Source organism: Dactylosporangium sp. NPDC050588, assembly GCF_040654975.1.
Taxonomy (GTDB): domain Bacteria; phylum Actinomycetota; class Actinomycetes; order Mycobacteriales; family Micromonosporaceae; genus Dactylosporangium; species Dactylosporangium maewongense.
The window spans coordinates 1-54,715 of record NZ_JBFAJA010000071.1 but is presented as its reverse complement, the minus strand read 5'-3'; the positions used below and the strand labels follow the sequence as shown (position 1 = coordinate 54,715).

The 54,715-nt window shown below is 73.0% G+C and carries 55 protein-coding genes, 1 pseudogene and 1 riboswitch; of the genes and pseudogenes, 23 read left to right on the top strand and 33 right to left on the bottom strand.

The features are described from left to right. The 5 genes from AB0I21_RS39865 to AB0I21_RS39845 form a co-directional block, all read right to left on the bottom strand. A partial coding sequence (locus tag AB0I21_RS39865; RefSeq protein ID WP_360568875.1) for a hypothetical protein occupies window positions 1–497 on the bottom strand: 497 nt, incomplete at its 3' end. A gap of 109 nt (window positions 498–606) precedes the next feature. Continuing rightward, on the bottom strand, window positions 607–792 hold the full coding sequence (locus tag AB0I21_RS39860; RefSeq protein ID WP_360568874.1) for a hypothetical protein: 186 nt from the start codon (window positions 790–792) through the stop codon (window positions 607–609). Between the two features lie 79 nt (window positions 793–871). Then, window positions 872–1,426 carry a DUF488 domain-containing protein gene (locus tag AB0I21_RS39855; RefSeq protein ID WP_360568873.1) on the bottom strand — a complete coding sequence of 185 codons (555 nt, stop codon included), beginning with the start codon at window positions 1,424–1,426 and terminating at the stop codon, window positions 872–874. Window positions 1,427–1,556: 130 nt separating this feature from the next. Next, window positions 1,557–2,087, bottom strand: a complete 531-nt coding sequence (locus AB0I21_RS39850; protein ID WP_360568872.1) for a nitroreductase family protein — start codon at window positions 2,085–2,087, stop codon at window positions 1,557–1,559. 2 nt (window positions 2,088–2,089) lie between these two features. Continuing rightward, window positions 2,090–2,302: a hypothetical protein gene (locus AB0I21_RS39845; RefSeq protein WP_360568871.1), complete on the bottom strand. Its 213-nt coding sequence runs from the start codon at window positions 2,300–2,302 to the stop codon at window positions 2,090–2,092. A 47-nt stretch (window positions 2,303–2,349) separates the two neighbouring features. On the opposite strand from AB0I21_RS39845, the gene AB0I21_RS39840 reads away from it, so the two are divergent. Beyond that, complete coding sequence (locus AB0I21_RS39840; protein WP_360568870.1) at window positions 2,350–2,877, top strand: FAD-dependent oxidoreductase; 528 nt, start codon at window positions 2,350–2,352, stop codon at window positions 2,875–2,877. An 18-nt stretch (window positions 2,878–2,895) separates the two neighbouring features. Beyond that, window positions 2,896–3,693 (top strand): methyltransferase domain-containing protein, encoded by a 798-nt coding sequence (locus AB0I21_RS39835; RefSeq protein WP_360568869.1) that lies wholly within the window; start codon window positions 2,896–2,898, stop codon window positions 3,691–3,693. Between the two features lie 90 nt (window positions 3,694–3,783). On the opposite strand, the gene AB0I21_RS39830 is transcribed toward AB0I21_RS39835, so the two are convergent. Together AB0I21_RS39830 and AB0I21_RS39825 are read right to left on the bottom strand one after the other, a co-directional pair. Further along, window positions 3,784–4,527 (bottom strand): arylmalonate decarboxylase, encoded by a 744-nt coding sequence (locus AB0I21_RS39830; protein WP_360568868.1) that lies wholly within the window; start codon window positions 4,525–4,527, stop codon window positions 3,784–3,786. Beyond that, the gene (locus AB0I21_RS39825) at window positions 4,524–5,081 is read right to left on the bottom strand and encodes a TetR/AcrR family transcriptional regulator C-terminal ligand-binding domain-containing protein (protein WP_360568867.1); all 558 of its coding nucleotides are present in this window, start codon (window positions 5,079–5,081) and stop codon (window positions 4,524–4,526) included. Before AB0I21_RS39825 ends, AB0I21_RS39830 begins: the two co-directional genes overlap by 4 nt. A gap of 84 nt (window positions 5,082–5,165) precedes the next feature. On the opposite strand from AB0I21_RS39825, the gene AB0I21_RS39820 reads away from it, so the two are divergent. The 4 genes from AB0I21_RS39820 (at window position 5,166) to AB0I21_RS39805 (ending at window position 9,891) form a co-directional block, all read left to right on the top strand. Continuing rightward, window positions 5,166–6,059 (top strand): DUF4437 domain-containing protein, encoded by an 894-nt coding sequence (locus tag AB0I21_RS39820; protein WP_360568866.1) that lies wholly within the window; start codon window positions 5,166–5,168, stop codon window positions 6,057–6,059. 36 nt (window positions 6,060–6,095) lie between these two features. After that, window positions 6,096–6,318: riboswitch (cobalamin riboswitch) on the top strand. 130 nt (window positions 6,319–6,448) lie between these two features. Further along, on the top strand, window positions 6,449–8,686 hold the full coding sequence (gene metE / locus AB0I21_RS39815) for a 5-methyltetrahydropteroyltriglutamate--homocysteine S-methyltransferase (RefSeq protein WP_360568865.1): 2,238 nt from the start codon (window positions 6,449–6,451) through the stop codon (window positions 8,684–8,686). A 162-nt stretch (window positions 8,687–8,848) separates the two neighbouring features. Continuing rightward, window positions 8,849–9,067 (top strand): helix-turn-helix domain-containing protein, encoded by a 219-nt coding sequence (locus AB0I21_RS39810; RefSeq protein WP_360568864.1) that lies wholly within the window; start codon window positions 8,849–8,851, stop codon window positions 9,065–9,067. A gap of 107 nt (window positions 9,068–9,174) precedes the next feature. Further along, window positions 9,175–9,891, top strand: coding sequence for a Clp protease N-terminal domain-containing protein (locus AB0I21_RS39805; protein ID WP_360568863.1), 717 nt, complete (start codon window positions 9,175–9,177; stop codon window positions 9,889–9,891). Between the two features lie 56 nt (window positions 9,892–9,947). Here AB0I21_RS39805 and AB0I21_RS39800 read toward each other — a convergent pair whose 3' ends face one another. The 3 genes and pseudogenes from AB0I21_RS39800 to AB0I21_RS39790 all read right to left on the bottom strand — a co-directional run bounded on the left by AB0I21_RS39800 (window position 9,948) and on the right by AB0I21_RS39790 (window position 15,516). After that, complete coding sequence (locus AB0I21_RS39800; RefSeq protein ID WP_360568897.1) at window positions 9,948–10,655, bottom strand: caspase family protein; 708 nt, start codon at window positions 10,653–10,655, stop codon at window positions 9,948–9,950. A 180-nt stretch (window positions 10,656–10,835) separates the two neighbouring features. Beyond that, window positions 10,836–11,861 (bottom strand): annotated as a pseudogene (locus AB0I21_RS39795) (serine/threonine-protein kinase); the annotation flags it as partial. Window positions 11,862–12,792: 931 nt separating this feature from the next. Then, window positions 12,793–15,516: a LuxR C-terminal-related transcriptional regulator gene (locus AB0I21_RS39790; RefSeq protein WP_360568862.1), complete on the bottom strand. Its 2,724-nt coding sequence runs from the start codon at window positions 15,514–15,516 to the stop codon at window positions 12,793–12,795. 123 nt (window positions 15,517–15,639) lie between these two features. Here AB0I21_RS39790 and AB0I21_RS39785 point away from each other — a divergent pair, with 123 nt between their 5' ends. The 3 genes from AB0I21_RS39785 (at window position 15,640) to AB0I21_RS39775 (ending at window position 17,634) form a co-directional block, all read left to right on the top strand. Next, window positions 15,640–16,242, top strand: coding sequence for a hypothetical protein (locus AB0I21_RS39785; protein WP_360568861.1), 603 nt, complete (start codon window positions 15,640–15,642; stop codon window positions 16,240–16,242). Between the two features lie 11 nt (window positions 16,243–16,253). Further along, entirely contained in the window at window positions 16,254–16,823 is a 570-nt protein-coding gene (locus AB0I21_RS39780) for an OsmC family protein (protein WP_360568860.1), read from the top strand. Between the two features lie 130 nt (window positions 16,824–16,953). Then, a complete protein-coding gene (locus AB0I21_RS39775) occupies window positions 16,954–17,634 on the top strand; it encodes a hypothetical protein (protein ID WP_360568859.1) in 681 nt (226 codons plus the stop codon). A 46-nt stretch (window positions 17,635–17,680) separates the two neighbouring features. On the opposite strand, the gene AB0I21_RS39770 is transcribed toward AB0I21_RS39775, so the two are convergent. Beyond that, window positions 17,681–18,502: a sigma-70 family RNA polymerase sigma factor gene (locus AB0I21_RS39770; protein ID WP_360568858.1), complete on the bottom strand. Its 822-nt coding sequence runs from the start codon at window positions 18,500–18,502 to the stop codon at window positions 17,681–17,683. A gap of 93 nt (window positions 18,503–18,595) precedes the next feature. Here AB0I21_RS39770 and AB0I21_RS39765 point away from each other — a divergent pair, with 93 nt between their 5' ends. Then, complete coding sequence (locus tag AB0I21_RS39765; protein WP_360568857.1) at window positions 18,596–19,054, top strand: carboxymuconolactone decarboxylase family protein; 459 nt, start codon at window positions 18,596–18,598, stop codon at window positions 19,052–19,054. A gap of 7 nt (window positions 19,055–19,061) precedes the next feature. Here the strand turns inward: AB0I21_RS39765 and AB0I21_RS39760 are convergent, their stop codons facing one another. Then, window positions 19,062–19,760 carry a hypothetical protein gene (locus AB0I21_RS39760; protein WP_360568856.1) on the bottom strand — a complete coding sequence of 233 codons (699 nt, stop codon included), beginning with the start codon at window positions 19,758–19,760 and terminating at the stop codon, window positions 19,062–19,064. A gap of 424 nt (window positions 19,761–20,184) precedes the next feature. Here AB0I21_RS39760 and AB0I21_RS39755 point away from each other — a divergent pair, with 424 nt between their 5' ends. Together AB0I21_RS39755 and AB0I21_RS39750 are read left to right on the top strand one after the other, a co-directional pair. Beyond that, a complete protein-coding gene (locus tag AB0I21_RS39755; RefSeq protein ID WP_360568855.1) occupies window positions 20,185–20,703 on the top strand; it encodes an ATP-binding cassette domain-containing protein in 519 nt (172 codons plus the stop codon). Between the two features lie 9 nt (window positions 20,704–20,712). Beyond that, window positions 20,713–21,426 (top strand): ABC transporter permease, encoded by a 714-nt coding sequence (locus tag AB0I21_RS39750; RefSeq protein WP_360568854.1) that lies wholly within the window; start codon window positions 20,713–20,715, stop codon window positions 21,424–21,426. A 57-nt stretch (window positions 21,427–21,483) separates the two neighbouring features. Here AB0I21_RS39750 and AB0I21_RS39745 read toward each other — a convergent pair whose 3' ends face one another. After that, window positions 21,484–22,794, bottom strand: a complete 1,311-nt coding sequence (locus AB0I21_RS39745; protein WP_360568853.1) for a hypothetical protein — start codon at window positions 22,792–22,794, stop codon at window positions 21,484–21,486. A 103-nt stretch (window positions 22,795–22,897) separates the two neighbouring features. Here AB0I21_RS39745 and AB0I21_RS39740 point away from each other — a divergent pair, with 103 nt between their 5' ends. Then, complete coding sequence (locus tag AB0I21_RS39740) at window positions 22,898–23,404, top strand: N-acetyltransferase (protein WP_360568852.1); 507 nt, start codon at window positions 22,898–22,900, stop codon at window positions 23,402–23,404. A 73-nt stretch (window positions 23,405–23,477) separates the two neighbouring features. Further along, complete coding sequence (locus AB0I21_RS39735; protein WP_360568851.1) at window positions 23,478–24,929, top strand: peptide MFS transporter; 1,452 nt, start codon at window positions 23,478–23,480, stop codon at window positions 24,927–24,929. A gap of 103 nt (window positions 24,930–25,032) precedes the next feature. Here the strand turns inward: AB0I21_RS39735 and AB0I21_RS39730 are convergent, their stop codons facing one another. Continuing rightward, window positions 25,033–25,770, bottom strand: a complete 738-nt coding sequence (locus tag AB0I21_RS39730; RefSeq protein ID WP_360568850.1) for a hypothetical protein — start codon at window positions 25,768–25,770, stop codon at window positions 25,033–25,035. A gap of 147 nt (window positions 25,771–25,917) precedes the next feature. Between AB0I21_RS39730 and AB0I21_RS39725 the strand changes: the two genes are divergently transcribed. Both AB0I21_RS39725 and AB0I21_RS39720 read left to right on the top strand, forming a co-directional pair. After that, window positions 25,918–27,102 (top strand): PQQ-binding-like beta-propeller repeat protein, encoded by a 1,185-nt coding sequence (locus tag AB0I21_RS39725; RefSeq protein WP_360568849.1) that lies wholly within the window; start codon window positions 25,918–25,920, stop codon window positions 27,100–27,102. Between the two features lie 99 nt (window positions 27,103–27,201). Further along, complete coding sequence (locus AB0I21_RS39720; protein WP_360568848.1) at window positions 27,202–27,696, top strand: hypothetical protein; 495 nt, start codon at window positions 27,202–27,204, stop codon at window positions 27,694–27,696. 2 nt (window positions 27,697–27,698) lie between these two features. Here the strand turns inward: AB0I21_RS39720 and AB0I21_RS39715 are convergent, their stop codons facing one another. Next, entirely contained in the window at window positions 27,699–28,145 is a 447-nt protein-coding gene (locus tag AB0I21_RS39715) for a hypothetical protein (protein ID WP_360568847.1), read from the bottom strand. A gap of 104 nt (window positions 28,146–28,249) precedes the next feature. Between AB0I21_RS39715 and AB0I21_RS39710 the strand changes: the two genes are divergently transcribed. Next, window positions 28,250–29,920 carry a protein kinase gene (locus tag AB0I21_RS39710; RefSeq protein WP_360568896.1) on the top strand — a complete coding sequence of 557 codons (1,671 nt, stop codon included), beginning with the start codon at window positions 28,250–28,252 and terminating at the stop codon, window positions 29,918–29,920. Between the two features lie 635 nt (window positions 29,921–30,555). Here AB0I21_RS39710 and AB0I21_RS39705 read toward each other — a convergent pair. From AB0I21_RS39705 to AB0I21_RS39695, 3 genes are all read right to left on the bottom strand, one after another. Further along, window positions 30,556–30,951, bottom strand: a complete 396-nt coding sequence (locus AB0I21_RS39705) for a hypothetical protein (RefSeq protein WP_360568846.1) — start codon at window positions 30,949–30,951, stop codon at window positions 30,556–30,558. Between the two features lie 480 nt (window positions 30,952–31,431). Further along, the gene (locus AB0I21_RS39700) at window positions 31,432–31,692 is read right to left on the bottom strand and encodes a hypothetical protein (RefSeq protein WP_360568845.1); all 261 of its coding nucleotides are present in this window, start codon (window positions 31,690–31,692) and stop codon (window positions 31,432–31,434) included. Between the two features lie 78 nt (window positions 31,693–31,770). Then, on the bottom strand, window positions 31,771–32,139 hold the full coding sequence (locus AB0I21_RS39695; RefSeq protein ID WP_360568844.1) for a hypothetical protein: 369 nt from the start codon (window positions 32,137–32,139) through the stop codon (window positions 31,771–31,773). Between the two features lie 52 nt (window positions 32,140–32,191). Here AB0I21_RS39695 and AB0I21_RS39690 point away from each other — a divergent pair, with 52 nt between their 5' ends. Further along, window positions 32,192–32,632: a TIGR03618 family F420-dependent PPOX class oxidoreductase gene (locus tag AB0I21_RS39690; RefSeq protein WP_354895974.1), complete on the top strand. Its 441-nt coding sequence runs from the start codon at window positions 32,192–32,194 to the stop codon at window positions 32,630–32,632. A gap of 45 nt (window positions 32,633–32,677) precedes the next feature. Here the strand turns inward: AB0I21_RS39690 and AB0I21_RS39685 are convergent, their stop codons facing one another. The 3 genes from AB0I21_RS39685 to AB0I21_RS39675 form a co-directional block, all read right to left on the bottom strand. Continuing rightward, window positions 32,678–33,433: a GNAT family N-acetyltransferase gene (locus tag AB0I21_RS39685; RefSeq protein ID WP_360568843.1), complete on the bottom strand. Its 756-nt coding sequence runs from the start codon at window positions 33,431–33,433 to the stop codon at window positions 32,678–32,680. A 193-nt stretch (window positions 33,434–33,626) separates the two neighbouring features. Continuing rightward, window positions 33,627–34,229 carry a dihydrofolate reductase gene (locus AB0I21_RS39680; RefSeq protein ID WP_360568842.1) on the bottom strand — a complete coding sequence of 201 codons (603 nt, stop codon included), beginning with the start codon at window positions 34,227–34,229 and terminating at the stop codon, window positions 33,627–33,629. Beyond that, on the bottom strand, window positions 34,217–35,029 hold the full coding sequence (locus AB0I21_RS39675) for a phosphotransferase (RefSeq protein ID WP_360568841.1): 813 nt from the start codon (window positions 35,027–35,029) through the stop codon (window positions 34,217–34,219). Before AB0I21_RS39675 ends, AB0I21_RS39680 begins: the two co-directional genes overlap by 13 nt. A 43-nt stretch (window positions 35,030–35,072) precedes the next feature. Here AB0I21_RS39675 and AB0I21_RS39670 point away from each other — a divergent pair, with 43 nt between their 5' ends. The 3 genes from AB0I21_RS39670 to AB0I21_RS39660 all read left to right on the top strand — a co-directional run bounded on the left by AB0I21_RS39670 (window position 35,073) and on the right by AB0I21_RS39660 (window position 37,583). Beyond that, window positions 35,073–35,966: a hypothetical protein gene (locus tag AB0I21_RS39670; protein WP_360568840.1), complete on the top strand. Its 894-nt coding sequence runs from the start codon at window positions 35,073–35,075 to the stop codon at window positions 35,964–35,966. 298 nt (window positions 35,967–36,264) lie between these two features. Beyond that, window positions 36,265–37,080, top strand: coding sequence for a hypothetical protein (locus AB0I21_RS39665; RefSeq protein WP_360568839.1), 816 nt, complete (start codon window positions 36,265–36,267; stop codon window positions 37,078–37,080). Window positions 37,081–37,112: 32 nt separating this feature from the next. Next, window positions 37,113–37,583, top strand: a complete 471-nt coding sequence (locus AB0I21_RS39660) for an NUDIX domain-containing protein (protein WP_360568838.1) — start codon at window positions 37,113–37,115, stop codon at window positions 37,581–37,583. A 205-nt stretch (window positions 37,584–37,788) separates the two neighbouring features. Here the strand turns inward: AB0I21_RS39660 and AB0I21_RS39655 are convergent, their stop codons facing one another. The 9 genes from AB0I21_RS39655 to AB0I21_RS39615 form a co-directional block, all read right to left on the bottom strand. Beyond that, window positions 37,789–38,853: an NlpC/P60 family protein gene (locus tag AB0I21_RS39655; RefSeq protein ID WP_360568837.1), complete on the bottom strand. Its 1,065-nt coding sequence runs from the start codon at window positions 38,851–38,853 to the stop codon at window positions 37,789–37,791. A 117-nt stretch (window positions 38,854–38,970) separates the two neighbouring features. Continuing rightward, a complete protein-coding gene (locus AB0I21_RS39650) occupies window positions 38,971–39,456 on the bottom strand; it encodes a poly-gamma-glutamate biosynthesis protein PgsC/CapC (RefSeq protein WP_360110676.1) in 486 nt (161 codons plus the stop codon). Next, entirely contained in the window at window positions 39,453–40,721 is a 1,269-nt protein-coding gene (gene pgsB, locus AB0I21_RS39645; RefSeq protein ID WP_360568836.1) for a poly-gamma-glutamate synthase PgsB, read from the bottom strand. The genes AB0I21_RS39650 and pgsB overlap by 4 nt, the downstream gene beginning before the upstream one ends. A 2-nt stretch (window positions 40,722–40,723) precedes the next feature. Beyond that, window positions 40,724–42,910, bottom strand: a complete 2,187-nt coding sequence (locus tag AB0I21_RS39640) for a HAMP domain-containing protein (protein WP_360568835.1) — start codon at window positions 42,908–42,910, stop codon at window positions 40,724–40,726. Window positions 42,911–43,000: 90 nt separating this feature from the next. Next, window positions 43,001–44,209 (bottom strand): CapA family protein, encoded by a 1,209-nt coding sequence (locus tag AB0I21_RS39635; protein WP_360568834.1) that lies wholly within the window; start codon window positions 44,207–44,209, stop codon window positions 43,001–43,003. 61 nt (window positions 44,210–44,270) lie between these two features. Beyond that, complete coding sequence (locus AB0I21_RS39630) at window positions 44,271–45,818, bottom strand: polysaccharide deacetylase family protein (protein ID WP_360568833.1); 1,548 nt, start codon at window positions 45,816–45,818, stop codon at window positions 44,271–44,273. Between the two features lie 69 nt (window positions 45,819–45,887). After that, window positions 45,888–47,501 (bottom strand): sigma-70 family RNA polymerase sigma factor, encoded by a 1,614-nt coding sequence (locus tag AB0I21_RS39625; protein WP_360568832.1) that lies wholly within the window; start codon window positions 47,499–47,501, stop codon window positions 45,888–45,890. A gap of 233 nt (window positions 47,502–47,734) precedes the next feature. Continuing rightward, entirely contained in the window at window positions 47,735–48,337 is a 603-nt protein-coding gene (locus AB0I21_RS39620) for an MBL fold metallo-hydrolase (RefSeq protein ID WP_360568831.1), read from the bottom strand. A gap of 41 nt (window positions 48,338–48,378) precedes the next feature. Beyond that, window positions 48,379–49,086 (bottom strand): NAD(P)H-binding protein, encoded by a 708-nt coding sequence (locus AB0I21_RS39615; protein WP_360568830.1) that lies wholly within the window; start codon window positions 49,084–49,086, stop codon window positions 48,379–48,381. Window positions 49,087–49,726: 640 nt separating this feature from the next. On the opposite strand from AB0I21_RS39615, the gene AB0I21_RS39610 reads away from it, so the two are divergent. Together AB0I21_RS39610 and AB0I21_RS39605 are read left to right on the top strand one after the other, a co-directional pair. Next, window positions 49,727–50,701, top strand: a complete 975-nt coding sequence (locus AB0I21_RS39610) for an aminoglycoside phosphotransferase (RefSeq protein ID WP_360568829.1) — start codon at window positions 49,727–49,729, stop codon at window positions 50,699–50,701. 10 nt (window positions 50,702–50,711) lie between these two features. Further along, window positions 50,712–51,569 (top strand): hypothetical protein, encoded by an 858-nt coding sequence (locus tag AB0I21_RS39605; RefSeq protein ID WP_360568828.1) that lies wholly within the window; start codon window positions 50,712–50,714, stop codon window positions 51,567–51,569. On the opposite strand, the gene AB0I21_RS39600 is transcribed toward AB0I21_RS39605, so the two are convergent. The 3 genes from AB0I21_RS39600 to AB0I21_RS39590 form a co-directional block, all read right to left on the bottom strand. After that, window positions 51,544–52,173: an HAD family phosphatase gene (locus AB0I21_RS39600; protein WP_360568827.1), complete on the bottom strand. Its 630-nt coding sequence runs from the start codon at window positions 52,171–52,173 to the stop codon at window positions 51,544–51,546. The two genes, AB0I21_RS39605 and AB0I21_RS39600, sit on opposite strands and share 26 nt — an antisense overlap. Before the next feature lie 133 nt (window positions 52,174–52,306). Beyond that, the gene (locus AB0I21_RS39595) at window positions 52,307–53,368 is read right to left on the bottom strand and encodes a pyridoxal-dependent decarboxylase (RefSeq protein WP_360568826.1); all 1,062 of its coding nucleotides are present in this window, start codon (window positions 53,366–53,368) and stop codon (window positions 52,307–52,309) included. Then, complete coding sequence (locus tag AB0I21_RS39590; protein WP_360568825.1) at window positions 53,365–54,609, bottom strand: RNA-guided endonuclease TnpB family protein; 1,245 nt, start codon at window positions 54,607–54,609, stop codon at window positions 53,365–53,367. The genes AB0I21_RS39595 and AB0I21_RS39590 overlap by 4 nt, the downstream gene beginning before the upstream one ends. Window positions 54,610–54,715: the final 106 nt, after the last annotated feature.

The following is a 54,715-nucleotide window of genomic DNA, read 5'->3' as shown; positions in this document are numbered from 1 at the left end:
CCGTCCGAATCCTTCCGAACGCCCTTCACCGTCACCGACGCGTCCTTCTCCTTCATCGCCGCCGTCACCTTCGCCAGCTCGTCACCGGTCACGGCCGTGCCGGCGCCGTCGTGGCTCTTGCCCTCGTGGCCCTTGCCGTCGTGGTCGCCCTTGCCGGTCCTGGCGGTGAAGGTCTTGAGGTCGGCGCTCACCTCGTACATCACCTTCGCGCCGTCCTTCGTGCCGAACACGTCATACGAGCCGTCCGAATCCTTCCGAACGCCCTTCACCGTCACCGACGCGTCCTTCTCCTTCATCGCCGCCGTCACCTTCGCCAGCTCGTCACCGGTCACGGCGGTGTGGGAACCGCCGCCGTCGCGGTGGTGGCCGGGGGCGGTGGAGCTGCTGGCCGACGGGGACGGCGCCGTAGTGGCGGCGACCGCGGGGATGCCGACAAGGAGCGCGCCCGCCGCGGCGGTGCCGGCGGCGGCGAGGCTGATCTTCACAATGCGACGCACGGTAAGTGTCCTTCCATTTCGATCATGGTGCTCGACTGGACCTCAGAGTGCCCCGGCTTCCTGTGTACAGCCTGCCAACGGCCTGGTATTTCGCCCCGGATCGGGGCGTTCAGCAGCCACGCCACACGGCCAGTTGCGCGCCGAGGTCGTCGTGACGCACGGTGCCGATCATCGTGCGGCCGTCCGGGCCGACCCAGTCGATCACGCTCGGCGCTGGGTCCGGCATCGGCATCGGCAGCACGAGCAACTGCGCCCGTACGTACTCGACGTACTCGTGCTCCTCGTCGACCCGCACCCGCGTCGTCCCCCTCCGGTGGCCGCTGTTCCACCCCGGTAGACGCAAGCGGGCACGGCTGGGGTTTAGACGGTGCGGATCATAGGCCGGGCAGCGTCTGCTGATCGTCGTAGACGGGCCAGCCGTCCGCGCCGCAGCGGACCCCTTCCGTCAGGCGGTGGGCCTGCCGGGTGCCGGTGTCGACGAGGTGCTCGACCGCCGCGCCCCGCATGACGAGCGCGTCCGCGACGAGCATGCGGTGGCAGTGCCACCACAGCGTCTCGGCGCACAGTACGGCCGGCAGCTCGGTCGCGGCACGGGCGACGAGATCGTCGACGGCGGTGCGGAACGCCGGCGTGTCCATGTGGTCGGCGTACGCGGCGAACGCGGCGTTGCGCAGGGCGGTGTGCCGGGAGTCCGGGGTGGAGCGCCGCCGCCCGCCGAGGGTCTCGCCCTGCCAGGTGTACCGCAGCCCGGCGCCGGTCACCGCCTCGGCGAGGGCCTCCCGCCCGTACTGCGGGTGCCGCCGGGACCCCGGGAACCTGCGCACGTCCACGAGCGTGCGCACCCCGGCGGCGACGAGGATGTCGAGCAGCGCCTCGACCGGCCGCGCGCCGTGCCCGACCGTCCAGACCCGCGCCGCCCCGCCGTCCACCGGAGCAACGCTACCCCGGCTCCGGACAGCGCAGCTTCCGGCAGGCACGGCGTCAGAACGGGCGTCCTCAGGTTGGGCGGCCTCAGGACGGGTGGGCTTCAGGACGGGTGGGCTTCAGGACGGGCGGGCTTCAGGAGGAGGCTGCGGCGAAGGTGCCGTAGTGGACGACCTCGTCGAACGGGCGGCGGGCGGGGTTGCGGATCAGCTGGAGCGGCCGGTCGGCCGGGTAGCCGACGCCGATCAGGTAGGCGACGGTGTGGGTGTCGGGCACGCCGAGGATCTCGCGGGCCTTCTCCTGGTCGCCGACCCCCGCGTGGCCGGTGCCGATGCCCAGGTCCGCGGCGGCGACGAGGATGGCGTAGGTCGCCTGGCCGAGGTCGTACCGGTCGGTGAGGCGGGTCCGCTCGTCCGGGGCCTCGGGCAGCACCAGGGCGATCGCGGCCGCCGCGCCGGCGACGTGCTGCGCGCCGGGCCAGACCGTCGCGAGCCTGGTCAGCTGCTCGCGGTCGGTGACGACGACGAAGTCCCAATGCTGCCGATTGGACGCGGACGGCGCCCGCCAGCCCGCCTCGACGATGCGCCGCAGATCTTCTGCCCGCACCGGGTCCGGCCTGTACTCGCGGACGTTGCGCCGCGACCGCACCGCATCCCACGTCTCCATCGTCACAACTCCGTGCTGGTCAGGGCGCGCAGCCGCAGCTCCGACGCCATCTCGGCCCACACCGCCGCGTCAGGCAGGGCGGGCGGGCAGGGCTCCGCCGGGAGACTTTCCGCTGAAGCCACGCCGAAACCGATCAGGCGGTGGCCGAGCCGGATCACCCGGTTCGCGAGGTGGGTGACTGCCGCGTGCCCCGTGGGCTGTCCTGCGAGCGCCATACGGGTCAGCGTAGCGAATTACCTACTCAAGCGATAGGATTACTTCCGTGGGTTTCCATGAGGTGGGGATCGTCGGTGCGGGGGTGCACGGCCTCAGCGCCGCGTATCACCTGGCCCGGCGGGGCGTGTCGACGGTCGTGTTCGAGCGCGGCACGCGGGCCGCTGGCCCGACCGGCCGGGCCAGCGGGGTGGTGCGGTCCTACTACACCAACCCGTTCCTGGCCGAGGTCGCCCGCGACAGCACGGCCGTGCTCGCCGACTTCGCCGACCAGGTCGGCGCCCGGCCACGCGGCGGCGGCCCGGGCGAGCGGCACGAACGCGGTCAGCGCGATCGGCTCGGTGCCGGTGACGCCGGCAGGTCGATGAGGACGGCGTCCGGCTCGGCGGCGAGCGTGCCCAGCACGCCGCGCCGTAGCTCCGGTGTGATGTGCGGGTCGATGCGGCCCTTCACCGTCACATGTGCCAGCGGTGGCGAGAGTTCGACCTGGCAGACGAGAGCGGCGGTCGGCACCGACCCACTCTACGACCGCACGGGCGGCTGCGGCGAAGGACGCGGCGCCATCACCATCGGCTGATGGTGCGATGATGCGGGCGTGACGGACGGCGGTGGGTACCTGCTCGACAACCAGCAGCCGGAGGCGGGCGCCCGCTTCACCGCCCTGGAGACGCTGTTCGACCCGTCCACGTTCCGCCACATCGACGCCCTGGGCATCCGGGCCGGCTGGCGGTGCTGGGAGGTCGGCGCCGGCGGCACGAGCGTGCCGGCCTGGCTCGCCTCGCGCGTGGGCCCGGCCGGGCACGTCCTCGCCACCGACATCGACACCTCCTGGACCGGGTCCGGCAGCGGCGCCGGCTACGAGGTCCGCCGCCACGACGTGGGTGTCGACCCGCCGCCGGACGACCGCTTCGACCTCGTGCACGCCCGCCTGGTCCTCGTCCACGTCCCGCAGCGCGCCCGCGCTCTCGCCGCGATGATGGCGTCGGTACGGCCCGGCGGCTGGCTCCTGCTCGAGGAGGCGGACCCGTCGTTGCAGCCCCTCGTCTGCCCCGACGAGCACGCCCCGCCCCAGCGCCTCGCGAACAAGCTCAAGCACGACTTCCGCACGCTCATGGCCGCCCGCGGCGTCGACCTCGCCTACGGGCGCACCCTGCCGCGCCTGCTGCGCGAGGCGGGCCTCGTCGACGTCGCCGCCGACGCGTACTTCCCCGTCACCGGGCCCGCCTGCGCCGCTCTGGAGCACGCCACCACCCGGCAGATCCGCGCGTCGCTGACCAGGGCCGGCCTCGCCACCGACGCGGAGATCGACCAGCACCTCGCCAACATCGAGGCCGGCCTCCTCGACCTCGCCACCTCCCCCATGATCTCCGCCTGGGGCCGCGTCCCGTCGTGACGCGGCCCCAGGACAGGCAGGTCCACAGCTGCACCTTGGGCGGTCCGACGCTGCCCGAGGAGGTCTGCGGCGGACGTGAAGTCCTGCCGGTCAGTGGGAGCGGAGCAGGCGGCCCGCGCCGGGGAGCTGGTCGGCGAGGCCGTGGGAGCGCAGGGCGTGCCAGAGGGTGGCGGCGTTGATGGCGATGACCGGCTTGCCGAGCTCCTCCTCCAGGGTGTCGGCGAGGGCGACGAACGACAGGTTGGTGCCGACCTGCACGATCGCGTCGACGTCCGGGGCGTCGAGCTCGGCGACGACGGCGCGGAGGTGTGCGGAGGGGACGCGGGCGATGTTCGTCGCGGTCGGGCAGCGCAGGCCGGTGATGGCGGCGACGTCGAACCCCGCCTCGGTGAAGAACCGGCCCACTTCGCGGTCGGCGATCGGCTGGTACGGCGAGAACACCGCGATCCGGTGGCAGCCGAGCTCCCGCAGGGCGGCGCGGCACGAGCTGGCGCCGGTGGTGACCGGGAGGCCGGTGCGGGCGCGCAGACGGTCCTCGAACGCGGCGTTGCCCTCCACGCCGCCCCAGAACGTCTCGGCGGACATGCCCATGACCATGCGGTCGGGCTCGGCGGTGAGGACGTCGCGCACGGCGGTGTCGATGGAGGCGCGGATCTGGACCAGCAGCGCCTCGAAGCCGGCGTCGTCGCCCATCGCGGGGTTCGGGATGTGCATGGAGCCGGCGCGGAACGCCACCCCCGGCACCCGGGCGCTCCAGTAGTCGTGCTCGACGACGGTGTTGGTGCTGGGGACGATGACGCCGAAGACGGCGCGCGGCCCGACGGCGTTGGTCATGCGGTCAACTCCTGACAGACGACGGAGACCATGCGGTGTGCCCGCGCGCGGGCGGCGGGGCGGTCCAGCAGCAGCGCGTCGAGCAGGAGCGGCGAGACGATCGCGGCGACGGCGTCCTCGCGGTCCTTCGCCGAGGCGCCCGCGGCGCGCAGCACGGTGTGGAACGGCGCCAGGAGGTCGGTGACGTAGCGCTGGCGCAGCGGCACCGCCGCCGGGTCGGAGGCGGCGGCGACGACGAGGGCCTGCAGGAACGCGCCGACGGGCCGGTCGCGGAGCCGGTCGCACAGCTGGTCGACGGCGGCGTGCAGGTCCTGCGCCGGCTCGCCGGTCGGCGCGCCGGGCGGCAGCGGCGCGACGTCGATCAGCGCGGCGAGCACCGCGCCGGGCGAGGGCCAGTGCCGGTAGATGGTCGACCGGGACACGCCGGTGACCTGGTGCAGCCGCTGCGCGGTCAGCGCCGCCGCACCCTCGGCCAGGAGCAGCTCCAGGGCCGCGGTCAGCACGACGGTCTCGGTGTCGGAGGTGGGGCCGGCGGGTCGGCCAGGTCGGGTCACGAGCGTTGACGGTACACCTTGTACGCGAAACTATTAAGCGATACATTCCGCACCGGAAACTGCTGCCGAGCCTGGAGGCACACCATGCGCCCGCACGTGGAGATCGTCGACGAGCGTGACCTGATCTGGCACCTCGCCGAGTTCCAGCACGCCACCGGCACCGCCGAGCAGCGCAACCTCAGCTACGACGAGGAGGACGGGTCGGCCTCGCTGAAGGTCCGCTTCACCGGCGACTGGTCGCGGCCCGCCGGCGTACACGACGCGGACACCGAATGGTTCGTGCTGTCCGGACAGGTCGTCATCGGCGACACCGTCCTCGGGCCGGAGGGCTACTGGACCGCGCCCGCCGGCGTGTGGACCCCGCCGGTCACGGCGGCTGCCGGCACGGAGATCCTGCTGTTCCGCGAGTACGGCGACTGGCACTTCCACCCTGAGACCAAGGACCGCGAAACCGTGCGTCCCGACCAGAAGCTCGTCGTGCTCGACAGTGCCCGGATGCCGTGGATCGACGTCAAGGACGGCTCCCCGATGCGCTTCGACCTCGGCGGCACGCCGGTGCCGGGCCTGTTCATCAAGCTGCTGCACCGCGACGAGAAGACCGGCTTCTACACCCGGCTCATCAAGGCCAAGCCCGGCTGGCGGGAGGTGCCGCTCGCGCACCACCCGTGCTCCGAGGAGGCGTACTGCCTCGACGGCGGCTTCGACTACAACTTCGGCAAGATGTGGCCCGGCACGTACTTCTGGCGTCCGCCGCTGATCCGCCACGGCGACTTCACCGCCGACGCCGAGGCCGGCTGCACGTGGATCGTGCGCTCCGACGCGGACCTCGTCGACTGGTACACCGACAACGCCCGCGTCCAGATGCACGGCGACGCCACCAACTGGGGCGAGGGCTTCCCGCACAGCGCCGCGCCGCGGTTCATCGAGCCGGTCCGCTCCCGCAGCATCGGCCGCTGGAGCGACCCCACGCACCAGTGACGCAGCCGACACCCGCTCCCGCGGCGGTGCGTATGTATGGTGATGAGTGCAGCTGGTTCGGCCGGTCCTCCGGGACCGGCCGTGGCAACAGGGAATCCGGTGCGAATCCGGGACTGCCCCGCAGCGGTGAGTGGGAACGACCGCCGTCATTGAGCACTGGGCCGCAAGGCCTGGGAAGCGACGGCCAGTAGGCGACCCTGGACGACATCCAGGGTCACGCCCGCGAGTCCGAAGACCTGCCAGCGCACCGCGCGCCGCCCGGCGTGCGGTGGTCGGAGGCCGCGCGGGACGGCCGACGCCATCGACCGGCCCACGCGGCGCGCCGCCGTGCGGCCGGTGGCGTCCCCCCGTGCCAGTCCGGCCGTCGTGACTGTGCACCGAGGGGACACATGAGCACCACATTCGGGCTGAGCACCGTGCTCGGCTACCCACGCATCGGCGGAAACCGCGAGCTGAAGCGGGCCGTCGAGGCCTACTGGGCCGGCACCATCGACGAGGACACCCTGGAGCGCACGGCGGCGACGCTGCGCGCCGACGTGTGGCAGACGCTGCGCAACGCCCGCCTCGCGGCGATCCCGTCGAACACGTTCTCCTACTACGACCACGTCCTCGACACCGCCGTCGCGGTCGGGGCGACACCCACGCGGTTCACCGCGCTCGGGCTGTCGAAGCTCGACACGTACTTCGCCATGGCCCGCGGCGTGGACGCCGAGCCGGCGCTCGAACTGACGAAGTGGTTCGGCACCAACTACCACTACCTGGTGCCGGAGATCGGACCCGACACCGTCTTCGCCGCCGACCCGGCCAAGGCGCTGCGGGAGCACGCCGAGGCCCGCGCCCTGGGCGTCGAGACCCGGCCGGTGCTGGTCGGACCGGCCACGTTCCTGCTGCTGGCCAAGGGCGACGACCCGTTCGCCCGGCTCGACGACCTGGTCGGCGTCTACGCCGAGATCCTCGCCGCCCTCGCGGATGCGGGTGTCTCGTGGGTACAGCTGGACGAGCCCGCCTACGCCACCGACCGCGGCCCGGACGAGATCGCCGCGCTGCGCCGCGCCTACGCCCGGCTCGGCGCGCTCAGGGCCCGGCCCGAGCTCTTCGTCGCCACGTACTTCGGCGAGATCGGCGACGCCCTGCCGGCCCTGCTGGACACGCCGGTCGAGGCGATCGGCCTCGATCTCGTCGCCGGCCCCGGCAACCTCGACCGGCTCGCGGCCGCCGGCCCCCTCGGCGGCAGGACGATCGTCGCGGGGCTCGTCGACGGCCACAACGTCTGGCGCACCGACCTGCGCGCCGCGGTCGCCGCCGGGGCGGTCGTCGCCGGCCTGGCCGACCACGTGGCGGTGTCCACGTCCTGCTCGCTGCTGCACGTGCCGGTGGACCTGTCCGTCGAGACCCGCCTCGACCCGGGCCTGCACGAGCGGCTCGCGTTCGCGCGGCAGAAGGTCGACGAGGTCGTGCTCCTCGGCCGCGCGCTGCGCGACGGCACGGCGCACCTGCCCGCGCCGCTGCCCCCGCCCCCGGCGGCGTGGCGGCACGACGAGGTGCGGGCCCGGCTCGCCGCCCTCACCGCCGCGGACCGGCGGCGCGGCGACTCCACCGCCCGCGCCGCCCGCCAGCAGGAACTGCTCGGGCTGCCCGACCTGCCGACGACCACGATCGGCTCGTTTCCGCAGACCGCCGAGCTGCGCGGGGCCCGCGCCGCGCTGGCCGCCGGCACCCTCGACGACGAGGGCTACGCCGCGCTGATGCGGGCCGAGATCCGGCGGGTCGTCCAGTTGCAGGAGGACCTCGGCCTGGACGTGCTCGTGCACGGCGAGCCGGAGCGCAACGACATGGTGCAGTACTTCGCCGAGCAGCTGTCCGGGTTCGCCGCCACCGGGCACGGCTGGGTGCAGTCGTACGGCTCCCGCTGCGTCCGCCCGCCGATCCTGCACGGCGACGTGGCCCGCAGTGCGCCGATGACGGTCGGGTGGGCCACGTTCGCCCAGTCGCTGACCACCAGGCCCGTCAAGGGGATGCTCACCGGCCCGGTCACCATCCTCGCGTGGTCGTTCGTCCGCACCGACCAGCCGCTCGCCGCCACCGCCGACCAGGTCGCGCTCGCGCTGCGCGGCGAGTGCCGGGACCTCGAGGCCGCCGGGATCCGGGTGATCCAGGTGGACGAGCCGGCGCTGCGCGAGACGCTGCCGCTGCGCCGGGCGGCACAGGGGGCGTACCTGGACTGGGCGGTCGGCGCGTTCCGGCTCGCGACCAGCGGCGTCGCCGACGACACACAGATCCACACCCACCTGTGCTACTCCGAGTTCGGCGACGTCATCACCGCGATCGACGCCCTCGACGCCGACGTCACCAGCATCGAGGCGTCCCGGTCGAAGATGGAGGTCCTCGACGACCTCGCCGCCGCCGGGTACCGGCGCGGCGTCGGACCCGGGGTGTGGGACATCCACTCGCCGCGGGTGCCGTCGCGGGAGGAGATGGCCGAGGCGCTGCGCCACGCGGTCGCGGCCGTCCCGGCCCGGCGGCTGTGGGTCAACCCCGACTGCGGCCTGAAGACCCGCGGCTACGCCGAGGTCGAGGCGTCGCTGCGGCATCTCGTCGCGGCCGCCGCCGAGGTCCGCGCCGGCTGAACTCCGTGCCGTGGCACGTGCCGGCGCCTCAGGTCGGGGTCGGCACGTGCCGTCGGCGTTTGCGGCGTCGGTACCGCGTAGCCCGGCGCACTGCAGGCAATCGTCCACGGGCAGCGTCAGCACATGTTGACGATTTCCGCGGCGTCAGCTTATGCTGACGGTATGACCGTGATTGACGAGCTCGGTCGCGCCGCGCACGACAGCGACCACGACGTCGCGCTGCGGGCCGTCGCCCGGCTGCGCCGCCTGACCGAGCAGCTGGAGGCCGAGCGGGTCGCCGCCGCCCGCCGGGACGGCTGGTCGTGGCAGGACATCGCGCTGCGCCTCGGCGTCACCAAGCAGACCGTGCACCGCAAGCACCGCAGCACCGGCGACGACTGATGCGCCGCCGCTTGTCGACCGCGAACGCCGATCGCCATCACCGATCGCCATCACCGATCGCCATCACCGATCGCGTCGTCATCGCGTCGTCGTCGCGAGGAGGCCTGATGTTTCGTGGTAGCCACCCCGACCTGCGCTGGACCGTGGCCCGCGCCGTGCTGCGGGCCCGCGAGCTCGGCCACCCCCGCACCGGCAGCGAGCACCTGCTGCTCGCGCTCACCACCGGCACCGACGAGGTCGCCGCGGTGCTCGCCCGGCACGGCGCGACCGAGCCCGCGGTCCTCGACGCCGTTCGCCGGGCCGCGCCGCTCGGCGCCGGCGTCGCCGACGACCGCCAGGTCCTCGCATCGCTCGGGCTCGACGTCGACCGGCTCCTCGAGGGTGCCGCCCCGGCGGCCCTCGACCGGGTCACCTGGCGGGAGCCGCTGCTGCCCCTCGGCGCGGCCAAGTCGCGGCGGTGGTGCGCACAGATGCGGCCGCCGATGGGACTCGACGCACAGGCGGCCTTCGAGGCGTCGCTCCGGCTCGCCCTCGCCCGGCGCGAGCGGGACCACCGCACCGAGCATCTCGCGTTCGCACTCACCGCGCTCGACCCCGGCGCCGCCTGGACGCTCGACACCGCCGGCGTGGACATCGCCGGGCTCCTCGCCGACCTCGGCCGGTCCTTCCCACCGCCGCGGCGCAACCTGATCCTCCGCGCGGACCGCCGCCTGTGGCACCGTTCGCGCCGCAACGACCTCGTCACCCGGTACCAGCGGACGACCGGCCGCACGGCCACCTCACCCGGCGTTCTCCTCGCCGTCATTGCCGGTCAAACGATGTAACGACCCATTCGGTCATCGCTGCTTACAGGGTGAGACGGCTGACCGCCCGCCGGCGTTCAGCCTGGCGCCGCCTGGTTGCGCACCAGTGCGAGGGAGCCGATGGTGTTCGACCCGCGCTGCTGCGGGCTGGGCAGGGACCTGGCCCGCATGGCCGCGCACAGCGGGTCGTAGATGTCGCCCAGCTCGAGCAGGTCCCCCGCGTCTGGCAGGCCGCCGCGCAGGATGTTCAACAGCTCACCGGTGAAGGCCGAGTTCCGCTCACCCTCGGGCGCGTGCGCGAGCCGCGTCGCCGAGGTGGCGGTCAGGATGTACGTGCCCTCGATGTCGACCATGCCCGCGGCGACGTCGCCGGGCCGGCCGCCCATGTGCCGCAACGCCATGCCGGAGAAGCAGCAGTCGAGCACCAGCACGGTGTTGACCGCGCTGCTGTCGAGCAACGCCTGGCGAAGCTTGTCGTACTGCAGCGCGGTGTACGGAACGCGGGAGCTCCTGGTCGCCGCCAACCCGAGGTACAACTGGGCATCGGAGCCGATCAGACCGTGCCCGGCGAAGTAGACCAGCACCGTGTCCTGGACCGGCTCGATCAGCTCGTGCACCTGCGCGGCCACGTCGAGGGCCGGGTCGAGGATGCGATGGATGCGGGCCGGGTCGAATCCGCCCCGCAGCGGATCCCCGAGCACGGCGGCCAGGTCGTCGATGTTGTTGACGACACTGGGAATGGGGGGCAGGTCGGGATCCAGGTATTGCGCCGCGCCGATGAGCACCGCGGTCGACTCGTGGATCTGCGGAAGGCGCGCCGCCCGCCGCCCGAAGGTGCCGGTGGAGCGGTAGACGGTCCCGGCGCGCGACTCCAGCGACACCGTCTCCGCGAGCAGCGGCTCGGCCACCGCCGACGAGCCGTCGACGGCGCTGGCGCCGACCGCCTTGATCAGCACGCCGGTCGGCGGCAGCGGCTCCGGCGACGGTTCTGGCGGCCGCGTCACGCTCCTGCCGTCGGTGCCGGTCAGCAACTGGCCGGCCCGCTCGCGGAGGCGCCGGAACATCCCGGCCGCCGGCCGCGGGTTCTCGACGGCGGGCGGCTGCGGTCCGGCGGCCGGTGGCGGCGGGGTCGTCCCGGCGGAGACGGTCGCATCGGGAAGCCGGTCGACGGCAGCGAACGGGGACGTTGCGGTCGGGCCGAGGGCTTCGGAGGCACCGGTGGCGACCTGCCGGGCGGCCCGGCCCAATGCGGCCGCGTTCGGCCACCGCGCGCCCGGGTCCTTGGCCATCGCCAGCTCCACGAGCCGGCGCACGAGCGGCGGAATGTCCGCGGGCAGCGGCGGCGGGCTGTCGCGCACGTGCCGCATCGCGATCTCGAGCGGGTTGCTGCCCTCGAAGGGGAGCTGACCGCTCAGGCACCGGTATGCCACGACGCCGAGGGAGTACACGTCCGACAGCGGGGTCGGCCGGGCCCCGGTCACCTGCTCCGGTGAGATGTACGGGGCGGTGCCGAGCATCATGCCGCCGCCGTTGCTGAACCGGCTGGTGTCGATGGATCCGGAGATGCCGAAGTCGGTGAGCACGAGCGTGCCGTTCGGCCGGACCATCAGGTTGCTGGGCTTGACGTCACGGTGGACGATGCCCTTCTCGTGCGCCGCGTGCAGCGCGTCGGCGGCCTGCGCGATGAGCGCCATGGTCCGGGCGGGGGTGAGCCGACCGATCCGCGAAAGCGCATGGGACAACGTCTGGCCGTCGACGTACTCCATGACGATGAACGCCGCCCCGTCTTCCTGGCCGTAGTCGTAGATGTCGACGATCCCGGGATGGTTGGTCGTCGCCATGATCCGCGCTTCGGCCCGGAACCGTTCGGCGAAGCCGGCTTCATTCAGCAGGGTCGGCAGCAGGAACTTCACGGCCACGATCCGGCCGAGCACCTCGTCGGTGCCCTTCCAGACCTCGCCCATGCCGCCGCCGGCGATCCGTTCGTCCAGCCGGTACCGCTGGCCGAGGACGCTGCCGACGCGGCTCGATCCGGTCCGAGACCGGCCGGCGACGAGATCGCGAACCGCGCGGAGCACGGCCTCCTGCTCGCCCAGGCGTCTGGCCTTCCGCGAGTCGCCGCGCGAGATCGCCTGCGTCCGGTCCTCGGCGATGCCCGCCATCTGCCGCTCGATCTCGGGCAGCGTCGGCAGCGAGCTGGAGTGCACGAGCGCGTCGCCCTTCGCGACCTGCAGCAGCTTCAGCCGCAGCGGCAGCAGGCGCAGCCCGAGCCGCGCCAGGACCAGGGACGAGTTCGCCGCCTGCCCCTTGGCGCTCTGACCGTGCTGCAGGATGGCGACGAACATGTCCGCGGCGGACACCGAGCGCCGGGAGTCCGCGTGGGCCTCCTTGGCGGCCAGCCGGAGGATGGGCCCGGCGTCGGCGCCCAGCTTCAGGGTGGAGGGCCCGTCGTCGACCAGCCCGTGGGGCAGGCGCTCGACCTCCGCGCACACCTGCTCAAGGGAGACACCGAGGGCGTCGGCGGCCTGCGCCGCCGGAGCACACACCTGCAGGCATCCGACCAGGATGAGGTCCGAGTCGATGCTGCTCCGGCCGAGCTGCCGGGCCGCCGACTCGGCCGCCTTCAGGACCTTGCGCGCGTCCTGATCGAGGTCGGGAAACGCGCGACCGTCCGGCACCGGCCCATGGTGCCAAGGCGCCGGTCGGCGTCACCAGTGGCCGAACGGTTCGATGTGCACGCAGAATAACCGACCCGTCACGCATCCGACCGGCGGCGGGCGCTCATGGCGTGGCGGGCTGGACGCACATCACGGTGAGCAGGGCGATCGCCTCCGTGTCGGTGAGGGTGTGTTCGTGGCACAGGGAGCGCCAGGTCTGGAACGCCGTGGCGTGGGCGATGGCTGCCCGGAGCCGCCGGCGGCGTCAAGACGAGGGCAGGGACTGCCGCAGGGCCTCGGCGGGGGCGAGGGTGCGGCCCTCGGCGTAGGCGTCGTCGAAGGCCGGGCGTCCCAGCGTGGTCGCGAGGTCGCGGTGCAGGTCCTCGTCGGCCGGTTTCGACGGGCGCAGGTGGGGGCCGGACGACTCGCGCTGGCGGTGTGCGGCGCCGAGCAGGATGGCGGCGGGCCGGGGCTGGTCCTGCGCGGCGGCGAGCGCGGCGAGTGCCTCGAGGGACTGCACGAGCACCACCGACTGGCCGGCGACCAGGACTGCCTCGGCTGACCCGCGCAGCAGTTCCCCGGCGCGGGGCAGGTCGCCGGTGTGCCTGGCGTGCTCGCCGAGGACGAACAGCGCCCGCCCCGCGCAGCGGCGGTCGCCGAGCCTGCGCAGCGCCGGCAGCACGTCGTGCATGAGGTCGGCGGCGCGAGCGGTGGAGCCGCGGACGAACGCCCACTGGGCGAGGCCGACGTCGGCGTGGACGATGTCGGCCTCGCTGCCGGCGGCCTCGGCCATCGCCCGGCTCTGCGTCAGCCAGGCGTGGATGTCGTCGTCGGCGACGCCGGCCGCCATGGCCCGCTGCGCCATCATGAACAGGGTGTTGGCCGCATACACGTGGTCGCCGGCGTGGCGGAACAGGGTGACGCTGTCTCGGCCCCATTGCAGGGCCTCGCTCAGCGCCCGCGATGCCAGCACGAGGCCCTGCATCGTGAGCGCCCGGTCCCACCCCCGGTCCTCGGGGAACCCGTCGAGGGCCTCGCGCAGCGCGGGGTGGCTCAGCTCCGGCCGGATCCAGGTCGAGCACATGCCGACCGCGCGGGCGGCGGTCGCCCGTGTCAGCGGGTCGTGGCCGGCGGCGAGCCGCCGCGCCCGCTCGGCGAGGTCGAAGGCGGTGCCGGCGTCGCTGGGGTGCAGCACGGCGCTGGCCGCGGCGAGCCCGGCGACCGCCGCCGGTGTCGCGGGCGGCTCGCCGACGGCCAGGGTCCGCTGGATCCACTCCTGCGCCTCGCGGCGCTGCCCGGCCAGGTCCCAGAACCGCTCCAGGGCCGCGATCCAGCGCCACGCCGACTCGGTGTCGCCGGTGTCCACACTGTACGAGAACGCGGCACGCACATTCGGCTGCTCCGTCGAGACGCGCAGGAACCACGCCCGCTGCTCGGCGTGCCTGAGCCCCTCGGCGGCGCGCTCGCCGAAGGCGAGGAAGTGCGCGGCGTGGCGGCGGCGCGCGCCGGGTTCGGCGTCGCCGGCGCAGAGGCGCTCCGCGGCATAGGACCGGATCGTCTCCAGCAGCCGATACCGGCGCGGCTCCCCGCCGGCGGTGGACACGAGCGACTTGTCGACGAGCGCCGGCAGCACCCTGACCGCCGCCCGCTCGTCGCCGTGGACCGCCTGCACGGCGTCGAAGTCGAAGTCGGCGGGGAACACGCCGAGCCGGTCGAACAGGGCGCGCTCGTCGGCGTCGAGCAGCTCATAGCTCCAGTCGATGGCGCTGCGAAGGGTCCGGTGCCGCGGACCGGCGGTGCGGGCGCCCGCGGAGAGCAGGTCGAAGCGCTGGTCGAGGTGCTCGACGAGCTCGGCCGGCCCGAACGTGCGCAGCCGCGACGCGGCCAGCTCGATCGCGAGCGGCAGCCCGTCGACCCGCCGGCAAAGGGCGGCGACGGCGGGGGCGACGCCGTCGGTCAGGGCGAACCCCGGCGCGGCGGTCGCGGCCCGGTCCACGAACAGCCGCACCGCCGCGCTGCCCGCGATGTCCGCCGCATCCAGCGAGGCCGGCACGTCGAGGGGGTCCACCTGGTAGGTGACCTCGCCGGGCACGCCGAGGGGCTCGCGGCTGGTGGCGAGGACCCGCAGCGGCCCGCCGGCGCGCAGCAGCGTGGCGACGACGTCGGCGGCGGCCGCCACGACGTGCTCGCAGTTGTCGACGAGCAGCAGGCCCGGCAGGCCGGCGGCGGCGTCGCCGAGGATGTCGGTCAGGGACCACCCCGGCTCCGGCACGACACCCAACGCCCGCGCGACAACGTCACCGACAAGATCCGGGGTGACCGGCGCCAGGTCCGCGAGCCACACCGCGCCACCCGCACCGCCCCCACCGCCCGCGCCACCCGCACCGCCGCCACCGCCCGCACTACCGGCACCGCCCACGCCAGCCGTGCCGCCCCCACCGCCCGCGCCACCCGCACTACCCGTACCGCCGCCACCGCCCGCACTACCGGCACCGCCCATGCCAGCCGCGCCGCCCGCACCGCCCACGCCACCCGCACCGCCCACGCCAGCCGTGGCGCCCGCACCGCCCACGCCAGCCGTGCCGCCGGCACCGCCCGCGTCGGCCGTGACGCCCGTGGCGACCCGGAACGCCAGCCGGGTCTTGCCGACCCCACCCGGCCCGGTCAGCGTGACGAGCCGGTGCTCGCGCAGCAGCGCCCCGACCTCGCCGGCCTCCCGGTCCCGGCCGACGAGGCTGGTCAGCGGCGCGGGCAGGGCCGGCGTGGAGCGGGCCGGACGGCGCAGCGCGGCACCGGCCTCGACCAGCGCCGCCCGGTCGGCGACGCCGAGCTTGCGCAGCAGCGCCGCGACGTGGCTCTCCACGGTCCGCACCGACAGGTGCAGCCGCTCGGCGATCTCCCGGTTACGCAGCCGCTCCCCGACCGCGCGCAGCACCTCCGCCTCGCGATCGGTGACGCCGGCCGCCCGGCCCTGCCCCTCGACGCTCATGCCCGCATTCTCCCCGGCAGGTCTGACAAAAACTCCGTAGGAGGTTCCGTGCAACGTACGGATGACCCGGCGGGGCCCATCGGCGAAGCTGATGCGGTCAGTACACCACCGGACAGGAGCAGCATGGACACCGCAGGCTTTCTCGCGACCCCCGAGCCGACCGCCGAGGCGCAGCGCCTGTTCGACGACGACGTCGCCGAGCTCGGATACGTGATGAACAACTCGCGCCTGTGGGCGTACCAGCCGGAGACCCTGTCGGGGCTGTTCGAGCTGATCCGGAACGCGAACGCGAACGCAAACGCGGGCGACGGGCTCAGCCTGCGGCAGCGCGGCATCCTCGTCACCGCCTGCGCGTCGGCGTTCGGCGACTCGTACTGCGCGCTCGCCTGGGGCGGCAAGCTGGCCGGGCTCAGCGAACCGGAGACTGCGGCCGGGGTGCTCACCGGCACCGACACCGGGCTGACCCCAGAGGAGCGGGCCATGGCCGGCTGGGCGCGCAAGGTCGCCCGCGACCCGAACGGCACCACCGAGGCGGACGTCCAGGCGCTGCGCGACGCCGGCTTCAGCGACCCGCAGATCTTCACGATGACGGTGTTCGTGGCGCTGCGGCTGGCGTTCTCGACGGTCAACGACGCGCTCGGCGCCCGCCCGGACCAGGCCCTGCACGCCTCGACCCCGGCCCCCGTGCGCGACGCGGTGACCTTCGGCCGCCCCGTCGCTTCGTAACGGGCGCAGTCATGGCCTCGACGCGCGACGACTCCAGCCGCAACGGCGTGGACGTCGCCGCCCTGTCCGCCACCGCCGACGCGGTCCGGGGCAACCCGGCCGCGGCCGGGTTCCAGTTCCGCGCCCACAACGAGTGGATCAGCGGCACCCACAACCGCGGCACGATCCACGACTACTCCGGCGGCGGCGAGGAGCGCACGCACGAGCGCACGTTCCAGTTCGACGCCGACCACCCGGCCGTCCTCGCCGGCCGCGACAACGGCCCGACCGGACCGGAGCTCGTCCTGCACGCGCTCGCGTCCTGCCTCACCGCCGGCCTGGCGACCGCCGCCGCGGCCCGCGGCATCCGTCTCACCGAGGTCCGCTCGACCGTCACCGGCGACCTCGACCTCAACGGCGTCCTCGGCCTCGACCCGGCCGTCCGCAACGGCTTCGACCAGATCACCGTCCGCTTCACCGTCACGGGCGACGCCCCCACCGACCAGCTGCGCGACCTGGTCGAGCGCTCCCGGGCCCGCTCCGCCGTTCTCGACGTCCTCACCAACGTGGTCCCGGTCACCTTCGAGATCGCAACCGATTGAACCGGCCAACGCGTCCACTCAGCCACAGAGGCCCCCACACCGACAGGAACCCTCCACATGTGCGCATCACCGTTGGTCCCGGACGCGACGCCTCGCCACTGGGCAGGCCCCTCCTGACGTCACGGTAAGGGTGCGCACCGACGACGAGGTCGACCTGGCCTACTACTTCATCGAGGACGTGGCCGCGGCGCCGGACCGGGTCGCGTTCCTGCTGTGGGACGAGTGGCCGCTGCCCGCGGGAGCGTCGGACGCGGCCTTCGACCACGACGTGCCGGTGCAGACCGCGCGGACCGCGGGTGCCGGACCGGACTGCGTCTACTCGGTCCGCACCTGCTGGCAGCACCCCGGCACCGGGACGAACCTGGACCTGGCGGGCGCGGTGGCGTTTCCCGGGCTGACGCTGCCGGAGCTCGCCGGGCACCTGCGCGACGTCGCCGATCCGGAGGCGCTGGGCTGGCCGCACGACGCGCGGCTGCTGCGCGCCCTCGTCGGGCCGCGGGACGGCGACATCTGGCCGGCGATGGAGCGGTTCGCGCGGCTCGGCGGCTACGACCCCGAGCCGGCCGGGATCGACACCGTGGCGGAGCACGACCTGATCCACCAGCGGGTGCTCAAGGACCTGCCGGCCGAGCCGCTCGCCGCGACGCGGGTCAGCCTGGACCCGCACATCGCGCAGGTCGCCCGGCACATCGACAGCTTCTTCGGCTTCGACCAGTGGTTCGTCTTCGACACCCGCTGGGCGGCGGCGCACCCCGACCTGGCCCGTTCCCTGCTGCGGTACGCCGCCCACTGGGACCCGTTCGACGGATGAAAGACGGACACAGCGGCGGATGAGCGGCGGATAAAGCGGCGGGCGGTCAGGCGACCCAGGAGGGCACGATCTGGGCGAGCCGGGCCGGATCGGTCAGCGTCGAAATCCTGGTGACCACGCCGCCGGTGACGGTGAAGGCCATGACCGTCACCGGGCGGCCGCCGACCGTGACGAGGACGCCGGGGACGCCGTCGATGAGCGCGGGATGGACCACGGCGTCGGGGCGGGCGAACGTCGTGGCCTGGGTGGCGACGGCGGTGGCGCCGCGGATGAGGGTGCCGGCCGCGCGCAGCTCGATGTCGGGGGCGAGGACGGTCAGGAGCGCGGCGACGTCGCCCCGCCCGGCGGCGAGGAACGCGTCGATGACCTGACGGGCGGCGGCCTGGTCGGCGGCTGAGGGGCGGCCGAGGCGCACGCGGGACCGGGCGCGGCTGGCGAGCATCTTCGTGGCGGCGGTGCTGCGCCCGAGGACGCCGGCGATCGCGTCGAACGGCACGTCGAACACGTCGTGCAGCACGAACGACACCCGCTCCGCCGGCGTGAGCGCGTCCATCACGACGTACAGCGCGAGACCCACCGACTCGGCGAGCATCGCCTCACGCTCAGGGTCGGCGTCGTCGGAGAGGGAGCCGACGAGCAGCTCCAGCGGCTCCTCGCCGCGCCGGCCACGGACCCGCAACGTGTCCAGGCAGATCCGCGACGTGACCGTGGTGAGCCAGCCGCGCAGGTCGTCGATGCCTTCGGACCCGGTCCGGGCCAGCCGCAGCCACGCCTCCTGCACGGCGTCGTCCGCGTCGGCGTGGCTGCCGAGGATGCGGTACGCGACGGCGTGCAGATACGGACGGTGGGCATCGAACTCGTCGGTCACGGCGCTCCCCCTTGATGCGGTGTCACCATCACGACGCCCACGGGACCGGAAGGTAACGCGTTACCTTCCGGCCGCGGCGGACGTCGCAACGGCATGACGACACCACGAATCCAGAACACCGCGACCCAGCCCGACATCACCACCGCGATCCAGCACCTGTACAAGCAGGTGTACTCGGGAGGCGTACCGCGGCAGACGCTCGAACTGGTGCACCTGCGGGCGAGCCAGATCAACGGCTGCAGCGCCTGCGTGGACGCCGGGGGTGCGAGCGGCGCCAAGGCCGGCATCGGCACCGACAAGCTGCTCGCCGTCGCCGCCTGGTACGAGCACCCGGCGTTCGACGACGCCGAACGGGCCGCGCTCGCGCTCACCGAGGCCGCGACCCGGCTCGCAGACCGGCCGGGCGCGGTCACCGACGAGATCTGGGCCGAGGCCGCGAAGCATTACGACGAGCGGCAGCTGGGCGCGCTCGTGCTGATGGTCGCGGTCACGAACTTCTTCAACCGCATCAACACCACCCTTCGGGTGCCCGCGGGCACCCGTTGGGAGTGACGGCGGGTCACACGTCGCGCGACGGCTCCGGCTCGGGCTGCTGCTCGTGCCGGGGCCCGGCGACCAGCTCGCCGGCGACCGCCTCGGCGTCCTCGATGTCGGCCTCGACCTGCGGCTGGCTGACCCACAGGGCGCGCATCTGCTGCTGCATGAACGAGGTGAGGCGCGACCGGTACTCATGGTCGAAGCGCTCCAGGGCCTCGATCTGCTGCTGCAGGGCCTGCCGTTTGGCGGTCAGGCCACCGACGACGTCCTCGTAGATCTGCTCGGCGCGCTGCTTGATCTCGTGGGCGGAGGCGCGGGCCTGCTGGATGATCTTGTCCGAACGGTCCTGTGCCTCGGCCAGGACGTCGGAGGCGTTCTGCTCCGTCTCGGCGGCGAACTGCTCCGCCGACTGGGCGATGCTGTCGGCCTGCGCCCGCGCGTCGGCGATGATCTTCTCGGCCTCGGCGCGCAGCGCGTCGGCGCGCGCCTGGGCCTTCTGCACGATCTGCCCGGCCTCGGCGTGGGCGCCGGCACGGATCTGCTCCGCCTCGCGCTTCGCGCCGTCGAGGTGCTCCTCGGCGGTGCGCTGCGCCATCGTCAGCACCTGCAGCGCCTGGTGCTGCGCGTTGATGGTGTTCATGTCGGGGCGGGGCGCCTGCTGCTCCGCGGTGTTGTTCAGCTGCGCGTGACCGTTCGCGAGCCGATCGTCAAACGGTCGCATCCCGTGCTGCGTCATGGTCCCTGCCCTCCTCGATGGCGATTCCGCACTCCGGCCGCGAACCGGCCGCGAGCGGGGGCGGGTGCAGAATGCCACGCGGACAGTACCCGAGATGCCGCCGGAAGTCAGCACCCGCGGCTACCGACGGTTGCCGCCGCCTCCGGTACCGTTGACCCGATCATCGGGGAGTGTGCATGCGGTGTCTCGCGCTCGGCGCGCTCGAGGTCCTGGCTGCCGACGGGGAAGCGCCTCGACCTCGGCGGCCAGCGGCAGCGCACGGTGCTGGCCGCGTTGCTGCTGGACGCCGACAAGGCCGTGCGGCTCGAGCGGCTCGTCGAGGCGCTCTACGGCGAGGAGCCGCCGTCGACGGCACGGGTGCAGGTGCAGATCTGCGTGTCAGCGCTGCGGCGCCTGTTCGCTACGCACGGTGACCCTGACGCTGGTCGCGGTGCTCGGCCCGCCCGGCGCCGGCAAGTCCTCACTGGTCGAGACCGTCCTCGGCCTGACCGGCCCGGACGCCGGCGAGGTGAGCATCCACGGCCGGGCGCCGCGCGACGCGGTCCGCGCCGGGCGGGTCGGCGCGATGCTGCAGCACGGCACCCTGCTCGACGACTGCGGCGTGCACGAGACGGTCGCGATGATCGCCGCGCTGCACCGGTCCTCCAGGCCTGTCACCGAGGCGCTGGACCTCGCCGGCGTGCGGGCCCTCGCCGGTCGCCGCTGCGGGACGCTGTCCCCCGTCGAGCGGCGGCAGGTCCGGTACGCGCTGGCGCTCGCCGGCTGCCCCGACGTCGTGGTGCTCGACGAGCCGCCCGCGTTCGAGGGCTTCCACGAGTCGCTGCGCGTCCTCGGCCGGCGCGGCACGGCCGTCCTGGTCACCGCCCGGTCCCTGCCCGATGCCGTCTTCGACCGGGTCGTCGCGCTGCCGGCCGCCGCGATCGCGTAGGGGGACCGCATGCTCGGATATCTCGCGCTGGAGACCCGGCGGGCCCTGCGCTGCCGCCGCTACCTGCTGCTGGCCGTCGCGCTGCCGGCGGTGCTGTTCCTCGGCTACCGGCTGGCCGTGCCGTTCGACGGCGACGCCTACCTGGTCCCGACCCTGGCCGCGCTCGGCGCGTACATCGCCGCGACCCTGCCGACCGCACGGATCGCGCTGGAGCGCGCCGGCGGCTGGCAGCGGCAGCTCAGCCTCACGCCGCTGACCCCGGGCGCGTATCTGACCGCGAAGGCGCTCACCGCGATGCTGGTGTCGGCCACGCCGATCGCGGTGGTGTGCCTGCTCGCCCGGTTCGTCGACCAGGTCGACCTGGCCGCGGGCGCGTGGACCCGGATCGTCGCCGGGATCTGGCTGGCGACGCTGCCGTTCGCCCTGCTGGGGCTGGTGCTCGGCCAGCTCGTCGCGGCCCGCGACCAGCCCGCCGTCGCCGGCGGGGCGCTTACCGTCGGCGCGCTGCTCGGCGGGCTGCTCGTGCCCCTGGCGCTGTTCCCGGGCTGGCTGGTCGACGTGGCGAAGGCGCTGCCGACGTACTGGCTCGGCGAGGTCGCGCGGAGCACCGTCGACCAGCACACCGACGCCCGCGACGCCGCCATGGTCCTCGCCGCCTGGACCGTCGAGGCCGCCGTGGTCCTCGCCGTGCACCAGTGGCGCACCCGGCACCGGCGCCCGTGAGCGGCGACAGCGTGACGACAGCGGTCGGACCGTGCCGCCCGCACCCCGTTGCTGGAGTCAGCCGCGGAGCCAGTCGCGGAGGCGGGACATGGCGCTCCTGGGTTGTGGGGGTGGCGGGGGCAGGGAGCGGCGCAGCTCCTCCTCGGTCGCGGGGCGGGCCTCGAGGGCGGCCTGGCGCAGCAGCGCCTTGTCGACCCTGAGGCCGCCCATGGCGTACACGTTGACGTGGCCGCGCGCGATCACGTAGCCGTGCGTGTCGTCGGTGCGGCGGTAGAGCAGGCCGTCGGGCTCCGCGGTGCAGGTGGCCGCGCCGCAGGTGTTCTCCGACAGGTCGGCGAAGACGTCGATCACGACGCTCTGCGGTGAGGCGGCGGGGTCGGCGGGGTCGAGCCGGACGCCGGGCGGGATGCCCTGCTTGCGCGGGATGAAGCCGGGCGACGACGCGAAGAAGATGCCCTCCTCACCCTCGGAGCTGAGCGCGGCCAGCTCCGCCGGGGACGCCGGGTGGACCGTCGCGGCGGCGGCCCGCAGCACCTGGCGGTCCACGACGAGCGGCCCGGCCACCACGACGAGCGACTGGCCGGAGGTGACCTGATAGCCGTGCTCCGCGACGCCGCGGCGGTAGACCCAGCCGTCCGGCTCGGCGGTGCACTCGGCGCTCCGGAGGCTCGAGTCGTACGCGGTCTCGCCGCACGGGGCCGGGTCGGTCGCCGCGTACTGCCGGGCGTAGGCGAGGACGGTGATCCAGCGCGGCTGCGGGATCGCCGCCGGGTCGGTGGGCGTGAACGTCCGGGTGCCGACGACCCCGCCGAACGAGGGGTCGGTGGGACGGTAGCCGGGGATGCTGACGACGTACGGCGGATCGTGGGGCAGCTCGGCGGCGGGCGGAAGGGCCGGCGAGGACCGGGCCAGGGCGACGAGTCCGGCCGCGACGAGCGCCACCAGGGTCCCGGCCGCGGTCAGCCGGGCCGGCCAGCCGCGTAGCAGTACCCCGGCGACCAGGGCGAACGGGATGCCGCTGCACAGCTGGGTGAGCGCACCGTCGTGGCTCACGCCGAGCCCGGCCTCGTCGGTCAGCGCCCACCCGAACCCCCACAGCGCCACACCGAACCCCAGCACGAGCAGCACCCACCACACCTGCCGCCCGGTCGTCCCGCCGAGCACCGACGCCGCCGCGGTCGCCCTCACGATCAGCCACAGCACGAGCAGGAAGACGCCCGCGACCACGATGCCGCCCCCGATGATGCCTGCCAGGCTGTGGGCGAACACGGCGGCGAACGCGAACCCGACGGCGGCGGGCAGACCGACCGAGCCCAGCATCCACACCCCGGCGAGCTGCCCGACCACGAGCGCGTGCCGCTTCCTCATACCGACCAGCATCGCGGCTCGAACGGCAAAGGCCATCCGTCGCGGTACTCAACCGCGCTTGAGTACCGGTCGCGCCACGGCGGGCGTCGATAGGATGGCGGGCGTGACGAGGTGGGTGACCAGGGTCGAGACCGCGGCCGACGGGCCGGCCGTGCGGGCGGTCAACCTGGCTGCGTTCCCGACGGCGGAGGAGGCCGACCTCGTCGACGCGCTGCGCGCGGACCCGGCCTGGATCGACGGGCTGTCCGTCGTCGCGGCCGGCGAGGACGGCGAAGCGGTCGGGTATGCGCTGCTGACCCGGTGCCACATCGGCGGGGAGCCGACGCTCGCGCTCGCGCCGTGCTCGGTCCTGCCGCGGGCACAGCGGCAGGGCGCCGGGTCCGCGGCGATCCGCGCGGCGCTCGACGCGGCGCGCGCCATGGGCGAGCAGACCGTGGTCGTCCTCGGGCACGCCGGCTACTACCCGCGGTTCGGGTTCGGCCGGGCTTCACAGTTCGGCATCCGCGCCCCGTTCGACGTGCCCGACGAGGCACTGATGGCCCTGGCCCTGCACGACGGCAGCACCGTCCCGGCCGGCACGATCGCCTACGCCGCAGCGTTCGGGATCTGAACGCCTTCACAGCCGTCGATATTACCTCGCCAGGGGTGGTTGGACGGGGTGGGGGCGGGTAGGCGTACGCGGTATGACGGTGGTGGAGACCAGGGAGCGCACGTTCTTCGGGCAGCCGCGGGTGCTCGCGAACCTGTTCGGGGTCGAGCTGTGGGAGCGGTTCTCGTTCTACGGCATGCAGGGCATCCTGCTCATCTACCTGTACTACTCGGCGGCCGACGGTGGGCTCGGCATCGACCGGGCGACCGCCACCAGCATCGTCGGCGCGTACGGCGGCGCCGTCTACCTGTCCACCATCCTCGGCGGGTGGGCGTCGGACCGGTTGTTCGGGCCGGAACGGGTCCTGTTCGGCAGCGCCGTGCTCGTCATGGCCGGGCACCTCGCCCTCGCCCTGATCCCGGGGCTGGCCGGGGTGAGCGTGGGCCTGGTGCTGATCGCGGTCGGCTCGGGTGGGGTGAAGGCCAACGCGACGTCGCTGGTGGGGTCGCTGTACGCCGCGGACGACCCGCGCCGGGACGCCGGGTTCTCGCTGTTCTACCTGGGCGTCAACCTCGGCGCGCTGGCCGGGCCGCTGCTGACGGGGCTGCTGCAGGAGAACGTCGGCTTCCACTACGGCTTCGGGCTGGCGGCCGCGGGCATGGCGGTGGGGCTCATCCAGTACACCATGGGACGGCGCGACCTGAAGGACACCGCGCGCGAGGTGCCCAACCCGCTGCCCGCCTCCCGGCGGTGGCTCGTCGCCGCGGTCGCCGTCGCGGGGCTGGCCGCGGTCGGGGCCGTCGTGGTCAGCGGGCTGCTGCCGGCGGACCGGCTCGCGACGGCCGTCGTGGTCGTCAGCGCCGTCGCCGCGGCCACCTACTTCGTCGTCATCCTCACCAGCCGCGCCGTCACCGCCGTCGAGCGCCGCCGCATGCTCGGGTTCATCCCGATGTTCCTGGCCAGCGCGGTGTTCTGGTCGCTCTACCAGCAACAGTTCACCGTCGTGACGATCTACTCCGACCGCCGGCTGGACCGCACGATCCTCGGGTGGGAGATGCCCGTCTCGTGGGTCCAGGCGATCAACCCGGTGTTCATCATCGTGCTGTCCGGCGCGTTCGCGGCCCTCTGGACACGGCTCGGCGACCGGCAGCCGTCGACCCCGGCCAAGTTCGCCGCCGGCACCGCCGTCATGGGGCTGGCGTTCCTGCTGTTCCTGCCGCTCGCCGGCGGCGGGCCCAACAGCGCGCCGCTGCTCGCCCTCGCCGGGATCCTGCTGGTGTTCACGATCGCGGAGCTGCTGCTGTCGCCGGTCGGGCTGTCGCTGTCCACGAAGGTCGCGCCGGTGGCGTTCCGCACCCAGACCGTCGCGCTGTTCTTCCTGTCCGTGGCGCTCGGCACCGCCATGTCCGGGGTCCTCGCCCGCTACTACGACGAGGCGCACGAGACCTGGTACTTCGGAGCGCTCGGCGCCACCGCCCTGCTCTTCGGCGCCATCCTCGCCGCCCTCATCCCCACCATCCGCCGCCTGCTGTCCGGCGTCCACTGACCTCACCGCGGCGCGGCCGAACCCCTGGATGGAGGTTTCGATGAACGTCGCCGCGCGGCCGGCGGTGGCGGTCATGTCCGACCCCGACCCTGACCCGGCGCCGTCATCGTGGCGACGGAGGTTCGCCGGTACCTGCCGTCCGCCCTGACGTAGCAGACCCCGACGCCGCGTTCACGAGCAGCTCCCGAAGGCGTCCGGTGACGTCGGTGTCGCGGTAGGTCGCCCACCACCGCGCCGCGTCCATCAGGTCGCCGACGGCCGACGCATCCTCGCGCAGGCACTCCCGCGCCCGCTCGTCGAACGACGGGTCCACCAGCGCGTGCAGCAGCAGCTGCCACCGATCGCGCCCGATCGCCTCGGCGAACGACGCCCCGTCGAGGAACGCGAGACCGGCCGCCGCCGCGCGCGTGCCGGACGCCGACAGCCGCCGCAGCGCCGGCCCGCCGACCGTCAGCAGTGCCCGCTCCAGCACCGGCCCGGGGTCGACGCCGACCTCCAGCCACACCCACTCGGTGACCGCGATCAGGTCGTGCACCGCGCCGGCGCGCGCCGCGGCATCCTCGGCGAGCAGGTCGAGGCCGTCGAACGTGCCTGCCCGCATCGCGAACCCGACCAGCGCGAGCCGGGCCACCGCGTCCGACGGGTCGCGGTCGAGGCACGCGCGTGCGTGGTCGTGCACCTTGAACCACGTGGTCCGGTGGTTGGTCCGCGACCAGAACGGGTCGTCGCGGGGCACCGCGTCGAGCCGCGACCACATGCCCCGCAGCGCGCCGTTCACGCGGGCGATGAGGGCGTCGTCCTCGAACACCCCGCCCGCCCGCGCCAGATCGTCGCCGGTCATATGGCAATTGTCGCGCTGGGGACTACGGTGAGGTGCATGCGGTGGGCTGTCGCGGGCGCGGTCGGCGTGGTCCTGGCTGTAACAGCGGCTGCGGCGGCGTGCGGGCAAGGGCAGACGCCCGACCCAGGGCCGCGTCCGTTGTGGACGGTGCAGGTCGAGACCGGGGCGCAGGACGTGGCGGTCGTCGGGGACATTGCGGTCGTCATCGGCGAGGGGACGCTGCTCGGGCTGGACAAGGGCACCGGGCGGGAGGTGTGGCGGCGGGAGCTGGGCGAGCGGTCCCGCGCGGTCGTCGCCGGCGAGCGGGTCGTCGTCCAGGGCGACGCCGAGGCGCTGACCCATCGCGTGTTCGTGCTCGACGCCACGACCGGGACCCCGGTCTGGGGCACGGCGCCGTCGCTGTGGCGGCCCGTCGTCTACGCCGACGCTGTCTACAGTGGAGACTGCCCGGCCGGTGGGGTGGTGTGCACGCTGGTGGCGCTCGGCATGCGCGACGGGCGGGAGCTGTGGCGGCTGCCGAAGGCGACCGGCAACGTCGGCGCCGACACGATCGGGCGGCGGGGGCCGTTCGCGCCGCAGGCGGGTCTGCGGCTGCTGCTCACCGGGGCACCCCGAGGCGGCCTGACCCTGCTCGACCCGGCGACCGGTGTGGCGTCGGCGGCGTCTGTACCGCGGGAGCGGGGCTGGTTCGCGCTCGCCGCAGGCGAACTGATCGTCACCACGGACCACGACCCGCCCGGTGGCGACCCGGACTGCACGGTCGCCGTCACCTCGTACAGTGGCGAAACCGGGGGAAGGACGACCTCCGGCGCCGTCTACAGTGGACGCGAACGCGGCGGCGAGTGCCAGCGGGCGTTCGGCGACCGCCACGCGGGGGCGGTCCTCATCGGCGCCGGCACGAGGATCGCGGCCGCGACCGCCGACGACGCCGTCCAGGTGTACGACCTCGCGACCGGCCGCACCGTCTGGCGCTCCGACGAGCGGGGCGTGCCGCTGGAGAGCGACGGCACGACGCTGCTGGTGCGCGACACCGCCGACGAGGGCGGCTTCCGGCTGCTGGACTTCCAGACCGGAGCGGTGCGCTGGAAGGCGCCGGACAGCGGTCTGTCGGGGCTGTCGGCGAGCTGGGACTGCGCGCTCACCGCGGGGCTCGTCGCCGTGCACGGCGCGATCGGCGAGAAGCCGTTCGTGCGGGTGTACGCGGTGCGCTCCGGCGAGGACCGCGGCCGGTTCGGCAGCTGGCTCGCCGGGCTCGGCGACGACTGGGTCGCCACCACCCGCGGCTCGGGCTCCAACCGGCTGGCGCTGGAGATGTTCCGTGTGACGCCCTGATCGTCACACCGGTTCTCTGGCGGGAACCGTTCAGGTGCAGCGCGGTTGCGCCGATGGTCACTGCGTCACAGGGAAGCGACGCACCGCAGGAGGCCACGGATGAACCGCACCACGATCACGCTCGTCGGACTCGCCGCCGCTGCCGGGCTGGGCAGCCTGCTCGCGTCCTCCCCCGCGCACGCTGCCTCGGCGGCACACTCCGGCACCGACGTCTACGCCCGCGCCGGCGTGGTCTACGCCAGCACCGGCGGCCACGAGGTGCGCCTCACCGAGGACGAGGTCAACGCCGAGCCGCGCCTCTCCCCCGACGGCAGGCGCATCGCGTACGTGCACAACAACACCGTCTGGGTGATGCGCGTCAACGGTGCGGGCAAGCACCAGGTGAGCGACCGCACCGGGACCGCACCCGCGTGGACACCGGACAGCACCCGCATCACGTACACCGCGACGTCCTGCACCGGGGCTCCCGGCACGTTCCGCGTCGGGTTGGCGGGCGGCACGGCGTCCGTGCCGGTCTCGCCCGCCGTGTGCCGCGACCAGGCGCCGCCGCAGGTCGGCTTCATCACCGACGTGCCCGGCGACCAGCCCGCCTGACGTTACTGCTTGCTCAGCACGCAGTAGATCGGGTCGCTCGGCCGGGTCTTGTAGTACTCGAGGTGCTCGAAGTCGCCCCAGGTCCGCTCCGCGTGGGCGCTGAACTCCACGGTGCCGTTGTTGACGAACTGCACCTCCTGATCGTGGCTCTTGTCCGCGGCGGCGATCTTCCAGGTGAGCTCGCCATCGGCCTTGGTCTCGACGCCGTCGGAGTCCTCGCGGTACGGCAGCTGCTTGACGGTGGCGGTGCCGTCAGCTCGGATGCTGATCGTGCCGTCGCAGTCGCTGGACCAGTCGCCGATCACGTCCTGCTCGGTGAACGGCTTCCGGCTCCCGCCGAAGACCGAGTCGGCAGCGACCCCCGCACCCTCGCAGCAGCCGCAGCCGAGCAGCAGGGGCAGGATGACCAACGCAGCGGCGATTCGCCTCGCCCGGGCCTGTAACGCCATGCGCTGATCATGCGCCGGGCACCCCCGCCCGGAAAGATCCCTGGCGATGTGTCAACGCACACAGCCATTACGATCGCCTGCGTACGGAGGGGTGGGTGACACGGATGACAGGTACGGGCACGGTACTGGCGGGGCGCTACGAGATCGGGCACCACATCGCCTCCGGCGGCATGGGCGACGTGTGGCAGGGGCACGACCGCGTGCTCGGCCGCACGGTCGCGGTCAAGCTGCTGCGCGCGCCCACCGGCGACCCGTCGTTCATCGACCGGTTCCGGACCGAGGCGCGCACCATGGCCACGATCAGTCACCCCGGCGTCGTCGACGTGTACGACTTCGGCGACGACCCCACCGCCGGCGTGTACCTGGTCATGAAGTACATCGACGGCGAGTCCCTCGCCCGCACCCTGGACCGCTCGCCGCGGCTGTCCGCCGAGACCACGATGCGGCTGGTCGCCGAGGCCGCGCTCGCGCTGCACGCGGCGCACGAGAAGGGCGTGACGCACCGCGACGTCAAGCCCGCGAACCTGCTGATCCGCCCCGACGGCAGCACCGTGCTCACCGACTTCGGCATCGCCCGCTCCGCCACCAGCACCCACGAGACGTCGATGGGGCTGCTGCTGGGCACCGCGTCGTACATCGCGCCGGAGCGCGCGGCCGGCGATCCGGCGACCGCCCAGTCGGACATCTACTCCCTCGGCGTCGTCGCGTACCGCTGCCTCGCGGGCGACCTGCCGTTCACCGGCGAGAGCATGTTGCAGATCGCGCTGCGCCACGCCCACGACGAGCCGCCGCCCCTGCCGTCCGACGTGCCGCCCGCGGTCCGCTCGGTGGTCGCCCGGGCGATGGCCAAGAACCCCGCGGACCGCTGGCCCTCGGGTGCCGCTCTCGCCGCCGCCGCGCGGGAGGCGCTGACCGCGGAGCCGACCCAGCGACTGGCCACCGCACCCGGCCGCGGCCGGCGGCGGGTCATCCTGGCCGCCGCCGGTGCGGTGCTGCTGGTGGCTGCGGCCGCCGCCACCGTCGCGCTGCTGCCCGGCGGCGACCCCCAGACCCCCGCGCACGCCGCCGGCACCACCGAGCCGGGCCCGGCTTTTGGCGGCGGCGCCGCCGGTCTCACCGGCGCCCCAGGCTCCCCGGCCGCGTCCGCCACCCGCGGCCCGTCAACGGCGGTCCCCACTCCACCGTCGCCGCCGCCCAGCAGGGTCGAGGTCGCTGGAGCGCCCGCGGTGCCGTCGAAGCTGACGGCGACCCCGATCAGCAGCACCACGATCCGCCTCCGCTGGACGGACGCCTCCAGCAACGAGACCGGTTTCAGCATCCTCAACGGCGCCAAGTCCCGCGACACCGGCGCCAACACGACCACCCTCGACTGGGACGGTCTGGCCCCGGACACGTACATGTGCTTCAAGGTGCGCGCCTTCAACACCGCGGGCCCGTCCGCCTACCACCCGGCCGGCCAGCAGGACTGGGTCTGCGCCACCAGCCTCGCCGGCCAGGGCCCCGCCGCGCCCTCGAACCTGACCGCCACCCCGACCGGCCCGACCGCCATCCGTCTCCAGTGGACGGACAATTCCACCGACGAGACCGGCTTCACCGTCATCGACGGCTCCAGGTCCCGCACCACCGGCGCCAACTCGACGTCACTGACCTGGGACGGTCTGGCCCCCGGCACGTACATGTGCTTCAAGGTCCGCTCGTCCAACGCTTCGGGCGTCTCCGCCTACTCCCCGCCCGACCAGCAGGACTGGGCCTGCACCACCACCCCTACGGCGTAGATCTCGGTACCGACGCCGGCCTATCGCAAGGTGTGAGTTTCTTCCTCGCTAGAGGTGGAAGGCCGGCGCCCTTCTCCGGGCTGCTCCACCACGCGCTCGCTTGCCTCATCAACGTCCACAGCGAAGGGCGCTCAGCAACATGTGATCGTCGTGTCCGATGTTGATCCAGCCAGTCACCACTCTCAGCGCCGGCAACGGCGACCGTGGCGGGCAGACCACCAAGAAAGACCAAATTCGGCAAGGACCAGTTCGGCCATGACGACTTCCGAACCCAGCTGCACACCGGATCCGTCGCCACCTCGTGCCGATCACGGCCGCCCGTGGAGTCAGCGCGATCATCAGTGCCCACGCCCGATCCACAGCTCCGTCACCACGTCATCCAGCCCACCCGAACCAGCCATCACCAGACGACCTCGAACGAATCTCTCTGATCGTCGCCGAGATCAAACAATGGACCATTCACTGGAAAGCCCCTAACGCCTTCCAATCACCCTCGAAGGCCGGCTGACCCCAGCCGCCTAGTGACCCCGATCAACAACCAAAGATCGACCAATAGACCGGGTAGACCCGCGCGATCGGTGATTCCACCGATCGCGCGGTCGCCGTGACTCACGTCGCTTCAAGTGACGCGACAATCACCAATCAAGAAGTTCATGAGGCATCTCTGGGTCTTGATAAGAAATCACATCAGATTCTCGAGTCCTCCGCAACTCATCTCGCTGAGCACGGAGCAGTTCGATCAGTTCACGACATCTTGCATCGCCGAGTTCTCTTGTCGCCGATTCGTAGCGATGCCAGGCGGTCAAGGCGGCCGCCCCCTGGCTCCTTGCGAGTGCGGCGAGGTTCCATAGGTCGACCGAGCTCGAATTGGGTTTCCTCGCGAACACCCATTTGTTGAAGCGCGCATCCTCAGCGACCAACTCGGCGGCCGCTTCGACCAGATCCAGCCCGGCTTTCGGTGAGTCGATCATCTCCAGAAGCGTGGCAACCAGGCCCTTGGTCCGGCGAATTCCATCAGCCATCTCGGTCACCTGACCTTTCTTCCATTACGAACTAGCCAACAAGCCAGGTCGCCTGACCCATCTGGGACATCCAGGCCGCCAGCCCGCAACACGTCGCCGCAGTATGTCAGACAGCTATTCGGGCACATGAATTCCGTCGGATTCCGCGCGCCGGGATCACGACACGGGCGGCGCTCACGAACGCGGTCCCGGCAGGCAGGCGGCCCTCACGGCACGCCAACAGGACGGGGCCTGCACCACCACCCCCATTGCGTCGGCCCACCCCGCCGCATCCACGGCCACCCGGTGCTCTGGGACTGGCCTTGGCTGGCGGAGGCCGCGGGACGACGCCTCACTGCAGGCTCTCGCAGGCCTCGAGCATAGTTGCCATCAACAACAGCGTGACGGAAGCGGCGCGGCGGGCGCAGGCGGTGACGGCTACATGTAGCCTACGCGGTCAGGACCGGGACCGGCGGCTGAGACGACCCCAGCGCCGGTCCGGATGTCTGCCTACCGATAGGTGTGCGCTTCTTCCTCGTTCCAGATGGACAGCTCGCGCCCTTCTCCGTACTGCTCCACCACGCGCTCGTATGCCTCATCGACATCCCTGGCGAAGACGCTCAACGAGATCCGATTCCCATCTCCGAGGTTGATCCAGCCGATGTACTCTCGCGTCGCCAGTTCTTCGGCACCGACATGCCGACTCCGGAGGCTGGGGTCGAAACTCTGAGGGCGGCTACCGGGTCGGAAACGGGGTTCTTCGATGCTCATGCCTCTCTCCCATCCGCCCGAGTCGACCCCAGCCGGGTCGGCGACATGGGGGCTCCGATCGTTACACGGCACGCCAGGTCAGGGAAAGGCGACATCCTTGTTCAGCGGCCGATACAGGTATGCGTAAGTCTGGCTCAGGTCCTCGTGCAGGAGCACACTCAGGCGCCAGCGGCCGACGGTGATGTAGGTGATCCCTACGTTCCCGTTGATCTCTCGCAACGATGAGAGGCGATCTTCCCATCCGAGCCAAACGCGGCCGCCTTCTCGATCAGCCTCGCAACGGGCCAGGTCCGTTCGGTAGGCGTCTTGGGCGGGAATCACGATCACCTGTGTCTGCTCCGGATCGAACGTGACTCCGGGATCTTCGATGTCTTGCTTCACCACATCGGGGTGACGCAAGTGGCGGAGCAGGTGAAGGAGTTCCTCGGTCCGCACGCTCTTGATCATTGAAGCCTCCGCACCTGGGGATTCTCGCTGCGGCGGTGGATAGGGTGGCGGTATGACGACGATCGAGGCGGGGCTGCGGCGGGTCACGGAGCTGGCCGGGCGGGAGCACTGGCTGGCCGTGCTGGTGACGATCAGGCCGGACGGTGAGCCGTCAACGTCGGTCGTCAACGCCGGCGTCCTGCCGCACCCGGCCACCGGGGAGCCGGTCGTCGCGCTGGTTTCCCGGGGTGACACGGCCAAGCTTCGGAACCTGGCCGGTCACCCGCGGGCGACGCTCGTCTTCCGGGCCGGCTGGGAGTGGATCTCGGTGGCCGGGACCGCCGAGGTCGTCGGGCCCGAGGCAGGTGCCGAGCCGCTCAGGCTGTTGCTGCGCGACGTGTACCACGCCGCCGGCGGCGTCCACCCCGACCTCGACGAGTACGACCGGGCGATGCTGGAGGACCGTCGCGTCGCCGTCCTGGTCCGCCCCGAGCGCTTCGCCACCAACCCCTGACGGGCGGCGGCCCCGGCGCAGGCCAGGACCGCCGCGGAATTGCGATCAGGTCATCGTCATGTACAGCCGTTCGCCGGCGCGCTCGTAGCCGACGCGGGTGTAGACGCGCCAGGAGTCCTCGCCGGAGGCCTCGAGCCAGGCGAGGTCCACCCCGGACGCGAAGAGGCGGGCCGTCACGTCGGCGGTGATGGCACCGGCGAGGCCGCGGCGGCGGTGTGGCGTGCACACGGCGATCCCGGCGACCTCGCTCACCCCGTCGGCGGGTGGGACCGCCTGGCCGCCGCCCGCGCACTCGTCGCCGGTGACGGCCATGACGGCGACGCCACCGGCGGCCTGCAGGCGGCGGACCCGGGCCACGTCCGCCGGGGACGCGACGGGCTCCGCGCCGAAGGCGGCGTTCTGCGCACCGATCAGCGCCGCGAGCAGCTCGTCGGTGTCCGGTGTCCGCAGCTGGTACGGGTCGGGCACGGCAGACGTCCGCAGCGTCGACGGGCGGCAGCACAGGTACGTGTGCCGCGCCTCGACCGCGAAACCGGCGTCGCGCAGCAGCCCTTCCAGCGACGGGGCGCAGCCGGCGACGTACTCCAACCGGGGCGTGCGGTCGGCGGCCCGGAACGCCGCGACCAGGTCGGCGACGTCGCCGGCGGTGATCGGGGCGTCAGGGCGCGGGGTGGCGTAGTTGATGCTGGGGCTCGCCGTCGTCGGGTCGACCCCGATCACGAACGGTCCGACCCGCACGGGGGCGGGGCGGTTGGAGAGGTTGACGACGACGGACTGCTGGATGCGGGCATCCAAGGACACGGTGAATACCTCAAGACGTGAGAAGACCAACGATGGGCGAACAAGACATGGGGCCGCCCAACGCACGCGTCGTCACATCGACGCTCAGGCGGCCGCTCGGCCTACCCGGATCACAGGCTTCAGTCCCTCATGCACCAATGTCCACACCGTCTGCGTGGCCGACCGCCACAGTCCCCCATCCCGGGGCGTGCTGTCAAGCGACGTCGTACAGCAGGTGGGTGACGCGGTCACCCTGCACGATGCGGGACGGGTTGCCGAGGGTGATGGGGTCGCCGGTGCCGGCGCCGCCGAAGAACGGGCGGCCCGAGCCGAACACGACCGGCACCACGTGCAGCACGATCTGCTCGATCAGGCCGAGGCGCAGCGCCTGCCCGCCGATCTGCCCGGCCGCGACGTCGACGATCCGGTCGGGGCCGGCCAGCTCCTGGGCCTGTTCGATCGCGGCCGCGACGCCACCGGTCACGAACGTGAACGGTGCCGTGGCCGCATGCTTCCAGCCGGCCGGCGGCGCGTGGGTGACGACGAAGACGTGCTCACCCGCGGGTGGGACGCCGCCCCACCCGTCCGTCAGGTCGAACAGGCGCCGCCCGATCACGACCGCGCCGATGTTCGGGTACACGGACTGGACGAAGTACTTCGACGCCAGGGTGGTGCGGCACGGCTCGTCCTGCCGCGGCGACCACCGCCACTCGGCGTCGCCGTTGCCGAACCAGTCGAACAGCGGCCCGACGGTGTCGTCGTCGCGGGCGATGAACCCGTCCAGCGACACCACCGCGCCCATCTTCACGCGTCCCATGCCTGCGCCCCTCCTGCCGGGTCGTCACTGACGTTATCGTCACCTGACAGAAAACGCTGGGCGGCTCGCACGTACTCGGGCACGCCGTATGCGATGTCCTCCAGCGCCGCGCACCGGGCGAAGAACACGACCCGTTCGCCGAACGCGGGGTCGGTGGGGCCGCCGTAGGCGTCCAGCACCGCGGCGAGGAAGCCGGCGCCGAAGTCGCGGTAGAGCCGGGCGAAGTCCAGCGCCGGATCGGTGACGGCCGCGTCGGTCCAGTCGATGACCCCGGTGACCGCGCCGTCCCGCTCCAGGATGTGCTCGGCGCCCAGGTCGGCGTGCGCCAGGACCCTGCGGGGCGCCGGCGCCGGGACCTCCGCGTGCAGCCGGTCCAGCAGCTCGGGCGGGCCGTCGAGGTCCTCGAGCCATTCGGCCGGATCGGCGTCCTCGACCGGCACCAGGCCGCGCACCTCGGCCGGCTCGATCGCGTGCAGCTCCCGGAGGAACCGGCCCATCGGTCCAGCCAGCGCGGCGGGCGCCGGACGGCCCAGCAGCGGGCGGCCGGGCAGCAGCGGATAGGCCAGCACACCCGTCTCCGCGTCGGCGAACCGCACCGCCGGCACAGGCAGCGACACCCGTCCGGCCAGCGCGTCGAGCAGCGCCGCCTCACGTCGTACCGTGGCAGCCTCCGCAACCCGCAGGACCAGGCCGCCGGCGAGGAACGCCGTGTTGTCCAGGCCCCTGCCGAGCTCGGTGACCGCGACGTCGGCCAGGTCGGGAACGTGTGCCCGCAGGGCTCGCAGAGCGCGCTCTCGCATACCGGGCTCCAATCGGGTCGGCCGGGTTGGTTAATCTTGGACAGTGTCCCGTGCCGCAGCTCTCGCGATCGCGGTGGTCCTGATGCTGGGCGGGTGCTCCGCGCAGGCGCTGCCCGCACCGGAGCCCGCGCCGTCCGACGACCCATTGGCGGTCGTCGAGGAGCGCACGGCGCTGCTGTCCCGCGACGGGCCCTACCGGGACCCGGACCAGGCCGAGCGGGCACAGGGGCGGGCCGCCGCGCGGCTGCTGCTGGCGGGTTCCGACGACATCACCGACCTCGACGGTGCGTTCGGCCGGCTGGGGTACGACTCCTCCCACAGCGTCGACGCCGCGACCGGACGCCGCTACAGCATGTTCTCCATGAGCGTGACCTACGGGGCGGCCTGGGGTCTCGTCCTCGCCGACCGGTCCGCGCCGCTGCGCTACGTCATCGAGGTGCCGCATCCCGGCTTCGACACCAACACCGACAAGCTCGGCGTCGCCCTCTACCGCCTGGTCCCCGGCAGCGTCCTGCTCATGGCCGGCGCCCACCGCATGGCCGGCAACGGCGCCGCGGACGTCGCCCACAACGACATGTCGATGTTCCACGTCCTGGCGACGGAGCTGGCCCGCGGCGGCCTGAGCCAGGTGCAGCTGCACGGCTTCGCCGACAAGAACCTTCCCGACGCGCAGGCCGTCGTGTCGACCGGCGCGGGCCGCGTCTCGCCCCTCGCCCGCGACGTGGCCTCCAGCCTGCAGGAGGCGGGCGTCATCGTCTGCCGCGCCTGGGCCGCCACCTGCGGCCGGCTCGAAGGCACCACCAACGTCCAGGGCAAGGCCGCCGACGACCTCGGCGCGCAGTTCCTGCACATCGAGCTCGGCTGGGTCATCCGCGGCAACCCCGAACGCCTCGACGCCGTCGCCCACGCCATCGCCAGACGCCTGCCCCCGGGCTGACCCGGCTGACTTCTGGGTGCCCTGCCGTTCCGCCGGATCGGGCGGACCCGGCACCGCCACGCGGCCGTTCAGCCGGGTCCGCGGCTCGATCCGGTGCTCGGGCCGGCACGTTCAGCGCCCGGCGCAGGCCACCGTCCAATCACTCGGACCCCTGTCCGGGTCTGGACGGCACCGGCGCCCATCCGAATGACTGTCGTCAATGCCCGACCGCTGCGGCCTCCGCCTGTTCGTCGGTGGTCCGGCGGCCGCGACCGGCGATACGGTCCGCTGCGACGCTCGACGTAAGGAGACGCAGCACATGACCTCGACGGCGACGAACACCCGCGCCCCTCGACTCGAGCATGACGTCCGCGCGGACCACGACGGCAGGAGCGTGGCCCGGATCGCCTGGACCCTCGCCGCGTCGTTCGCGGCCGTGGCGGCGCTGCTGGGCTCCGACGGCCTGCTGCTGACCGACCGCCCGACGGCGACACCCCCGCTGCTGGGCGCCGCGTTCTTCGTCCTGGCCGCGGTGATCACGCCCGTCACGATCTTCGCGATGCGACGCTCCCGCCTCCGCCGGGAGCGCAAGAGCCAGGCCGAGTTCGACCGCCTCGACGCCGCCACCGACGAGATCGACGACCACGCGCTGGGCAAGCTGGTGTCGTTCAACTTCCGTCTCATGGACCGGTTCATCAACGTCGCGCTCGGCCAGGCCCGCATGTCCTACATCTTCTGCGCGGTGGCCGCGTCCGCATCGCTGTTCGTGCTGCTCGCCGGCACCAGCGCGATCCTGGCCTCGGCCAGCACCGACGTCCGGGTGACCGTCGGCGTCCTGACCGCCGCGGGTGTCACCTTGGGCAGCTTCCTGTGCGCCACGTTCATGCGGTCGTTCGCCATGACGTCCAGGCAGATGAGCTACTACTACGGCCAGCCGCTGGTGCACTGCTACCTCCTGCACGCCGAGTGGCTGGCCGAACGGGCCGTGGACGGCCTCGACAAGGCGAGCGCCGCGCGCATCCAGGAGCACCTGATCCACGCCACCCTCGGCGCCAGCAAGAACGCGCAGATGCACCTCCTGGACCTGCAGTTCCACGGCCCGAAGCGCCACCCGGACGAGCAGGACCAGGCCTAGCGACCGCGACCCGTCGGGGATACGGTCCTGCGGTGAGCTTCCGGCTGGCGGCGTACGCCCTGTGCCTCGAGCGTGACCGGCTCCTGCTGGCCCGTTACGTCTCCCCCGCGACGGGCGCGACGCTGTGGACGCTCCCTGGCGGCAGGGTGGAGCACGCCGAGGACCCGTTCGAAACGGTGATCCGGGAGCTGGCCGAGGAGACCGGCTGTGACGGCGTGGTCGAGCGCCTGCTGGGTGTGGATTCGAGGGTCATCCCGGCCGCCGAGGCACGGCTGGGGACCGAGCACCACAACGTCGGCGTCTTCTATCAGGTCCGCATCACCGGTGGTGCGCTCCGGCCCGAGCCGAACGGCGAGACCGCCGAGTCGGTCTGGCATCCGGTGCCCGACGTCGCCGGGCTGTGCCGGTCGTCCCTGGTCGACGTCGGGCTCGCCCTGGCGCAGACGCTTCCCGCGACCGGGCACGTCGCCGCGGTCACTGTCGGCGGCCTGATCCGGCACTGAGCCCGGTGCACGTTCAGGCGTTCATGCCGCCCTTGTACTGGCGCTCGGTCCGCTCGGTCCGCTCGGTCCGCTCGGTCCGCCCGGTCGGCTCGGTCCGCTCGGTCCGCGTTTGTACTGCGCGTGGTCCGCGCGCTCCGGCCCGCGCCCGCGCAACGGTCGGGCACGGGCCGGGGACAGGCGGCGGGCGGTGCGGAGGCCGACAGGGTCAGAGGCGGCGGGCGGTGCGGAGGCCGGCGGCGAAGTGGCCTGTGCCGTCCAGCGTGGCCTCGCCGCCCGAGTCGCCCATGGTGGGGCCGTTGGCGCCGACACGGCTGGAGATGAACCGGTAGTGGCCGCGGTCGTCGATGCCGACGTAGATGCCGGAGTGCTCGATGTGGGTCGGCCGGTCGGCGCCGTCCGCGTCGATCTCGGGTGAGCCGTAGAAGAAGACCAGGTCGCCGGGGAGCAGGCGGTCCAGCTGCTGCGGGCGCTTGCCGGTGTTGGGGATGACGACGGTGCCGGGGCCGACGTCGGCGATGGCGTAGGCGCGGCGCGGCAGCCCCGGGCCCTGCGTGTTCGTGCCGCGCAGCGGGAAGCCCATCCGGTAGCCGTACACCATGCGGATGAAACCGGAGCAGTCGAGGCTGTGCAGGCGGTCCGGCGACGGCTTCTCCTTGACCCCGTCGGGGAAGTCCCAGGGGACGCCGAGGTAGTCGTAGAAGTCGGAGTTCTCGGCGCGGCCGTCGCGGTCGCTGCTCGACAGCGGCCCGAAGGCGGCGTCGCCGGCGATCTGCAGGCCGTTGTCGCCCTTCCGCGGGGCGGCGCCGTAGGTGTACTGCATGGCGGTGGCGAGCACGTCAGGATTCGGATCCGCGAGCGCGGTGGCGAGCCAGCCGGCGAACCAGGACTGCTGCTCGGCGCCGGCCTGCCACGGCTGGGGCGCCAGCCGGACGTAGACGTCGTGGGTGATCTTCGCGTTGGTGAAGCGTGGCTCGGTGAACGTCCTCGCCTTGCCGGTCAGGTGGGCGGTGCGGGCGCCGTCGGTGAGGACCGCGACGCGCGCGCCGTCGGGGCGCAGGACCTCGGTGCCGGGCGGGTCGGTCAGCCGCCGGTACGTGTACCCCGACGACGACACGGTGGTGGCGCCCGCCGTGCCGAGGCTGATCTCGACGGGGTCGGGCTGGGCGAGGCGGACGGCGCTGTAGCCGATGGCCGTGAGGCCGACGACGAGCAGCAGCGCGGCCGTGACGAACGTCGTCGCGCTGCGCAGCGTCAGCCCAGTCGTGTTCACGCCGTCACCTCCGCTGCGCTCCGGCGCCGGCCTGAACCAGACCTGTGCCCATGATGAGCAGCCCTCCGCTACGCTCCGGCCCGCTCATGCCGTCACCACCACTGCGCTCCGGGACGCTCATGTGACCGGCACGAGCCCGGCGACGATGCCGCTGAAGGTCACGCCGAACGTGATCCCGGTGACGATCGTCGTGGCGAGGACGGTCGCCGGCGGCGGCTGGCGCACCAGCTGATAGGCGATGAGGCCGGGGGCGACGAAGCCGAGCGTCTGGTGGGCGAACAGCAGCGGCAGGTCCCGCTGCACGATGACGAACAGCGTCAGTTGCAGCAGCACGCTGAGCAGCAGGATGGCGGCGAAGAGCCGCTTGCCGTACAGGATGACGACCTTCTGCAGGAGCTTGGTGAGGTAGTAGGTGACCACGGTCATCACCACCACGATCGCGGCCTGCAGCGGATCCTCGATAAGCGCGAGCGCGATCCAGCCGGGCGTGATCATGCCGCCGGGCGACAGGTTGGTCGTCAGGTAACACAGCAGCGCGAACACCAGCCCGATCCCCAGGCAGGCGGTGGCGAGTTGAGCGCTGAGCTCCCCTCCGAAGATCATCGGCCGGTCCTTCTCTGAGCCGGGACGCGGGTCCCCACGGTCATGTTGGTGCGCAGCATCGGCGGCAGCGGGGCGTGCAGCTCGTCGGGCGCCCAGCTGGGCAGCCCGGCCAGCTCGTGCAGGAGCACCTCGCCCTGGCCGTGGATGTTGCCCACGGCGACGATCGAGGAGTCGAAGTCGGTGGCGGCGACGACCCCGTCGAGCAGCCGGTCGGGGTCGAGCCTCCCGCCGAGGTCCACGACCCGGTCCTGGAGGTCGGCCGGGATCGCCGAGCGGGCGCTGCGGGTCGGCTCGCCGATGATCACGATCCGGTCGGGCCGGACGTCGCCGCAGAGCGCGCCCATCTGGCCGTTGCGCTCGACCCGGTCCGGCCGGCAGTTGATGACCATGGTCATCGGCCGGGAGATGAGGTGCTGCCGCTCCAGCTGCTGGATGTTCATCAGCGTCGACTCGGGGTCGTTGGCGGCGAACACGTTGGCGAAGCGGATCAGCTTGTCGCCGGCGGTGACCCGCACGACCGACAGCACGCCGGGGTCCGGCGGCGCGTCGATCATGCCGGCGAGGGCGCTGCGCCGGTCGACGCCGAGCAGCCCGGCGACGGCGATCGCGATGGCCACGTTCTCCTTGAACGTGATCCAGCCGAAGTCGGCCATCTCCCGGTCGGTCACCGAGTCGGGGTCGACGGCGATGAGCCGGCAGTTGCGCTTGTCGGCCTCCTGCTGCAGGATCGCGAGCCGGTCGCGCTCGGCGGTGACGCACACGCCGCCGACGGGCATCGACTTGCTCAGCGACCGGGCGACGTCGTCGAGGGTCGGCCCCATCTCGGCCAGGTGGTCCTCGCGCACGTTGCACAGCACGCCGATGGTGGAGCGGATGAGCTTGCTCTGGTTGATCTCCTGCAGGGCCGGCATCACCGCCATGCACTCGATGACCAGGGCGTCCGGGTGGTAGGCGGCGGCCCGCCGCACGATGCCGATCTGCTCCACGACGTTGGCGATGCCGAACTTGCGGTGGACCGGCTCCTCGCTGGCGTCGGGGAAGATGAACCGGGCGGCGGTGCCGGTGGTCTTGGCCACGACGAGCAGCCCGCCGCCGCGCAGGGCACCGGCGCACAGCCGGGTGATCGAGCTCTTGCCGCGGATGCCGTTGACGAGCACCCGGTGCGGGATCCTGCCCAGGTTGCGGTCGTGGTTGCGCTGCTCGACGATCCCGGCGACGAGCAGCGCGACGCAGCACAGGGCGTAGACGACGTAGAGATACAGCACGCTCAGACCTTCGCGGTCCGGCCGGCGCCGCGCTGGCTGGGGAAGCGCGGGTGGACTGCGGTGAAGTCGTCCTCGGAGCCGCGCAGCCGGATCGCGCCGCCGAAGCGGGCGGAGCCGGTGTGCCGGACCTGGCGGCAGATCTCCAGGCACATCGCGATCGCGCCGACGTCGTCGTGCCGCTGCGGCGGGATCGGCTCGTCGAACTCGCCGGTGCGGATGCGGTCCGCGGACACGGCGAGGCGGCGCAGCGGGCGCACGAAGATGAAGTACTGCCACACGAACGCGAGCGCGACGATGCCCGTGACGGCGCCGGCCATCAGCAGCGTCCACCGGTTCATGATCACTTGCGGCAGCTGGAGCGAGACGGGGTTGCGCTCGATCACGACGACCCATTCCAGGTGTACGACTGACGGCGGGCTGGTCAGCGCGGTGGCGACCTGCAGCGACGGCTGCCCGCCGGCGCTGCGCTGGCCGCGGACGGTGCCGCCGGCCATGGCCTCGATCGCGACGGCGCGGGCCGCGTCACCCTCCAGCGGCTGCATCGCCCGGTAGCCCGACGAGTCCAGGATCGTGCGCAGCTGCGAGTCGACGACCCGCGCCCGCCCGTCGACCCGGCGCATCACGCCGAGCAGGTAGTCGATGTCGAACTCGCCGACGACACCGTAGCCGTCGTCCTTGGCGATGCGGAACGCGTAGATGACCGGCAACCGGGAGACCGACCGGTCGATGCGGATCCCGGCCTCCCCCGGCAGCGGCTGCGGGGTGCGCAGCGACTCCCGGCCCGCCGAGCTGACCACGGCGCCGTTGCGGTCCACCAGGTACATGCCGCGGAACCGGTACTCGTCGGCCAGCCCCTGCTTGAGGATCGGCCCGAACTTGCCGGGCTCGGTGCGCGCGTTGGCGAGGCTGATCCGCGACACGGTCTGCAGGCCGCTGTCCAGCGCGTTGCCGAACACGCCGCTGACCGCCTCGGCGCGGCTCTCCTCGTCGAAGAACAGCTGGTCGGGCACCGGCGGCCGGGGCGCCTGCAACGCGGTGGCCGTCGCGACGGCCGGCCACGCCAGGGCGACCAGGGCGGCGACGGCGAGGCCCTGCACGGTGCTCAGCCGCCACCGCGCGCCGCGCAACCCGCCGCCGCTGAACACCGCGAGGGCCTGCGCGATCCGGAACGTCTCCCTGGTGCGCAGCGGCTGCCGGACAGGTGTCACCGCGCCACACGCGTCGGACTTGGCCTGCCGCAGCAGCGCCTGGATCGGCGCGGGCAGGAACGCGCGCATGAGCAGGAACGCCAGCAGTGACACGCCGAGCAGCGACAGGCCGAGGAGCAGCCCATAGCCGACGGAGGTGCCGCGGCTGACCGGCGCGACGACGACGGACGCCACGACGACGCCGGTGTCGCCGATCGCGGCGGAGGAGACGACCAGCTGCCGGTCGGGCCATTCAGTGACCTTGATCGCACGGCTGCGGCTGCCCCGCGCCCCGGCCAGGCCCTCGAAGAGCTTCGGCAGGTGCGTCTCGCCGACGGCGCTGACGCCCTGGATGAGGGCCGGCCGGCCGTCGGGGGTGACGATGAAGACGCCGTGCTGGGCGCCCGGGTTGAGCCGCAGGTTGCGCATCAGCAGCGGGTAGAGCACGGCGACGCTGCGCTGGGCGTCGAGCGCGGCGATGCGGACGAGGGCCGGCCCGTCGGTGGTGGAGACCGCGACGGTGGCGTCGGCGGGCAGCGGCGTCGGCAGCTGGTCGAGCGGGACCGGCGTGCCGGACGCGGCCTGTGACTGGCGGGTCGCGGTCTGCAGGAGGGCGGCGCCGGTCCAGGTCTCCCGGTTGCCGATGAGCTTCGCCAGCACGTCGGCGTCGGCGGGCAGCGGCGGCTTGCGCACGTCGGCGAGGACCCGGGCCAGGTCGTCCGCGGCCCGGGCGGAGCCGACGCTCATGCCGCGGGCGACGGTCGCGACCAGCTCGCGCTGCGAGTCGTGCACGGCCTTCGGCACGCCGCTGCGGTCGTAGACGGCGAAGCCGAGCACGGCGGCCGCGGCGACGATCATCGTCACGCACAGGTAGACCAGTGATGGCGCACTGGAGCCGGCCGGGAACGCCGCCGCGGGCAGCTGCTGCTCAAGAGCCCGCCGGCGCCACGCGATGAGCTGGGCGGGAGGCGCGTCCGCCGCGGGTGGGGCATCGTCATACACGGATATACCTCCCCCTTCCCAGCGTTTGCGACTCTCTCGCCCGAATCGCCGGTGACTATAACCCAGGGCTACGACAGTCCGTCACATTGATCAACTGGTTCGGGGCGCGGGCGCCGTGCCGCGGACGATCAGACCGGCATCGTCCGCCCCGCGGGTCAGCAGATGCCCCTGGATCCGCTCGATGGCGGCCTCGTAGATCCGGCGGCGGGCGGCCGGAAGGCCCGGGTCGGCCAACGCCCGTTCCAGGTCGATCACCCGAATGTCCGGGTTCAGGTCGACGAACGTCGGGATCGCCTCGACCGCGGCGACCGTCCACCGCTTCGCCTCGCTCGAAGGAGTGAATGTGACACGGACCATCACGCCCTCCCGGTTGTCGTTGATCGGCTCCTCGTGGCGGGCGATCTGGTTGCCCATGCCGTACACGATCCATTTGCCGGAAATGCGCTCGACCGGCTGCACCACGTGCGCGTGGTGGCCGAACACCACGTCGACGTTGCGCAGCGCGGCGACCGCCCGGGCCCAGGTCTGCTGGTCGACGTCGGGCTCGTGCACATACTCGGTGCCCCAGTGCAGGCTGACCACGACGATCTCGGCGCCGGCGGTGCGGGCCGCGGCGGCGTCCGCCTCGATCTTCTTCGGGTCGATGAGGTTCGCGACCCACTCCTGCCCGGCCGGCCGGTTCAGGCCGTTGAAGTACTTCGCGTAGCTCAGGTGAGCGATCTTGACGCCCTTGACGGTGTACAACTGGGGCCGCTTCGCCTCGTCCGCGCTGCGGGCGGTGCCGGAGTGCCCGAGCTGTGCCTGGTCGAACGCGTCAAGGGTGCGTTTGACGCCGTCGAAGCCCTGGTCGATGCTGTGGTTCGAGCCGGTCGAGCAGCCCTCGTAGCCGACGGTCTTGATCGCCCGCACCACCTCCTGCGGCACGCTGAAGCGCGGGAAGCCCGTGTAGGGCCCGCCCGGCGGCGCGACCGGCGTCTCCATGTGGCACAGGGCCAGGTCGGACGCCTCGATGGAGTCCTTGACCCCGGCAAGCATCGGCGCGTAGTCCATCGTGCCGCCGCCGTCCTGCTTCGCCTGGTTCCACAGGTCGGGATGCAGCAGGATGTCACCGGCGCCGATCACCGACACGGACCGTCCCGCGACCGCTACGGGCGAGCCGAGCGGCCGGGGCGTCCCGGTCTCCGGCTCGGTTTCCGGCGCCCACGGGCCGATCCGGTAGACAGCGAAGACCGCGGCCGCCACGACGATGACGGTGCCGAGCATGCCCCACTTCGGCCGGAGTGATCGCGTCTTCTGCACCGCGCAAGGCTAAACACCCCCGTGCCGGCGGCCGGGCGGTGGGGTCGGCAGCCGCCGCACCTCACAGGAGTGACGTCGCCGGCACGAAGGTGTAGCCCAGCTGCTGGATGCCGTCGACGAGCTCCGGCAGGTACTGCAGGCCGAGGAACGGGTGGTAGAAGAAGCTCGCCACGTTGTCGCGGACGACGAGCTGGCGGCGCGCGGAGGCGATCAGGTCCGCGGCGAGCCGCACGCCGTGCTGGTTGAACCGCTGGGTGGCGACGTTGCCGAGCGTCTCGGGGATGACCGGCGTCCCGTAGGCGTCCTGCACCGGGTACGGGAAGTACTGGCTGACCGACCGGCTGCCGGCCGGCGTGCCGGACAGGACGCCGGAGAAGTACAGGACCTGCTCGTAGCGGGCCCGGATGCCCGGTGCCGAGGCGATCGCCCGGTAGTCGGCGGCGCTGGCCGTGTAGTGCGGGAACTCCCAGATGTCGGGCACCGGCAGGCCCGCGGCGGTCCACTCCTGGCGGGCCGCGGTGAGCCGGCCGAGCGCCCACTCCGGCGAGTCGTCCTGGACCGGGCCGTCCAGCTGGACCACGCCGGTGTCGTCGACGTGGGCGCGGTAGAACTCGTAGTCCTCGGCGCTGACGCCGTACGGGTTGCGGACCCCGACGAGGCCGTGCGTGTAGCCGTGCATGATGAGCGTGCCGCCGTGCTCGCTCATGTACCGCAGCGCGTCGACGACCGCGGGCGTGCCGCTCAGCGTCCGGTGTACGGGCACGCCGCCGGAGTACACGCCGGCCCAGTCGTCGTACACCGTGAACACCGCCACCGCGAACGGGATCTTGCGGGCCGACAGGAAGTCGGCGATGGCCCGCAGCTGCGCCGGGTCGGAGTGCGGGCCGACGTCCTCGATGCGCACCAGCGCCCGGTGCCGGTCCGGCGCCTGCGGGTCGAGCAGCGCGTACAGCAGGTCGGCGAGGACCAGGTACCGGTCGTCGAACGTCACGTAGGTCAGCGGCACCTCCGTCACGTACGTGAGCGCGCCGACCCGTACCGCGTAGGGGGCTTCCGTACCGTCCGGCAGGACGGCACCGGCGAGCGTCGTCGCCTTGGCGTCCGGTGCTACGCCGATGCGGACCATGGCGCCGGCGGCGGGGTTGCGGGTGAGCTCCGTCCCGCGGTACCGGACGGCCGACACGGCGGTCTCGTCGATGGTCGCCGCGTTGAGGCCCGTGCCCCCGTACTTGCCGATGAGCTGCCAGATGTTCGCGCCCATCCACAGTACGGGCGCGCCGCCCGCGACGTCGGCGAGGAACGCGTCGGGCAGCGGCTCGTCGTACGTGGACCCGATGTAGATCGTCAGCCGGTGCCGTGCGGCGCTGCCCTTCGCGTACCTGGTGACCGGCGCCGCCTCCCACTTCCCGAAGTGGGACGCGAGGTTGCCGGCCTGCACGGCGTACAGCTCGCCGAGGTCACCGTAGGGCCCGGTCGTGTCGTACAGGACGAGCACACCGGACGGTGGCGGACCTGACGGTGTCCCGGCCGGCGGCTTCGGCTCGGCGCCGCACCCGGCGAGCAGCACGCTCGACACGACGATCGCGACCACCGTGCCCCGCAAGCCCACCGTCCTGACGGTAGTGGCCCGCCCCGCGGCCCGGCGCCGATTCGCCGGGATCCCGGGAGATCGCGGGGCTCACGGCAGCGGCGGGCGCACCCGGAACGCGCTGTCGGCGCGGAACGCGGCGCTGCCGTCCGCCTGGTCGACCCACAGCTCGTCACCCTGCCGGTGCACGAAGTAGCCGCGGTAGTTGGCGGACTCCAGGAACACCTCGCCGGCGTCGGTGACGGTCGCGCAGAACGTGGCGTCGCCGCGGAACACGAAGCTGCCCTCGTCGCGGCTCAGCCGGAGCCGCCACGACTGGTGGCGCAGGTACTGCCCGTTCGCCGATCGAAACGAGAAGCACGCCGCGTCGGACAGGCCGGGCACGGCTTCGAACGTCGCCGGGCCGGTCGCGGTGACGAGGGTGCCCAGCTGGCCGGTCGTGCCGAGGTACCGCCCGGGGACGGCGCCGGACTCCAGGGACACCGGTCCGAGGCGCAGCGCGCCGGGCGGCTCGGATTCCGGCGGGGCGGTCCGGGACGGTGCGGCGACCGACGGGAACGGTGCATTGACCGGCCGGGGCGGGGTGTCGGTGCGGCCGGGCCAGGCCACGGCGGCGGCGACGGCGCCGGCCAGGACCGTCACGGCGGCCGCGACCTTCGCGATCGGGACGCCCGCCAGCCACCCGGCCGCGGCGGGAGCCCCGGCGGCAGTGGACGGTCCGGCGGCGGCAGCGGAGCCACCCGCACCTGGGCCGAGAAGGGCGCCCGTACCCGCGGCGGGAGCAGCGCCCATACCCGGAGCAGCGCCCGTACCGGCGGCGGGAGCGCCGGCTGGGGCAGGAGCGGCGACAGCGCCCGCAGCCGGGGGTACGGGCGCGCAGGCGGCGGTCGATGCGGTGGTGGGCAGGCCGTGGGTGGCGAGCGCGGCGGCGAGGGTCACCGGCACGGGCAGCAGCGCGAGCCCGGTCAGCAGCCGCTCGGTCTCGACCAGGTCGTCGGCGGCGCCCGCGCACGTGGCGCAGGACCGGGTGTGCCGGCCGATCCGCTTGCGCCACAACGGGCCCGGGATGCCGTCCCAGTCGGCGACCACAGTACTCAGCCAGGGGCACCGCGGCCGGGCGTCGAGCGCGGCGACCAGCGCGCGGGCCTGTTCCAGGCGCCGGCGCAGGCGCTGCACCCGCACCGCGGCGTGCGCGACGCTCACACCGAGCGCGGCGGCCAGCTCGGCGCGGCTCAGCTCCTCGCCGACCTCCAGCCACCAGAGCGACCACAGCAGCCGGTCGTCGGGGTCGAGCCACGCCACCGCCTGCCCCGCCTGCCGGCGCTGCGCCGCCAGGTCCAGCCGCAGCACGGTGAGGTCCTCGAAGTCCCCGGCGTCGGGTGCGCCGGCGACATCGTCCAGCACCGCCCGCCGCCCGGCGGCGACCCGCTCCCCGTGCAGGAACGTGGCGGCCTGCCGCACGGCGATCGCCGCGATCCACGCCCGGAAGCTCTCCGGCTCCCGCACCGACGGCAGCTGCCGCAGCGCCCGCACCATCGTGTCCTGCACGACGTCGTCCACGGCGGCCGGATGCCCGGCGAGCGCCCGCCGCACGATCGAGTACACCAGCGCCAGATGACCGGCGACGAGCCCGTCGAGCGCCCGGTCGTCACCGCCCTGGGCCGCGACGACCAGCGCCGCCCTCCTCCTGCCCGCCCTGCCCATCCGCCTCACCGCGCCCGTCCAGTCAGGCGACCAGCATGCCAGCGCCACCCCGCCCACGCCACGGCCACACGCACCCCGCCCACATCACGGCCGCACGCACCCCGTCCACGCCACTGCCGCACGCACCCCGCCCACGCCGCGGCCGCACGCAACCCGCCCACGCCACGGCCGCACGCCACGGCCCTTGCCCGCCTGGTGCCGGCGGGTCGCCGGGTCGCCGAGCCGGCCCGGGCTCAGGCGAGGTCGGCCGATGCGCCGAGGGGAATGCGGGCGTACGCGGTGCCCGCGGTCTCGTCGAGCCACTCGTCGAACTGGGACTGGCCGATGTCGCTGAGGTTCACGTCGTGGATCGGGAACGCGCGGGCCGGCCGGACCTCGCGGGCGAACGTGATGACCTCGCCGAGCTTGACCCACGGCCCGGACGCGGGCACGAGCAGGGTGTCGACCGGCTCGGCGGGCACGAACAGCGAGTCGCCGGGGTGGTAGACGCCGTCGACGATGTACCCGACGTTGGGGCAGCCGGGCAGCCCGTCGATGATCTCGGCGTGCCGGCCGCCGACGACGCTGACAGCGAAGCCCGCCGCGGTGAACGTGTCGCCGACCTCGACGGGGACCGCCCCGAGCGACGGGGCGAGCGCCGGATGGGTGTAGACGGTGACGTCCGGGTGGGCGGCGAGGGCGGCCGCGTCCACGTGGTCGGCGTGCTCGTGCGTGACGAGCACGGCCGTCGCGCCGGACAGGCACGCCGGATCGGAGTAGACACCGGGGTCGATCACCAGGGCCTGGTCGCCGGACTCGAGGCGGACGCAGGCGTGGCCGTACTTGGTGAGCCGCATCAGCGCAATCTACCGACGCGCGCCGGCCTGGCCGTGGCGGGTCAGCGCCTGGCCGCCGCCTCGCGGCGGATCCACCGCAGGAGCCCGGGGTTCGACTCGGTGGTGACGACGCTGACCGCGGTGCGCAGGAACCGGTCGTCGTCGAGCAGCGCGAGCATGCTCGCGGCCAGGTCCTCGCGGGCGGTGTACATGCCGTCGGCGAACCCCTCGACCATCGTGTACGCCGTGGGCGCCGGCAGGTGGAACAGACCGCCGGGCCGCACGGCCGTCCAGTCGACGTCGCTGGCGCGCAGCAGCTGCTCCATCCGTCGCATGTCGTCGTACAGCGTCCTGCCGAGGACCCGCGTCAGGTACGGCAGCAGGATCCGGTTGAACAGGAACCCGCCGCCGGAGTACGGGCGCGGGTCGACGCCGGCGGAGGTGACCACGACCACGCGCCGCACCCCGTGCCGCCGCATCGCGGCGACGATGTTGGCCGCGCCGCGCGAGTACACGCTGACCGGCTGCTTCCCGGCCCGTACCCCCAGCGCCGACAGCACCGCGTCCCGGCCCGCGACGGCGGCGTCGACGGCCCGCTCGTCGAGGACGTCGGCGGCGACCACGTCGAGCCGCTCGTGCCGCAGCGGGAACCCGTCGGGCCGCCGCACGACCGCGGCGACGTGATGCCCCGCGGTGAGGGCCTGCTCGACCAGTACCCGCCCGGTCGCCCCGTTGGCGCCGAATACCGCCAGGCGCCTCGACACCCGCATGATGACCCTCCGCTCGCTCGGCCTACGACACCCGAGACGAGACGGCCCGCCGGCCTGTGACACGAGGCTTCACGCGGGCGGCGGCAACCGCAGGTGCTGACGGGTCGTCTCGGCATGGGTGCGCAGCATCCGCAGGGCGGCCGCGTGGTCCGTCCGGAGCTGGTCCGCGACCGCCGAAACCCGTCCGCCAGCTCCTGGGCCCAGTCGCGGGTCTCCTGCGCGGCGGCGGACACCGCACCGGCCGCGGCGGCCAGCGCGCCGTCGACGTCGCCGTTGATCAGGCGGAGGCAGAAGGCGGCCTCCTGGAAGTGAACGTCGAACGGCCTGTCGTCGGCCAGCTCGTCGAAGTACCGCTGGAGCGCCTCGGTGGTCCCGTACGTGTCGAGGTACGGGACGGCCTGCGCACGGATGGCGTCGGCGATCTCCGCCATGCCCGGGCCGCCTCGGCGACGGGTGGCCGGGTCCGTCCTCACGACTGGACGTACAGACGCTTCATGGGGCCTCGTTCGGGACGCAGGGACAGAAGGTCCCACGATCGGCGGCGGCAGGTGGTGTACGGGTACCGCCCCGGGTGTCATCGAGTTGCCGGACCGTGGGGCGGTCGGGCACCATTGCGGGTCGGCGGGGACGGACGGGGGCCGTGATGCGGGAGTTTCTGCGGGTGGAGGATCTGCGCGGCCTGGTCGCGGCGCAGTTCGGGTCCGATCGGCGCCTGGTGGCGCTGGACCGGGTGACCGGCGGGTCCAAGAAGGGCGTGTACCGGCTCCGGCTCGACGACGGCCAGGCCGTGATCCTGTACGTCTGGGCCGCCGGCGAGAACTACTGGCCGCCGTCGCCGTCGGCAGTGCCGGACGACCCGTTCACCGACGCGTCGGGCGCCGAGCTGTTCGCCGCCGCGCACGCGGCGCTCACCGGCGCCGGGGTCAGGGTGCCGCACCTGCTCGTGCTCGACCGGTCCTGCGACCACCTGGACGCGGACCTGGCCCTCATCGAGGACGTCGGCGAACTGCGGCTCGAGACGCTGCTGCGGGACGACCGGGCAGCCGCCGCGGCGCCGCTGGAAGCCCTCGGCGACGCCCTGCGCCGCATGCACACGACGGCCTCCTCCTGGTACGGGCGGCTCCTCGGCCCGACCGGATCCGGGCAGCGACCGGCCGAGGACGTCATCGTCGACCGGGCCCTGGCACACCTCGACGCCGCCGCGGCGCTCGACGGGCGGCTCTCCTCGCACCGGGACCGGATCGCGGCCCACGTACGGGCGCTGCGCGGCGCGGTGACGGCGCGGCAGTCGTTCCGGCTGATCCACGGCGAACTCGGGCCCGACCACGTCTTCGTCACCCCCGCGGGCGAGGCCGTCGTCATCGACATCGAGGGACTCACGTTCTTCGACGTCGAGTGGGAGCACGCGTTCCTGCGGCTGCGCTTCGGCGACGACTACCCCGCGCTGCACCCCGTCGAGCTCGACCCGCGGCGGTTGCGCCTGTACGAGTACGCGCAGACCCTCTCGCTCGTGGAAGGCCCGCTGCGCATCGCCGCCACCGACTTCCCGGGCCGGGACTTCATGCTGGACCTCGCCGAACGCAACATCGTCAAGGCCCTCGCCGCGGTCCAGTAGCGTGGCCCGCATGGACGACTGCCTGCGGCTGGCGCTGCTGGAATGCGACTACACGTCGCCCGTGCGCAGGTCGCTGTCGCGGCAGAGCGTCCAGGACCGGCAGGCCCGCCACGGGGAGCTGCTGCGGGCACCGGTCGCCGGGAGCGTCGCCGAGGCCCGCTGGACCGGGCACGCCCTGCTGCGCAGCGCCGTCCCGGCCGGCGCCGACCCGGTGATCCGCGGCCTGGACGGCATCGCCGCCTTCCCGGACCTGCGGGTGCTGCACCTGCCCGCGTCGGCCGTCCCCGACCTCACGCCGCTCACGGAGCTGCCCTCGCTGACCCTGCTCAGCGTCGGCGTCACCCCGGCCACCGACCTGCGGCCGCTGCTGGACTGCCCGCGCCTCACCCGCGTCGACGTGCCGGCGTCTGCCGCTCAGCGTGATGTGCTGGTCGCGCTGGCCGCGCGCGGCGTCCACGTCGACCAGCTGCTGCCCGCCCGCGACGCGGCGCCGTTCGGCAACCCGATCCTCAAGCTCGCCGTCCTCGACCTCCTCGGGGTGCCGCTGTCCCTGCCCGAGCCGTTCGACGAGTACAACCTGGACGACGCCAACCTGACCCGCGTCCTCGCGATCGAGCTCACCCAGCAGCAGCTGGACTCCGTCGAGCGGCTGCACTGGGCCGGCGGCGGCTACGACATCCAGCACGCCGTCTGGCCCCAGTGGGATGGCGAGACCGGCGAGTTCGACCTGCGCTCGCTGCGGGGCATCGAGTCCCTGCGCAACCTCAAGCAGATCCAGGTGACCCCGCTGTCGCTTCTCCCGCCCGCCGAGCTCGCCGCCCTGCGCGCCACCGGCGTCACCGTCACCGAGCTGTACGGCGGCCATTGACGGCCTCCGCTTCGGCGAGATCGTGTCGTAGCAGTGCCACGTCGTGGTACTGGTGGCTGTGCCATCCGGCCTTGCGGGCAGCGGCCACGTTCCCGGGGCTGTCGTCGATGAAGGTGATCTCGTCGCTGGGTGCGCCGAGGTGGCCGGCCACGGCGGTGAAGGCGGCCGGGTCAGGCTTGCGGTGGCGCAGGCGGTGGCTGAAGAACAGGTGGTCGAACCGGCCGAACACGTCGGGATACCGGCGGGTCAATGCGTGTTCTTCCAGCGGTCCGTTGTTCGTGAACAACGCCAGCACGCGGTCGCCGCGGTGCCGGTCGAGGACGTCGATGACGGTCGGGTGCGGCAGGAAGGCGCTGCACCATGCGTCGTCGATCTCGTCGTCAGTGCCCGCGATGCCGAGGGTGACGCGTATCCGGGTGCGGACCAGCGCCGCGGAGGCATAGCGTCCCTGATCGCAGTCGGCGCTGAAGCCGGACTGCCACAGCAGTGCGTGGATCTGCTCCGTGCCGAGTGCGCATGCCCGTGCGAGCCGTTCGAGCCGGCGGGCGTGATCGAAGTGGCACACCACACCGCCGAGGTCGACGACGAGGTAGCCGGTGCTCATGGGCGGATCTCCGCGGTGGCGGTGGTCGCCGCGCCGCGGATCTCGTCGAGCAGCAGGACGAGGTCGTCTTCGGTGGTCGCCGGGTTGAGCAGGCAGGCGCGAAGGGCCTCGGCGCCGGCCAGCCGGGTGCCTGTCAGGAAGGCGCGCCCGCGGTGCTGGACGATCGCGGGGATCCGGCGGTTGAGGTCGTCCAGCCGGTCGTCCGGTCGACGGGGTGGAACCTGAACGCGACGATCGAGGTGCTGACCGGGGCGAGCAACTCGAAGTCGGGGGCGGCCTCGATCATCGCGGCCAGGGTGTGCGCGAGCCGGACCGTCGTGCCGACCAGCCGGATGATGCCGTCCCTGCCGAGGTGCGACATGGTGGCCCAGGTCCGCAGCGCCCGGAACGGGCGGGTCTGCTCGGGGCCGTACTCGGAGAACCATCCGAGCCCGTCCTCGTGATCGTCGCACAGGTAGGCGGGTATGAGGCTGAACGTGGCCCGGGCCAACGCCGGATCACGCCACAGCACGCACCCGCAGCCGACCGGCACACCGAGCCACTTGTGCGGGTCGAGGACGAGCGAGTCGGCCCGCACCATACCCGCGTAGCCGGCGGACGCGGCGCCGGAGGCGAGCGCACCGAGCGCGCCGTAGGCGCCGTCGACATGGAACCACAGCCCGTGGGCGGCGACGACGTCCGCGATCTCGTCCAACGCGTCGACGGCGCCGGTGTTGACGGTGCCTGCGCTCGCCGCCACGCAGAACGGTCGTAGCCCCGCCCGCACGTCACGGGTCACCAAGGCCCGCAACGCGTCGACGTCCATGCGGAACCCGCCGTCCACGGGCACCACCCGCACGTGACGGCTGCCCAGGCCCAGCAGCTCGGCCGCCTTCCGCAGACAGCTGTGCCCCTCCGCGGACACGTACAGGACCATCGGCGGGCGCCCGTAGAGCCCCTCCTCACGGACGTCGGCGCCGTCCCGGCCGACGGCGTGCTGACGGGCGGCGGCCAGCGCGACCACGGTCGCCATCGAAGCGCCACTGGTCAGCAACCCCCCGCCCGGACGGTGCGGGAAACCGACCAGCTCGGCAAGCCACCGCAGCACGGTGTGCTCCAGCAGCACGCCGGCATGGTCACCGCCGGCGCAACTCGGGTTCAGGGCGGCGGCGATCGGTGCGACCAGCACGCCGGCCGCGGACGGTGCGGAGTTCACCCAGCCGAAGAACCGGGGTTGACAGTCCTCCCCGCCCTAAGGGCGGGGATTTCCTGGGTCGCCCCAGGGGGTTCCTGCTTCACCGACGGCTGCCCCGTCCGAGAGGACTCTCGTTGAGGTCTTACACCGCCTCCACAGGCGATCACGGAGAGCCCCTCCGCGAGGATGTTGCGGGCCGCGTTGACGTCGCGGTCGTGGGTCTGCCCGCATCGGCAGGTCCACGTCCGCACGTGCAGCGGCATCCGCGCAGCGAGCGCACCACAGGTCGAGCACAGCTTCGACGACGGGAACCAACGGTCCACGGCGACCAGGGTGCGGCCGTGCCAGTCGGTCTTGTACTCGAGCATGGTGCGGAACTGCCGCCAGGCCGCGTCGCTGATGGCGCGGGCGAGGTGGTGGTTTCGGATCATGTTGCGCACGGTCAGGTCCTCGATCACGATCGTTTGGTTCTCACGAACGAGTCGAGTGCTCAGTTTGTGCAGGTGGTCACGCCTGCGGTCGGTGATCCGGGCGTGGACGCGGGCGACCTTCAGCCGTGCCTTGGCCCGGTTCGCGGAGCCCTTCTCCTTGCGGGCGAGGTTGCGTTGGGCTCGGGCGAGCGCGGCCCGGTCGCGGCGTTCATGCTTGGGGTTGGTGACCTTCTCCCCGGTGGACAGGCAGAGCAGGCTGTTGAGCCCTGCGTCGACACCGACCGCGCCCGTTGCCGGGACCGGCTCGACCCGGTCGTCGCAGAGCAGCGACACGAACCAGCGGCCCGCGGCGTCCTGCGACACGGTCACCGTGGACGGCGATGCTCCCTCGGGCAGCGGCCGGGACCACACGATGTCCAGGGGTTCGGTCATCTTGGCCAGGGTGAGCCGGCCGTCCCGGTAGCGGAACGCGCTGGTCGTGTACTCCGCCGAGCGGCGCGACCGCTTCCTGGACTTGAACGTCGGATACCTGGCACGCTTCGCCCAGAAGTTCGTGAACGCCACCTGCACGTGGCGCAGCGCCTGCTGCAACGGCACGCAGGAGACCTCGTTGAGGAACGCCAGTTCCCCGGTCCTCTTCCAGCCGGTGAGCATCGCGCTGGTGACGTTGTAGTTGACCCGTTCCTGGCGCAGTGTCCATGCCTCGGTCCGGGCCTGCAACGCCAGGTTGTAGACCAGTCGGACACATCCGAACGTCCGAGCAAGCTCGGCGGCCTGCCCGGGGGTCGGGTAGAAGCGGTACTTGAACGCCCGCTTCACAGCCCTGGACACGGCTCACACGATAACGGCCTGGATGGTGAACCTTGCGGTGGCACCCGGGCAGACGCCGATCCGCCTTGGCCGCGGATGCCCTTTGAATATAGTAATATAACACGTG

What these genes read in the sequence shown, in the direction of transcription:
- AB0I21_RS39850 (WP_360568872.1), bottom strand. Translation starts at nt 2,087, where the DNA reads ATGGAGACGTGGGATGCGGTGCGGTCGCGGCGCAACGTCCGCGAGTAC.
- AB0I21_RS39845 (WP_360568871.1), bottom strand. Translation starts at nt 2,302, where the DNA reads ATGGCGCTCGCAGGACAGCCCACGGGGCACGCGGCAGTCACCCACCTC.
- AB0I21_RS39830 (WP_360568868.1), bottom strand. Translation starts at nt 4,527, where the DNA reads ATGACCAACGCCGTCGGGCCGCGCGCCGTCTTCGGCGTCATCGTCCCC.
- AB0I21_RS39820 (WP_360568866.1), top strand. Translation starts at nt 5,166, where the DNA reads ATGCGCCCGCACGTGGAGATCGTCGACGAGCGTGACCTGATCTGGCAC.
- metE (WP_360568865.1), top strand. Translation starts at nt 6,449, where the DNA reads ATGAGCACCACATTCGGGCTGAGCACCGTGCTCGGCTACCCACGCATC.
- AB0I21_RS39810 (WP_360568864.1), top strand. Translation starts at nt 8,849, where the DNA reads ATGACCGTGATTGACGAGCTCGGTCGCGCCGCGCACGACAGCGACCAC.
- AB0I21_RS39805 (WP_360568863.1), top strand. Translation starts at nt 9,175, where the DNA reads ATGTTTCGTGGTAGCCACCCCGACCTGCGCTGGACCGTGGCCCGCGCC.
- AB0I21_RS39790 (WP_360568862.1), bottom strand. Translation starts at nt 15,516, where the DNA reads ATGAGCGTCGAGGGGCAGGGCCGGGCGGCCGGCGTCACCGATCGCGAG.
- AB0I21_RS39785 (WP_360568861.1), top strand. Translation starts at nt 15,640, where the DNA reads ATGGACACCGCAGGCTTTCTCGCGACCCCCGAGCCGACCGCCGAGGCG.
- AB0I21_RS39780 (WP_360568860.1), top strand. Translation starts at nt 16,254, where the DNA reads ATGGCCTCGACGCGCGACGACTCCAGCCGCAACGGCGTGGACGTCGCC.
- AB0I21_RS39765 (WP_360568857.1), top strand. Translation starts at nt 18,596, where the DNA reads ATGACGACACCACGAATCCAGAACACCGCGACCCAGCCCGACATCACC.
- AB0I21_RS39760 (WP_360568856.1), bottom strand. Translation starts at nt 19,760, where the DNA reads ATGCGACCGTTTGACGATCGGCTCGCGAACGGTCACGCGCAGCTGAAC.
- AB0I21_RS39750 (WP_360568854.1), top strand. Translation starts at nt 20,713, where the DNA reads ATGCTCGGATATCTCGCGCTGGAGACCCGGCGGGCCCTGCGCTGCCGC.
- AB0I21_RS39745 (WP_360568853.1), bottom strand. Translation starts at nt 22,794, where the DNA reads ATGAGGAAGCGGCACGCGCTCGTGGTCGGGCAGCTCGCCGGGGTGTGG.
- AB0I21_RS39735 (WP_360568851.1), top strand. Translation starts at nt 23,478, where the DNA reads ATGACGGTGGTGGAGACCAGGGAGCGCACGTTCTTCGGGCAGCCGCGG.
- AB0I21_RS39730 (WP_360568850.1), bottom strand. Translation starts at nt 25,770, where the DNA reads ATGACCGGCGACGATCTGGCGCGGGCGGGCGGGGTGTTCGAGGACGAC.
- AB0I21_RS39720 (WP_360568848.1), top strand. Translation starts at nt 27,202, where the DNA reads ATGAACCGCACCACGATCACGCTCGTCGGACTCGCCGCCGCTGCCGGG.
- AB0I21_RS39715 (WP_360568847.1), bottom strand. Translation starts at nt 28,145, where the DNA reads ATGGCGTTACAGGCCCGGGCGAGGCGAATCGCCGCTGCGTTGGTCATC.
- AB0I21_RS39710 (WP_360568896.1), top strand. Translation starts at nt 28,250, where the DNA reads ATGACAGGTACGGGCACGGTACTGGCGGGGCGCTACGAGATCGGGCAC.
- AB0I21_RS39700 (WP_360568845.1), bottom strand. Translation starts at nt 31,692, where the DNA reads ATGAGCATCGAAGAACCCCGTTTCCGACCCGGTAGCCGCCCTCAGAGT.
- AB0I21_RS39695 (WP_360568844.1), bottom strand. Translation starts at nt 32,139, where the DNA reads ATGATCAAGAGCGTGCGGACCGAGGAACTCCTTCACCTGCTCCGCCAC.
- AB0I21_RS39690 (WP_354895974.1), top strand. Translation starts at nt 32,192, where the DNA reads ATGACGACGATCGAGGCGGGGCTGCGGCGGGTCACGGAGCTGGCCGGG.
- AB0I21_RS39680 (WP_360568842.1), bottom strand. Translation starts at nt 34,229, where the DNA reads ATGGGACGCGTGAAGATGGGCGCGGTGGTGTCGCTGGACGGGTTCATC.
- AB0I21_RS39675 (WP_360568841.1), bottom strand. Translation starts at nt 35,029, where the DNA reads ATGCGAGAGCGCGCTCTGCGAGCCCTGCGGGCACACGTTCCCGACCTG.
- AB0I21_RS39665 (WP_360568839.1), top strand. Translation starts at nt 36,265, where the DNA reads ATGACCTCGACGGCGACGAACACCCGCGCCCCTCGACTCGAGCATGAC.
- AB0I21_RS39650 (WP_360110676.1), bottom strand. Translation starts at nt 39,456, where the DNA reads ATGATCTTCGGAGGGGAGCTCAGCGCTCAACTCGCCACCGCCTGCCTG.
- AB0I21_RS39625 (WP_360568832.1), bottom strand. Translation starts at nt 47,501, where the DNA reads ATGGGCAGGGCGGGCAGGAGGAGGGCGGCGCTGGTCGTCGCGGCCCAG.
- AB0I21_RS39620 (WP_360568831.1), bottom strand. Translation starts at nt 48,337, where the DNA reads ATGCGGCTCACCAAGTACGGCCACGCCTGCGTCCGCCTCGAGTCCGGC.
- AB0I21_RS39615 (WP_360568830.1), bottom strand. Translation starts at nt 49,086, where the DNA reads ATGCGGGTGTCGAGGCGCCTGGCGGTATTCGGCGCCAACGGGGCGACC.
- AB0I21_RS39605 (WP_360568828.1), top strand. Translation starts at nt 50,712, where the DNA reads ATGGACGACTGCCTGCGGCTGGCGCTGCTGGAATGCGACTACACGTCG.
- AB0I21_RS39600 (WP_360568827.1), bottom strand. Translation starts at nt 52,173, where the DNA reads ATGAGCACCGGCTACCTCGTCGTCGACCTCGGCGGTGTGGTGTGCCAC.